A 55,441-nucleotide genomic window follows, 5' to 3' on the forward strand; every position below is an offset into this window, starting at 1 on the left:
GCGGCAACCGCGTCGAGGTCGCCAACGCCGGCGCGCGTCTCATCCTCGCGCCGGACTGGAAGCCGATCGTGTGGACCGAGGAGGAGCGCAAGAAGGGCCAGGCCTGGGGCCTGAAGACGATCGAGTCGTTCCACACGCATGGCACGCCGCCGGTGGAGATCAAAAAGCACGCCTAATTTGCGGATGCGCGTGCGCGCGCGATCGTCTCGCGCACGCCGGTCCAGGCCGGCTTCTCCGGTGCGAACTGCTTGCGCAGAAAGGTGACGAGCTCCTCGACCTGCGCGTCGCTCAGGCTGCCCTTGAAGGCGGGCATGTAGCCGAGATCGCTCGACACCGGATCGGCAATGCCGTGCAGGATCACCTGCACGAGATTGTCCGAGCTCGCGCTATGCAGATTGCTGTTGAGCGCGAGCGAGGGCCTGGTGCCGAACAGCGGCGGGCCGCCGACCTCGTGGCAGACCGCGCAGGCGCCGACATAGAGCCGCGCGCCCGTGGACGCGCCGACAGTGACTTGCGTCGCGTTCTCGAGTTTTGTTGCGAGCGCGTCTTGCATTTGTCCGTCGCTCGCGGTGTCATTGAAGGAATTGAGATAGACCGCCATTGCGCGGATGTCCTGATCGGACAGGGCCTTGAGGTCCCGGACGATCGGCGCCATCGGGCCGGCCGCGACGCCGTGATAGCGCGAATGACCAGTGCGCAAGTAAGCGAAGAGTTCGTCCTCGTTCCACGGAATAGGTGCGCGGGAGAGCGAGGTCAGGGCCGGAGCTTCCCAGCCTTCGGCAAAGCCTCCGGCGAGATAGGCCTGGCGCTGCTCGGCACCGAGTGCATTGCGCGGCGAATGGCAGGCGCTGCAATGGCCGAGACTCTCGACTAGATAGGCGCCGCGATTCCAAAGCTCAGACTTCGCGGGATCGGGCTTGAATTCATCCGCCTCGTGAAACAGCGCGTTCCATCCCGCGAGCAGTGGCCGAAGATTGAAGGGGAAGGCGAGCGCGTTGGCAGGCTGTGTCGCGCGCACCGCAGGCTGTGCCATCAGGTAGGCATAGAGCGCCTGCAGGTCGGCCTCGCTGGTCTTCGAAAAATGTGTGTAGGGGAAGGCAGGATAGAGCTGCCGTCCGTCGCGATGCACCCCGTCGCGCATCGCGCGCTCGAAGGCGGGGTAGGACCAGGCGCCGATGCCGGTCTCGACATCGGGCGTGATGTTGGTCGAGTAGATCGTGCCGAACGGCGTTTCCAGCGCACGGCCACCGGCATTGAGCGCGCCTCGAACCGTCGTATGGCACTCCGCGCAATTGCCGAGCGCCGCGAGTTGTTCGCCGCGGGCGATCGTTGCCGCGGAATAGACCGACGCGTCGGGTTGGGCGATGGGTGCGATCGCGCGCCCCGGCAGCAGCGCCGCGCCGACTCCGATCGCGGCGGTGCAGACGGCCGCGATCGTCGCAAAGATACCGGCGCGTTGGGCGAACGGATTCTCCCAGATGCGGGATGGCGGCGGGGTGGCCGGCGCGGGCAGGGCCTGCGGCGCGGCCGCCGCATCGCCGTGCAATCCCCTGAGAATGCGTTCCGGCGTGAATGGCGGCTCGCGAAAGCGCACGCCGGTGGCATCGAAGATCGCATTGGCGATCGCCGCCGCGCTCGGCACTGAGGCAGATTCGCCGACGCCGAGCGGCGGCTGGTCCTGACGCGGCAGCATCAGCACGTCGATCTTGGGCACGTCTGGGAAGGGGATGATCGGATAGGCCCCCCATTCGCGCGCTGCCACCGCGCCGCGCTCGAACGAGACCTCCTCCATTAGCGCGCGGCTGGTGGACTGGATGACGTTGCCGTGAATCTGGTGACGCACGCCGTCCGGATTGATCATCAGGCCGGAGTCCTGTCCGGCGACCACGCGCGTGATGCTGACGTCGCCGGTGCTTTTGTTCACCGCGACGTCTGCAACCCAGGCCGACCACGCCGCGCCATAGCCGGGGAACTTGCTGTGGACGTAGAGCGCATAAGCAAAGCCACGCCCGTGCACGATCTCGCCGTCTTTCTCTTCGCGGACCGGTCGCGGCGTCCAGCCTGCGCGCTCGGCGACCGCATTGACGAGGTCAACGGCGCGCTGATCCTTCAGGTAGCGCAGGCGATACTCGATCGGGTCGACGCCGGCCTCTGTCGCGGCCTCATCGATATAGGATTCATGTGCAAAGGTGTTCGGCAGCGCCGAGACGCCGCGAAACCAGGACGCGCGCACGATCGGCGGCATGTCGTGGGCGACGACGCGCATGTGGTCGTAATCGTAAGGCGGAATAGCGGTGCGGTCGCCCATCTGGAGCACGGCGGGCTCGGGCGAGATCCGCCCGGTCAGCAGCAGCGCCAGGGTCGGCGCGGCGTTCGAGGGGTAGCGCGTGGCGAGATCGTAGGCAGCGATGCCGCCGCCGGCGTCGAGGCCGCCATTGACGTCGATGAGCTGCGCGGTGCCCTTGGGTTCCCAGGCGTGCTCCTGCTCGCGCGTCAACTGCACGCGCACGGCCCGGCCGACCGCGCGCGACAGCAGCAGGGCGTCCGCCGTGACGTCATCGGCGCAGTTGCGGCCATAGCAGCCGGCGGCCTCCAGCCGGATCACCTCGATCTCGCTCTCCGGACGCTCGATCAGCAGCGCCAGATCGCTGCGCAGCACGTGCGGGTTCTGCGTGCCGGACCAGACGCGGATGTTGCCATCCTGGAAGTCGGCGACCGCGCAGGACGGGCCGATCGAGGCGTGCATCTGATACGGCCAGACATAAGTGCGCTGCATCGGCTTGGCCGCGCCCGATATCGCCGCGTCGACGTCGCCCTTGTCGATCAGCGTGCGCGGCGTCGATGGATTGGCGCGCAGCGCGCTCTCGACATCAGCGAGATCGGTCAGCGCGGGTGTCGGCTTCCAGCTCACCTTGAGCTGCTCTGCCGCCCGGATCGCATTCTCCTCGCGCTCGGCGACCACGCCGACGAAATCACCGATGCGCACGACGGCAACCAATCCGGGAATGTCGCGCACCGACGCCTCGTCGAGGGCGATCAGGCTGGTGCCGACGAACGGACCGGCATCGACGCCGGCATAGGGCGGACGCACCACGCGGCCGTGCAGCATGCCGGGCACGCGGATGTCGTGCACGAAAGTTAGCTCGCCCGTGGCCTTGGCCGGCAGGTCGACCCGCGGCACCGACTGGCCGACGATGGCATAATCGCCAACCGCCTTGACGACGACGTCATCGGCAAGCTCCAGGCTGATCGTCTCGCCGCCGATCAGTTCGCCATAGCTGACGCAGCGATTGTCGGGCCCGCGCACGAGACCGTCGTCGATCTTAAGCTCGGCCGCCGGCAGTTCGAGCCGCTCGGCCGCGCGTGCGATCAAGAAGTGCCGCGCCTGGGCTGCGGCCTTGCGCAAGGGCACAGCCGTGATCTGGATCGTCTCGCTCGCGATCGTCGCGCCCTGGTTCGGCACCAGTGCGGTATCGCCGAGCACGATGACGACGCGCGCAAAGGACACGTCCAACTCTTCGGCGACGATCTGGCCGAGCGCCGTGCGGATGCCGGTGCCGAGATCGACATGGCCGTTATAGGCTGTGATCGAACCGTCCGCGGTGATGCGGACATAGGTCTCGGTTGTGACCTCGTCCACGGTGCGCAAGACGACGAGCGAACCGGATGGCCGCTCAGCTCCGTTCGAATGGGAGGAGACCATCAATCAGCGGCCTCGGTGAGCTGGCCGGAGGCGCGCATCACCGCGCGCAGGATTTCGACATGCGTGCCGCAGCGGCAGAGATTGTAGCGCAGTGCCGCCAGCGCTTGCTGTTCGGTCGGCCGCGGATTGACCGCGAGCAGCGCCTTGGTGGTCATGATCATGCCGTTGAGGCAGTAGCCGCATTGCGCGGCCTGCTCGTCGATGAAGGCCTGCTGCACGATGTCCGGCTTGTCGCGCGTGCCCAAGCCTTCGAGCGTCACGATGTCGCGGCCATCGCAGCCACTCACGGGAATCACGCAGGAGCGTGCCGCGGCCCCGTCGATCAGGACAGTACAGGTGCCGCATTCACCGAGGCCGCAGCCATATTTCGGCCCGTTGAGCGCGAGGTCGTTGCGCAGCACGTAGAGCAGCGGCGTGTCTCGCGCCGCAGTGACCTCGTGGATCCTGCCGTTCACGGTGAGGCGGATCGGTGTCTGCATCATCCTCGTTCCCAAGCCCTGTAAACACGCGATTTGTAAGTCGCGACGATACCGTTTGTACACAAACGTGCAAGCCGTCATGCCGCACTGCAGCGCGACTGCCTCCTTTGTGGACAGGGCGGATAGGCATATGAGCTTTTATGCGGCAGGTGCACCTTTTGCGCCGCACCGCCGCTTGACAGCCATCGGGACCGCGCGCAACATCGTTCGTATACGAATGATAACCGCGGTGTCTGCTGGCTCTGACATGGTGATGGAAACGACGAGCGCTGCCATCGACAAGATACGCTGCGATGCCTGTCCGGTGATGTGTTATATCAAGCCGGGTGCGGCGGGAGCTTGCGACCGCTACGCTAACCACGACGGCAAGCTCGTTCGCGTCGATCCGCACGTGATCCTGGAGCGCACCGTCTCGCATGGCGGCAAGCTGGTGCCGTTCAGCCGGACCGAAGACTGGGACGGCAAGATCGTCCACGAGCCTTCAACCTTTGTGACGGCGATCGGCGCGGGCACGACCTATCCCGACTACAAGCCGGCGCCATTCATCGTCTCCGCGGAGGTCGACGGCGTCGACATGGTGACTGTGGTCACCGAGGGCATCTTCTCCTATTGCGGCGTCAAGGTGAAGATCGACACCGATCGCTATCTCGGGCCGGAGACCGCGACCGTTCGCGCGCAAGGCGAGGCGGTGGGCCACGTCACCACCAGCGAATACGGCTCGCAGATGCTCTCGCTCGGCGGCGTGCATCATCTCACTGGCGGCTCCAAGAAAGAGGGGCGCGTCACCTGCGACACGCTGATGGATCTCGCCAATTGCAAGGCGGTCGAGCTCACCATCGACGGCGGCGCGACCGTGGTGGTGCAGGCCGGCCAGCCGCCGATCGTCAACGGCGTGAAGGAAGAGCGCATGCGGGTCGGCTGCGGCTCGGCGACGATCGGCATGTTCGCCAAGCAGTGGCATGGCAAGGTCGACGAGGTCGTCGTGGTCGATGACCACATCACTGGCGTGCTGTCGGAACATCAGGCCGGCAAGCTGCTCGACATCGCCGATACCGGCATCAAGATGAAGGGCCGGCGTTCGACGCCCGGCCGCTATTTCCAGGTCGCCGAGCCCGGCACGGGCTGGGGGGGCACCAACATCTCGGATCCGCTCTCGATTCTCGGGCCGTTTGATGCCAAGCAAGCCAAGCCCGGTCTGACCATGCTGATGGTCTCCACCACCGGCGAGCATTCGTCCTATTATGTCCTCGACGAGGCTTTGAAGCCGGTCGAGACCGAGATGCCTGATGACCTGAAGTTTTCGGTCGAGCGCATCCAGGAGAATTGCGAGCCGGCACTCTGCACGGTGCTGTTCATGGCGGGTGCCGGCGGCTCGTTGCGCGCCGGCGTCACCGACAATCCGGTGCGGCTGACGCGCTCGGTTAAGGACGCACTGACGCGCGTCACCAGCGGCGGCGCGCCGGTCTATGTCTGGCCCGGCGGAGGCATCACCTACATGGTCGACGTGACGCAGATGCCGGCGGGTGCGTTTGGCTACGTGCCGACGCCGGCGCTGGTCGCGCCAATCGAGTTCACCATGATGCTGTCGGACTATGCCGCGCTCGGCGGTCACATGGATCATGTGAAGCCGCTTTCCGAAGTGCAGAGCGGTGACGACGTCCGTCAATTGCCCTGGCAGAACCCGATCCCGGGACGTCGGGCATGACACGGCGCCCGCAAATCGCATTCCTGTCTGACGGCCGGCGGCTGCATTTGCAGGATGGACCGATTGATTTGATCGTGGAGGCGAGGGGGCCTGCGGACGAGGTGCGCGCGGCCTATGAGGCTGCAGCGTGGCGGTTCACCGGATTGTTGGATGAGCTCTGCGCGGAACTGCCGGAGCTGCGGACGGCCGCTGAGGAGCGGACTTCGCTGAAGGGCGTGGTCGCGCGGCGGATGCATGCCGCTGTGTCGCCCTACGCGGCTGATTGCTTCGTCACGCCGATGGCCGCCGTTGCTGGCAGTGTGGCGGAGGAGATCCTTGGCGCAATGCTCGGAGCCGCGACACTCAATCAAGCCTACGTCAACAATGGCGGCGACCTCGCGCTTCATCTTGGCGAAGGCGAGCATTTCTCTGTCGGTCTGATGGATCGCCCTGATGGCTCCGGCGTGATGCGGACCATGAGGGTCGATTCGGCCGACCCTGTACGCGGAATCGCGACCAGCGGACGCCACGGTCGTAGTTTTTCGCTCGGCATCGCCGACGCGGTGACGGTGTTGGCTGCAACGGCATCGCAGGCCGATGCGGCGGCCACGATCATCGCCAACGCGGTGGATCTGCCGAGACATCCGGCCATCATCCGCAAGCCCGCCAACGAGCTTCAGCCTGACAGCGATCTCGGGGCCCGTCTTGTCACCCGCGAGGTCGGCAAGTTGTCGCACAATGAGATCGCGGCCGCGCTCGAATCTGGCGCGGAATGTGCACGGCATTTATTCGATCGCGAATTGATCGAGGGTGCCGTATTGCAGCTTTGTGGTGATATGCTTGTCATCGGACCAAAAGATATCGAACGGCAACGATCGCGCCCGCCTATGCTGGAGACTGCGGTTCATGCCTGAACAGGGAAGTTACTTGAGGAAACAATCATGAACGCGATCATCCGCAAGATCGTCACCGTCCTCGAAGAGACCCAGATGGAGATGGGACGTCAGGTGTCGCCGCCGACGCGGCGCGCCGCGGCGATCGCCGTGATCGAGAATCCCTTTGCGGGGAAATATGTCGAAGACCTTTCGCCGCTCGTCGCGATTGGCGAGGAGCTGGGCGAGCTGCTATCGAAGCGCGCGGTGGCGGCGCTCGGGATCGATGGCGCAAAGGTGCAGAGCTATGGCAAGGCCGCCGCCGTCGGCGAGAACGGCGAGCTGGAGCACGCCGCCGCCATTCTTCATCCGAAGATGGGTGCGCCGGTGCGAAAAGTGCTGGGCAAGGGCGCGGCGCTGATCCCGTCGTCGAAAAAACGCAGCGGCCCGGGCACGACGCTCGATATCCCTCTGGGGCACAAGGACGCGGCTTTCGTACGCAGCCATTTCGACGGCATGGAGGTACAGATCAACGATGCACCGCGGGCCAATGAAATCATGGTCGCGGTTGCCGTCACCGACAGCGGCCGTCCACTGCCGCGCGTCGGCGGGCTGACGGTTGCGGAGATCAAGGGCGAAGACGGTTTGAGATAGCGCGTCCGGAGAACCGGGCACGGGTTCTCCGATCAGATCGTTTGCGAAAGGCAGAGAAGTTCAAAACTGGAGGTTGGGATGCGAGCAAGAAACGTTTTTGTCGGCGCGGCCTTCGCGCTTCTGGCCGGCGGCATGGCCCATTCGGCCCTGGCGCAGGACATCAAGATCGGCGAGATCAACAGCTATTCGCTGTTGCCGGCCTTCACCGAGCCTTATCGCAAGGGATGGCAGCTCGCCACCGAGGAGATCAACGCGGCCGGTGGCATCAACGGCAAGAAGCTCGTCGTCATCTCCAAGGACGATGGCGGCAAGCCGGCGGATGCGCAGACCGCTGCGAATGAGCTCGTCTCGAGCGAGGGCGTTGCGATGCTCGCGGGCACGTTCCTGTCGAACATCGGCCTCGCCGTCAGCGACTTCGCCAACCAGAAGAAGGTGTTCTTCCTCGCGGCCGAGCCGCTGACCGACGCGATCACCTGGTCGAAGGGCAACAAATACACCTTCCGCCTGCGTCCCTCCAACTACATGCAGGCGGCGATGCTGGTGGAGGCAGCCAGCAAGCTGCCGGCGAAACGCTGGGCGACGATCGCGCCGAACTACGAATACGGCCAATCGGCCGTCGCGGTGTTCAAGAAGCTGATGTCGGAAAAGCGCCCGGACATCCAGTGGGTCGACGAACAGTGGCCGCCGCAGGGCAAGATCGACGCAGGTCCGGTGGTGCAGGCGGTTGCCGCCGCCAATCCGGAAGCCATCCTCAACGTCACCTTCGGCGCCGACCTCGTCAAGCTCGTGCGCGAAGGCAACACCCGCGGCCTGTTCAAGGGGCGGGAGGTCGTCTCCTTCCTGACCGGCGAACCGGAATATCTCGATCCGCTCAAGGAGGAGACGCCGGAGGGTTGGATCGTCACCGGCTATCCCTGGTACTCGATCAAGACGCCAGAGCACGACGCGTTCCTGAAGGCCTACCAGGCCAAGTACAACGACTATCCGCGCCTCGGCTCGATCGTCGGTTATCAGACCATCAAGTCGGCAGCGGCAATCCTGGCGAAGGCCGGCTCGACCGATCCGGAGAAGCTGATCGCCGCGGCCGAAGGCCTGTCGATGCCATCGCCTTTCGGCGAGATCACCTTCCGCAAGATCGACCATCAATCGACGCTCGGTGCCTATGTCGGCAAGACCGCGCTGAAGGATGGCAAGGGTGTGATGGTGGATTCGTCCTACAAGAAGGGCGCGGACTATCTGCCCACCGATGCCGAGGTCGAGAAGCTGCGGCCGAAGGATTGATTATCTTTCCCCTCCCTCTCCCCGCTCTTCGTGGGGAGAGGTGACCTCAACCTCTACCCGGACCGCCGATGGCCTTTTACGTCGCACAGTTTCTGACCGGTCTCGCCAGCGCAGCGTCGCTATTCTTGGTGGCCTCGGGCCTGTCGATTATCTTCGGCGTGACGCGGATCGTGAATTTCGCGCATGGCGCCTTCTACATGATCGGCGCCTACATCGCCTTCACGCTCACCGAGCGACTGTCGGGTGCGTTCGGCTTCTGGGGCGGGATCGTGCTGGCGGCGCTGGCGGTGGCGATGATCGGCATCATCGTCGAGATGGTGCTGCTCCGGCGCATTTATCATGCGCCCGAATTGTTCCAGCTGCTCGCGACGTTTGGCCTGACCCTGATGGTCGAAGATCTCGTGGTGCTGATCTGGGGACCCGACGACCTCGTCGGCCGCCGCGCGCCCGGCTTCAAGGGCGCGATCGATTTTTTCGGCCAGAACATTCCGAGCTATGACCTATTCCTGATCGTGCTCGGACCCGTCGTGCTCGGCATTCTCTGGCTGCTGTTTCAGCGCACGCGCTGGGGCGTGCTGGTGCGCGCCGCAACGCAGGACCGCGACATGGTCGCCGCGCTCGGCGTCAATCAGAAATGGCTGTTCACCTCCGTGTTCGCAGTCGGCGTCTTCCTCGCCGCTCTCGGCGGCGCGCTTCAGATCCCGCGCGATGCCGTGCATCACGCCATGGATCTCCGGATCATCGTCGAGGTCTTCGTCGTGGTCGTGATCGGCGGCCTTGGCAGTATCGTCGGCGCGTTCGTTGCGGCGGTGCTGGTGTCCGAACTCAACGCCTTCGGCATCCTGATCTTTCCAAAGATCTCCATCATTCTGGTCTTCCTGGTGATGGCAGTGGTGCTGATCGTGCGGCCCTGGGGCCTGTTCGGCAGGCCCGAGGCGGCTGCGCGCAAGACGCCGGGCCTCACCGTCAATCCCTGGCGGCCATTGACGCCGAATGAACGGCTGGCTGCACTTGCCGCGCTCGTCATCGCAGCGACGCTGCCGCTGTTCGCCGGCAATTACGCGCTGACGGTCGGCTCGGAGATCGCGATCTTCGTCATCTTTGCCGTCAGCCTGCATTTCTTGATGTCGGTCGGCGGGCTCGCATCGTTCGGCCATGCCGCCTATTTCGGGCTTGGCGCCTATGGCATTGCCTTCCTCGCCAAGATGGCGGGGCTGCCGATGATCGTGTGTCTGTTGCTCGGCCCGCTGCTCGGCTGCCTGGGCGCGGCCGTGTTCGGCTTCTTCGCGGTGCAGCTCTCCGGCGTCTACTTCGCGATGCTGACGCTCGCCTTCGCGCAGATCGTGTGGTCGATCGCATTTCAGTGGGTGGACGTGACAGGCGGTGACAACGGCATTCTGGGCCTGTGGCCGTCGAGCTGGGCCGCGAGCCCACCGCATTTCTACTGGCTCGCGCTCGGCGTCGCGGCGCTCGTCACGATCGCGCTTCGAGCCATGGTGTTCTCGCCGTTCGGCTATGCGCTCCGAGCAACGCGTGACTCGACGCTGCGCAGCGAAGCGATCGGCATCGACGCGAAGCGCATCCGGTGGACGGCCTTTGTCATCGCAGGAACCACCGCTGGGATCGGCGGCGCCCTGTTCGCCTACCTCAAGGGCAGCGTCTTCCCCGACAATCTCGGCATTTCGCTGTCGGTCGATGCGCTGGTCATGGTGCTGCTCGGCGGCGTCGAAACGGTGTCGGGCGCGGTGATCGGCGCCATCGTCTACAAGGCTTTGAACATCTGGCTGATCAGCCAGACCGACTTGTCGAAGCTTGTGCTCGGCGGCTTCATCATGCTGATCGTCGTCGTCTTCCCCAAGGGAATCGTTGGCATGCTCGAGATGCTGGCGCAGCGCCGTAAGAAAGCATCGCCGCCGGCATCTCCCTTGCTTGCTAAGCCGATCGAGTCCGCCGAATGAGCGTCGCACCCCCACTTCTCGCGGTCGAAGGCCTGACCAAATCCTATGGCGGCATTCATGCCGTGCGCGGCGTGTCGTTCTCGTTGCGTGCAGGCGAGATTCTGGCGCTGATCGGCCCGAACGGGGCCGGCAAGAGCACCTGCTTCGACATGCTCAACGGCCAGAACAAGCCGGACTCCGGGCATGTCCGCCTATTAGGTGAAGAGATCACCGGCAGGAAACCGCGCGAAGTTTGGCGGCTCGGCGTCGGGCGCACGTTCCAGATCACCGCGACCTTCGCCACCATGAGCGTGCGCGAGAACGTGCAGGTCGCGTTGATATCGCACGGAAAGCAGCTGTTCAATCTGTTCGGCTCGGCGCCGAAGTTCGACCGCGGCGAAGCCGGTCGGCTGCTCGAGCTGGTCGGCATGGGCGGCTACGCTGATCGCCCCTGCGGCGAGCTCGCCTATGGCGACCTCAAGCGTCTCGAGCTTGCGGTGGCGCTCGCCAACCAGCCAAAGCTGCTCTTGATGGACGAGCCGACCGCGGGCATGGCGCCGCGCGAGCGCGTCGACCTGATGCGGCTGACCGCGCAGATCGCGCGGGAGAAATCGATCGGCGTGCTCTTCACCGAGCACGACATGGACGTCGTGTTCGAACATGCCGACCGCATCATCGTGCTCAACCGCGGCGCGCTGATCGCCGAGGGCTCGCCGGCCGAAGTGCGCGGCAATCCGCAGGTGCAGGCGGTCTATCTCGGCGAAGGCCTCGTCTATGATGCCCGCCATCGCGAGGGAGCCTCGGCATGAAGCTGAAGGTCGAAGGGCTTAACAGCCATTATGGCCCGGCGCATATCCTGTTCGACATCGGCTTCGAGGTCGGTGAGGGCGAGGTCGTCGCACTGCTCGGGCGCAACGGCGCGGGTAAGTCGACGACGTTCCGCTCCATCGTCGGCCTCGTCGCGCAGCGAACCGGCCGCATCATGTTCGAGGGCAAGGATGTCTCGGTGCGTCCGACGCACGAGATCGTCCGCGAGGGCCTGGGCTATGTGCCGGAGGAGCGGCGCATCTTCACAGACCTGACCGTTGAGGAAAATCTCGAGGTCGGCCGCCAGCCCAAGCGTCCGAACGCGCCGCACTGGACGCGCGAAAAACTGTTCGCGCTGTTTCCAAACTTGGGTGAGATGAAGAATCGCTCCGGCGGACGCATGAGCGGCGGCGAGCAGCAGATGCTCACCATTGCGCGCACGCTGATGGGCAATCCGTCGCTGGTGCTGCTGGACGAGCCTTCGGAGGGCCTGTCGCCGAAGATCGTGGAGCAGATGGTCGATGCCATCCTGACCATGAAGAAAGAGGGCGTCAGCATCGTCGTCTCCGAGCAGAATCTGCATTTCGCGCGGCTGATTTCCGATCGCGCCTACATCATCGAGCGCGGCCGCATTTGCTTCGGCGGCACCATGGCCGAACTCGACGCGCGTCCGGATATCCGCGACGCGCATCTGTCGTTGTGAGGGTGGGGAACGGATGGCGAGAAGCGTTACGGCGAAGAAAAGCGTCAAACCGGCAAAACCGCCTTACGTGCTCGACGAGCAGGTCGGCTTCATCCTGCGCCAGGTCTGGCAACGCCACAGCTCAATCTTCTCGCGCGATATCGGCACCAATTTGACGCCGACGCAATGGGCAGCGCTGTCGAAGCTCGCTGAGACCGGGCCGTGCTCGCAGAACCAGCTCGGACGTCTCACGGCGATGGACGTCGCGACCATCAAGGGCGTGATCGACCGCCTGACGGCGCGCGGCTTGACCGAGACGAGCCAGGATCCGGAAGACGGACGCCGCTTGCTGGTCAGCCTGACGCGCGCGGGTCAGCAGCTTGCGGAGAGGCTAGCGCCGAACGCGCTCGCGATCACCCGCGAGACGCTCGCGCCGCTGGATGCAAAAGAGCGCGAAACGCTGATGGCGCTGCTGAACAAGCTGCGGTGATCGTTTCCGTCATTCCGGGGCACGCGCATTGCGCGTGAACTCGGAAACCCGACGCTGTTGTGCGAGAGTCCGGGTTTGCGCTCACGCGCGCCCCGGAATGACGGCCACTGCCGTCACTTCGTCACCAGCTCCGGCACCTTGCCCGCCGGCGGGGTATTGCGGCTGCGCTGGGTGCGCACGATGCCGTCGATGATGGTCATGCCGATGCCGGGGAGGTCGCCGAGCTGCACGCTCTCCAGAATGGTCTTGCCCGGCGAGTGCTGCGCCTTGTCCATGATGACGAAGTCGGCGGAGCGGCCGACCTCGATCAGGCCGCAATCGAGCTCGCGCATGCGCGCGGTGTTGCCGGTGGCAAGACAGAAGGCGATCTCGGCCGGCAGCTCGCCGAGCGAGGACAGCATCGACACCATGCGCAAAATGCCGAGCGGCTGCACGCCGGAGCCGGCCGGCGCGTCGGTGCCGAGGATGACGCGGTGCAGATCGCCCATCTCGCGCGCGGTGCGCAGCGTGAACAAAGCCGAGCGCTCGTTGCCGTTGTGCACGAGCTCGAGGCCGCGCTTGCAGCCCTCACAGATGCAGCGGATCTGGTCGTCGGGGAGCGCCGTGTGGCCGCCATTGATGTGGCCGACCACGTCGGTGTCGGCTTCCAGCACCACGTCCTTGTCGATCAGGCCGGAGCCGGGGATCGAGGGGCCGCCGGTGTGGATGGTGCTCTGGATGCCGTATTTGCGCGCCCAGCCGACCATCTTGCGTGCCGTCGGGCCGTCCTTGACGCCACCGAGACCGACTTCGCCGAGCAGCTTGACGCCATTGGCGGCCATCTCCTTGAAATCCTCTTCGACCATCTCGCATTCGATCACCGGCGCGCCGGCGTGAACCTTCACGCCGCCGGGGCGCAAGGTCCAGAACGCGCGCTGGGCGAACACCGCCATCGCCTTGAGGCCGACGACGTCGCGGGGGCGGCCGGGCGTGTGCACTTCGCCGGCCGAGATCATGGTGGTGACGCCGCCATGGAGGTAGCTGTCGATCCAGTTGATCTGGTTCTGCCGCGGCGTCCAGTCGCCCGCAACAGGGTGGACGTGGCTGTCGATCAGGCCCGGCGCGACCGTGGTGCCGTGGGCGTCGACGATCGTGGTCGCGCCTTCCGTGTCGACGTCCTTGAATCGGCCGATGGCGGTGATCTTGCCGTTCTCGGCAACGATGGTGTCGCCGTCCAGGATCGGCTTTTCCAGGGCGCCGGACAGGATCAAGCCGATATTCCGGATCACGAGCTTCGAGGGTCCGGTGGCCTGGGGTGTGTCATGCGCCATGGAAGGGGCTCCTTATTCCTAGCTGCAATGCTTTCGATCTTGGGCAGCCTTGACCGCGGGATCAAGCCAGATTATTCATTAGTATACGAATGATTGTGTACAAACGACGCATAGCTGCCCGCCTCGGAACTGCGTTGGAAGCGACAGGGAAGGTGTGATGAGCAATTACAATCAGGAAAGTGTTTTGAGCGTCCACCACTGGACGGACACGCTGTTCTCCTTCAAGACCACCCGCAGCCCGACCTTCCGTTTCCGCAACGGCGAATTCACCATGATCGGCCTCAAGGTCGGCGAGAAGCCCTTGCTACGGGCCTACAGCGTCGCCAGCGCCAATTACGAGGACACGCTGGAGTTCTTCTCGATCAAGGTGTCGGATGGTCCGCTGACCTCGCGGCTTCAGCATTTGAAGGCAGGCGACGAGATCATCATCAGCCGCAAGGCCACCGGCACGCTGGTGATCGACAACCTGGAAGAGGGCCGCAACCTCTACCTCATCGGCACCGGCACGGGTCTCGCGCCGTTCCTGAGCGTGATCAAGGATCCTGAAACCTACGAGCGCTTCGAGAAAGTGGTGCTGCTGCACGGCTGCCGGCATGTCAACGAGCTCGCCTATGGCGAGATGATCACCGAGACGCTGCCGAAGGACGAACTGATCGGCGAATACATCCGCAATCAACTGATCTACTATCCGACCGTCACGCGCGATCCGTTCCGCAATCGCGGCCGCATCACCGACCTCATCACCTCGGGCAAGCTGTTCAGCGACATCGGTCTCCCGGCGCTGGAAGCTGCCCACGACCGCGTCATGATCTGCGGCAGTCCGGCCCTGGTCGCGGACACGCGCGTGCTGCTGGGTGAACGCGGCCTCATGGAGGGCAATCACGGCGAGCCGGCCCAGTTCGTGGTCGAAAAGGCCTTTGCCGAGCGTTAAAGCCCATTTCCGTTCCGATGCGCATCGGAACGGGGCTCCAGATTCTTATTTTGACGCGTTTTCTTTACGAGGACCGGTATCGACCTCCCTCGAAAACGTTCTAGGCCCGTAATTCCTGCCCAATAAGGTCGCATTTTCGCCGCCGGGCGCCCGTTGCGGCGTCGATTCGGCGCACGATACTATGTGGGAGCGAATCAGCGGAGTTCCCACATGGTTGCGGACAGCGACAGCAACATCGCCTGGCACCGGGTCCAGTTGAAGAAGAACCGCGCCGAGTTGAAGGCGCTGGAGACCGCGCGCTTCACGATGGGCGAGATCGCCTCGTCGAAGCGGAACGGTCAATCCGAGAAGACCATCGCGGAACTCAAGCGCAAGATCGCGCAGTCCGAGCGCGTGATCGCCGATCGCGATAAGCGCACGCGCCGACCGCTCGCGACCGACCTGCAAAGCCTCAGCAATGGCAGCTGGAGCCATTGGGACGCCTACACGCAGCAGCGCAAGACCGGGCAGCGATCTCCGGGACGGGGGTAGGCGTGTCTCTCGACACCTGCGACTGAAGCGGAGGGCGCGCTCCACCCTTGCACGGCCCGCGCCGTGCACCATCTCGGTGAGACGCCAGCAATCACTCCGGTGAACCCATGACAGCGCGCCTCGATTTCACCAGCGAGGCCTTCTTTCGCGATCCGCCCAAGGCGATTGCGACGCTGCGCATGTCTGGCCCCGTGGTCGCGACGCGATTTCCTCTCATCGGCGACGTCTGGATTACCACAACCCATGACGCCACCGCGCAGGTCCTGAAGGACGGCGCGACGTTCACGTTCCGAAGGGAGGATGGCGACGTCGCTGGTCTGCGCTGGTGGATGCCGAGATACGTCAAGACCATCGCCAACAACATGCTGACGATGGACGAGCCGGATCACACGAGGCTCCGCGGCATCGTGGACGAGGCCTTTCGTCGGCGCGCCATCGTCGCGATGGAGCCGCGCATCCGTACTATTGCCGACGGTCTCGCCGACGAGCTCTTTGCGAACGGAAGCCCGGCCGATCTGGTTCAGCGCTACGCGCGTATCCTGCCGCTTGCGGTGATCTCCGAACTCCTGGGCCTGCCTCCGGCCGACCGTCCGAGATTCATCGCCTGGGCCAACACGATGTCCTCGCTGACCAATGTGGTCAGCTTTTTCCGGCTGCTGTTCGCGTTCCGCAAGATGCGTGCCTACCTCGAGCGGCAGTTGCAGATTGCACGTGTGCAAGGCGGCGAAGGCCTGATCGCAGAGCTGGTTCAGGTCGAGCGCGAGGGCGGCCAGATCACGCCGGACGAAATGGTTTCGATGGTCTTTCTGCTGCTTGCGGCCGGATCGGAGACCACCACGCATCTCATCAGCGGCTCGGCGTACGAACTGCTCCGGAATCCCGGGTTGCGCCATTGGCTCGAAGAGGACTGGAGTCGCGTCGGGCTTGCCGTCGAAGAGTTCCTGCGCTTCGTCTCGCCAGTGCAATTCTCAAAGCCGCGCTATGTGCGGCGGGATCTCGACGTCGAAGGCGTGCGCCTGAAGAAGGGCGATCGCGTCATGGCGATGCTCGCCGCGGCGAACATGGATCCTACGGTGCACGATCGTCCGGAACGCCTCGATCTCGCGCGCAGGCCGAACCGGCACATCTCGTTCGGGACGGGGATCCATTTCTGCCTCGGCCACCAGCTCGCGCGCATTGAGGCGGCGTGCGCGCTCGAAGCGCTGTTCGTACGATGGCCAAAGCTTGGCTTGGCCGTCGATCCGGCAGAGGTCCGCTGGCGCAGGCGGCCGGGTTTGCGTGCGATTGCGAAACTTCCCGTCTCAACTGAGGGCCGCGGAACAGAGGCGCGCGCGGAGCTATGATTGATCGTTCCCTCACCGCGGCGGGCTCAGTCGGCGATCTTTCGGAAAATCTTTGCCGAACGTGATCAGTCAGGAACGGTGTGCCGCTGGTCCTGTTGTCATCAGGACCTCGAACGCGGCGACGAGTTCCTTGGCCGCATCGCAGGTCACCGTCTTAACGGAGACAAGATCATGGCCAGCAAGATGCCACCTGTTCCACCGGATAATCAGAGCCCGAAGGGAACTGGCGACGCCAAGCAAGTGTCGGCGGATCGGACCCCGCACGGCCAACGGCGCGTGGAAAATCCGGACCAGCAGGGACAGCAGGGCAACATCAAGCAGAACACGACCAATCAAGGCTATCAGCAAGATCGGTGAGGAGGACGACGTTCATGTCGACATCCATCAAGACACCAAACAGCATTCGTCAGGGCGGACCTGGCGCTTCGCACGAGAATGCGAAGGCCCCGCTGGAAGTGAAGAAACCGCCGGCGGACGATTTGCAGCGCAGTCACAGCCGGATCTCCGGCGGAGGCGGCGAGCGCGATTCCCATCACAGACACGATGAAGCCGGAAAGGGCGGAGGCAGGTAGCTCATGAGCAGCAAGCAACCCAAGTTGTACATGCCTAGCGAGAAGGACATGCGCGAAAATCCCCTGATCGGAGGATCAAAGGGAGCGACAATGGCGGGTGCGTCACCCGACGATCTCGAAGATGCTCTCGGTGAGAACACAATCGAGGGCGATCGCGAGAATGATGTGGGCGTCGGCGGCGGCATCGACAAGGACGTCGCACATGGCGGCGCGCACCGAAGGCGCCGGTAGTCCGGAGAACAGCAATGCAAGGCAAAAAGACCCACGAGCAGCAGGTTCGCATTCTCGAGCGCAAGCCCGATGTTCCCGACGCGCGGGAGCTCGATCAGGCTATCGGCCATAATGCCGAGGACGCTGCTGTTCATCGCGCGCGCTCGGAAGCCAGGCACAGCGAATACGCAGTAAGTCGCGGCGGCCTCAATCAGGAGAGCGATCACAACAAGCACAATGATTCCGGCCAGAGCGGCCACAAGCCGCCGAAGCCAATGCCGGCGCAACAAAAGCACTAAGTCTTCGGAAGATCACTGCAAGAGGAGAAACCGATGCCAGCAGGGCACGGCAGCAAGACGCACTTCAGATCGGGAATGCATGGCAAGGGCGATGGCACTGGCGCCATGGCCGAAATCCCGAAGGACAAGATCGGCGACAACATGGTGCTGTCAAACCGCGACAAGGCACAGCATTCGGACATCCGCGGCATGGATGGCAAGTTCATCCAGACCGAGCAGTATCAGGACCATGCAGCCAACCGGCTCGACGATGAGCCGGAGACCGAGACCTGAGAAGTGGCGTTCCTCCCGACCAACTCGCGGACCGGTTTCAGCCGGTCCGCTTTTTGGTCGGTGTCAGATCGCGCTCCCAGCCGAACACGGATCGGCCGTCGAGGTCGGGCGAGGCAGCACGCTCGCCGGCGATGTAGGCCTCGACCGAGGGGCCCTGTGCGGTCCGCTCCAACCGCCGCGCCTGGTCGTCGAGGCGCTTGATCGCCTGCATTTCTTCCTCGCGTCCCAGCTTGGCGTTCTGAATCGCGCCCTTCAGCACTTGGATAGTTTCGTCATAGACCTTGATTGGAACGGGATAGGGATGCCGGTCCTTGCCGCCATGGGCGAGCGAAAAGCGCGCGGGATCGTTGAAACGATAGGGTGCGCCGTGCACGACCTCGGCGACCATCGCAAGTGAGTGCACGGTGCGCGCACCGACGCCGGGCGTCAGCAACAGCTCCGGGAAATCGACCGGGCCGCGCTCGGCCGCCGCGGCCAGCGTGCCGTGCAGGCGTCGTGCGAACACGTCCTTGGGGCGAACGTCGTGATGCGCGGGCATGATCAGATGCGGCAGTATGGCCTGCGCCGGCTCGAGGCCGGTGAGTCGTTCGAACTCGGAGACAATGCGATCCGGGCCAAGACCTCTCAACAGCTCGAGCTGCGCGGTGCGCGAGATATCGGCGCGATGGTCGGTGAGGTTGACGATCTCGCCTTGCTTGGGACCGTCGATCGCAGTGTGGGGCGTATCGACAAAACTCTTCAGCGCCTCGGAATGCCAGTGGTAGCGGCGGGCCTGCCGCTTGTCGCCGTTCATGCCCTGCTGCACCACCGTCCATTTGCCCTCTGCGGTGACGAAGAACCCATGGAGATAGAGGTCGAAGCCGTCTTGCACAGCCGCGCTGTCGACCTTCGCCACCAGGCGGCTGGCACGCGTCAGCATTGCGCCGTCCAAGCCGACACGCTCGCCAAGCTGCAACAGCTCGTCCGGCGTCTTGCGTGAATGCTGGCCGCGGCCGCCACAGACATAGATGCCGAGCTCGTCCTGGAGCGGTCCGAGTCCACGCTTCAGGGCGCCGATCACGGAGGTCGTGATGCCGGAGGAGTGCCAGTCCATCCCCATCACGGCGCCAAACGACTGGAACCAGAACGGATGCGACAGCCGCTGCATGAACGCGTCGCGTCCGTAATGATGCACGATCGCCTGAGTGACGATTGCGCCCAACGAAGCCATGCGGCTTGCCAGCCACGGCGGAACACGTCCGGTGTGCAAGGGAAGATCGGCGCTGCCGCTACGTCGGGTCATGGGCGCCCTAAATTAGCTCAGTTCGGCAGCGGTTGCACCAGCGGAATGCTGCGTTGCACGAGATAGGGGAGCGAAGCTGGGCGGCAGGCGTTGAGCGCTGACGCGTACGTAAGGACAGGGACAGCAATGAATTGGCAGACCCTTATGGCCGACATCGACAGGATGTTCGGCTGGATACCGTCATGGTTCATCGGCCTCGGCTTGGTCGCCGGCGCGATGATGCTCGCTCTGTCGTTCTATCGGTTCGCTGTTTGGCTGCTCAATCGCGCTTTCGGAACCCGGCTTCCGCTCCTGAGTGTGTTCATCGAGCGCACGTCCGGCCCGGCCCAGCTGGCGCTGTGTCTGGCTGCCGTGGCACTGGTCCTGCCACTTGCGCCGCTCGACGATACGATCCGCACGCCGCTGATGCGCCTGTTCGTCGTCGCCGTCATCGCCTTGATCGGCTGGATATCGATCCGGATCGTCGACATGAGTGCGGCGCGATACTTGCAGAACTTTCGCGACGTCACCGAGAATTTCATCGCGCGCAAGCAAGTCACGCAAGTCCGCGTGTTCAAGCGTGTCACCGACACCATCATCGTTATCATCACAGTCTCCACCGCGCTGATGACGTTCGACTCGGTGAGGCAATATGGCGTCAGCCTTTTCGCCTCCGCCGGTGCCGCCGGTATCATCGTCGGTCTTGCCGCGCGGCCGCTGCTGAGCAATCTGATCGCGGGCTTGCAGATCGCCATCACCCAGCCGATCCGCATCGAGGATGCCGTGATCATCGAGAACGAGTGGGGATGGGTCGAGGACATCGCCTCGACCTATGTCGTGATCCGGCTGTGGGATTGGCGCCGTATGGTGGTGCCGCTGTCCTATTTCATCGAAAAGCCGTTCCAGAACTGGACGCGCGACACCGCCTCGCTGATCGGAGTGGTCGGGCTCCATGTCGATTACCGTACCGATGTGGCGCGCATCAGGCGCTGGCTGGAGGAGGCGGTGAAGCAGTCCAAGCTCTGGGACGGCGCCGTGGTCAATCTCCAGGTGATCGACGCAGATTCGCGCACCATCGAGCTTCGCGCGCTGGTCAGCGCGCGCAATGCGCCGCAATCCTGGGACCTGCGCTGCGAGGTCAGAGAGAAGCTCGTGGCCTTCATCCGCGACGAGATGCCGGAGGCACTGCCGCGCGAGCGTGCGATCCTGATCCCCTCGGGTGACGATGATGCCGATTTGCCGCGGCGCCCCGCGCCGCCGGAGAAAATGCGGGCGAGGGCCCATAACTGAACGGCGCGTCCCTTCTTGCTGGGCGGAGGCTGGCCACTCGCGCGTCTTCGCCGTCGGGGCGCGCGGGCGTGCTGAGCAGGGCGCTGCCCGAGGCGCCTAGTGCGATTCTCGTGCGAACAGCCTCACTGGGCGCGGATGTTGGCGGCCTTCAGCAACGGCTCCCACTTCGTCGCCTCGGCATGCATATAGGCGTCAAAGTCCTTGGCGGAGGAGCCGACCGGGGTGGCGCCGATCTTGCCGAGCGTCGACAGGACGCTCGGATCCTGCAGCGCCGCCTTCAGGTCGGTTTCGAGCTTGGCGACGATCTCCGGCGGCATCTTCGCCGGACCGAGCAGGCCCCACCAGACCGAGACGTCGTAGCCGGGCACGCCGGCTTCCGTGACGGTCGGAACATCCGGCAGCGCCTTGGAGCGCTCGGCCGAGGTCACCGCGAGTGCGCGCACCGGCCCGCCTTCGAGCTGGCCGATCGCTTCCGCGAGCGGATTGATGCTGAGCGGAATCTCGCCGGCGATCACCGCCGTCAGCGCCGGTGCGCCGCCCTTGTAAGGGATCGCCACGATCTTGCTGCCCGACATGTATTTGAGCAGTTCGCCGGCCAGATGCGCCGAGGTGCCGTTGCCGGACATGCCATAGGAGAGCTTGTCCGGCTCCTTCTTCGCCGCAGTGAAGAGATCGCCAAGCGTCTTGTAGGGGCTGTCCTTGGCGACGACGATCGCGAGCGGCGAGGAAGCGATCTCGGTGATCGCGGTAAAATCCTTGAACGTGTCGTAGGGCACGCTCGGATAGATGAACTGATTGAGAGGATGACCGCTCGCGACCAGGATCAACGTGTATCCGTCCGGCGCGGCCTGCGTCAGCGCCTGCGAGGCAACGATGCCGCCTGCGCCCGGGCGGTTGTCGATCACGGGCTGCTGGCCCCAGGTCTTGGCCAGCGCCTGGCCCAGCGTGCGCGCGAGCACGTCCACCGCACCGCCCGCGGCGTAGGGGACCAGAATGTGGACCGGCTTGCTCGGATAAATGTCGGCGGACTGCGCGGCGCCGCCCGCCAGCAGCAGACCGGCACACAGCATCAAACCGCCGATCTTTTTGTTCAAACCCAGCATTTCCCAGCACTCCTTGAGGGCATTCGGCCGCCTGCCGGCGGTCTCCAGGCCATTGCGGACACCGCCCGTTGTTTTTGTTGACGAGACTTGATCTTTTGTACGATAGTACAAATCGTATGGTACGCAAGTCCACCAGCAAGGAAACGGCCCGCAAGCCGAACATGCGCGAGGCGATCCTCGCCGCGGCCGAGGAGCTGTTTGCCACGAACGGCTTCAATGCTGTGTCGGTGCGCGACATCGCGCAGGCTGCCGGGGCCAATCCCGGCAGCGTGACCTATCATTTCAAGACCAAGGACGGCCTACTGCTGGAGATCTACCGGCGCCATTGCGGGCCGATGAATTTGCGCCGATCCGAACTGCTCGCGGCCGCCAAGCGCGTGCGCGATCTCCAGGATCGGCTGGAGGCGATCGTGCGCGCTTATGTGGTGCCGGCCTTCACCTCGGGCAGCGATCTCGCCGGCGGCGGCGCGCGCTTCACGCGGCTGCGTGCCGTGATGTCGGCGGAAGGCAACGAGGTCGCTCGAAAAATCATCGCGCAGACCTTTGACGACACCAGCCACGCCTTCATCGACGCGATTCACGAGAGTCTGCCACACATTCCGCGCACCGACATCGTCTGGCGCAGCCATTTCCTGCTGGGTGCACTCTATTATTCACTGGTGACGCCGGAGCGCGTGTCGCGCCTGTCGCGCGGTGAGGCCGACGGCGGCGATGCAGCCAATGCCATCGAGCAACTGGTGCAGGCCACCGTTGCCTCGTTCCAGGCGCCCGCGCTGGATCAAGCCGCGCCGGTGCGGCGGCGGCCGGTCGTCAGCAGCAAGACTTGAAAGAAGCCGCACGAGGGGAGGCGCGGCCTTACGCTTCCACTCGCAAGTGGACCATGTGACGGGGTGTTGAGGACATGAATAGGCGGGAGTGCTTGCATCTCTTGACTGGCCTGGCCGGCGCGGCGCTTGCGAATGAAGCACGCGCGCAAGGCGCCGAGCCGAAGGCGATCCCCACGATCGCGCCGCCGCATGCAAATCCCAAGACGCCGTCGTTCAAGCTGCCAGCGAAATCCTGCGATAGCCACACCCACGTTTTTGGGCCGGCGTCGCGTTACCCCTTCGCGGAAAAGCGCCCCTACAACACGGCCGATGCGCCGCTGGAGGCATTCCGCAGCGTGCACGAGAAGATCGGGGTCGAACGCAGCGTCATCGTCAATGCCACCGTTCACGGCACCGACAATCGCGTCGTGACCGACGCCATCGCCCAGAGCGAGGGCGCGTACAAGGGCATCGCCAATGTCAACGACGAGATGACCGAGAAGGAGCTGGCGGCGCTCGACAAGGCAGGCATCTGCGGCTGCCGCTTCGCTTTTCTCAAGCGCCTCGGCGGCGTCGGCGACATGGGAAAATTCCAGCGCATCGTGCACCGGGTCGCCGAGCTCGGCTGGCACGTCGACCTCTATTTCGAGCCGGGCACGATTGCCGAATTCGCGCTCATCCTTTCCGCGCTGCCGACGCCTTACGTGATCGATCACATGGGAACGGTCCAGGCCGCGAAAGGTCTCGGCGACCCCAGCTTCACCGCGCTGCTCGATCTCCAGAAGAAGGACGATAAATGCTGGGTGAAGATCACCGGTCTTGAACGTGCGTCAGCGGCCGGCAAACCGTTCCATGATGCAGTGCCGTTCGCCAAGGCGCTGATCGACAACGCACCCGATCGCGTGCTGTGGGGCACTGATTGGCCGCATCCCAACGTCAAGATCATGCCGAACGACGGTGAGATCGTCGACCTCATCCCGCTCTACGCGCCCGACGCAAAGGTCCAGCAGAAGCTGGTGGTCGACAATCCCGCGCGCCTGTTCAAGTTCAGCTGAAGATCATGATGTACACGCCGACCATTCCGCCGCCAGACCCAAACACGCGCAGGCCGATATTCAAGCTGCCAAGGCTGGCTTGCGATGCCCATTGCCATATCTTCGGACCCGGCGCGAAATATCCGTACGCGCCGGACCGCTCCTACACGCCGCCCGATGCGCCGCTGGAAAAATTCCGCACGCTCCATGCCAAGCTCGGCATCCAGCGCGCCGTCATTGTCAATGCCAGCGTGCACGGCACCGACAACACGGTAGCGCTGGACGCTCTCGCGCAGAGCAACGGTGCCTATCGCGCGGTCGCAAACATCGACGACACCATCACCGAGCGCGGGCTTCGGGTGCTGCACGAGGGCGGCTTCCGCGGCTGCCGCTTCAACTTCGTCCGCCATCTCGGCGGCGTCCCCGATAAGAGCGTGTTCGACCGCGTCATCGCCATGGTCGCGCCGCTCGGCTGGCATATCGATCTGCATTTTGACGCGATCGACTTGCCCGAATATGCCGACATGCTGGCAAGACTGCCGCTCAGCTACACCATCGACCACATGGGACGGGTGAAGACCTCCGATGGGCTCGACCAGCTTCCGTTCAGAATTTTGGTCGAACTGATGCAGCGCGACGAAAAATGCTGGGTCAAGATCTGCGGCTCGGAGCGGGTGTCCTCGGCCGGTCCGCCGTTCACGGACGCGGTGCCATTCGCGCGCAAGATCGTCGAGACCGCGCCCGATCGCGTCATTTGGGGCACCGACTGGCCTCATCCGAACGTCAAGGTGATGCCAAACGACGGTGACCTTGTCGACCTGATCCCGCTGTTCGCGCCGGAGCTGGAGTTCCAGCAGAAGATCCTGGTCGATAATCCCGCGCGCCTGTTTGGGTTCGACCAATGACGGCGCTCGCGATCGAAAAGCCGCGCGGCCGCGCCTGGTGGAAGGAGCTCTGGATCCAGGTGCTCATCGCCATGGCGGCCGGCATCGCGCTTGGGATCGCCAGTCCCGAGGCGGGCGCCAAGATGCAGCCGCTCGGGGATGCCTTCATCAAGGCGATCCGGATGCTGATCGCGCCGATCATCTTTTGCACCGTCGTGCACGGTATCGCGCACATGGCCGACATGGCGCGCGTCGGGCGCATTGCGGTGAAGGCGATCGTCTATTTTGAAGTCATGACCACGATCGCGCTGATCATCGGTCTCGTCGCGATGAACCTGCTCAAGCCCGGCGTCGGCATGAACATCGATCCCGCCAGCATCAATGCCGGCGGGATCGAGCCCTATGTCAGGCAGACCGGTGCGATCGGCTTCGTGCCGTTCCTGATGAACATCGTGCCCGTGACGTTCGTCGGCGCCTTTGCCGAGGGCAACATTCTCCAGGTGCTGTTCATCTCCGTACTGTGCGGCTTTGCTCTGGTGCAGCTCGGCGAGCGTGCCGCGCCGCTGGTGCATCTGATCGACATCGCCGCCAAGATGGTGTTCGCCGTCGTTGGCTTGGTAATGTGGGCGGCGCCGATCGGCGCGTTCGGCGCTATCGCCTTTACGGTCGGCAAGTTCGGCGTTGGCTCGCTGGCCTCGCTCGGCAAGCTACTGGGGGGCTTCTATCTCACCTGCGTGGTCTTCATCATCGTGGCGCTCGGCCCCGTGGCGCGGCTCTGCGGCTTCTCGCTGGTCAAACTGATCCGCTATATCTGGGAAGAGCTGCTGATCTGCATCGCCACGACATCTTCGGAAACGGTGTTGCCGCGGATGCTGACCAAGCTGGAAAAGGCCGGTTGCGAGAAGAGCGTCGTCGGACTTGTGATCCCGACCGGCTATTCCTTCAATCTCGACGGCACCTGCCTCTATCTTGCCGCTGCTTCGGTGTTCCTGGCGCAGGCGACCAACACGCCGTTCGGCCTTGCCGAGCAGATCGAGCTGCTGCTGATCCTTCTCGTCACCTCCAAGGGCGCGGCGGGGATTGCGGGCGCCGCCTTCGTCGTGCTGGCGGCGACGCTGTCGGCCACCGGCACCATTCCGGTGACAAGCGCTGCGCTGGTGCTCGGCATTCATCGCCTGATGTCGCAGGGGCTAACGCCGACCAATCTGATCGGGAACGCGGTTGCGACGATCGCAATTGCCAAGTGGGAAGGCGCGCTCGACAGCGAGCGCCTCCGGCATGTGCTCGACGGTGAGGAGCAAGCGGCCGCCGCGGCTTGATGAACCGGCTTCCTGCCTGAGGCAGACGGCCTTTGATGCTTACGAACGAAAGAGGGAGCTTGTCCCATGAAAACCGGTCTCGTGATCACCGCCCATCCCGGCGATTTCGTCTGGCGCGCCGGCGGCGCCATCGCGCTGCATGCGAAGAAGGGCTATCGCATGAAGATCGTTTGCATGTCCTTCGGCGAGCGCGGCGAGAGCCAGTTCGCCTGGAAGGAGAAGGGGGCGACGCTGGAATCGGTCAAGGCCGGCCGCAAGGACGAGGCGGAGCGGGCGGCAAAGCTGTTAGGTGCCGAGATCGAGTTCTTCGACTGCGGCGATTATCCGCTGAAGCTCACTGAGGCGCATTTTGATCGCATGGTCGACATCTACCGCGAGCTCGATCCGAGCTTCGTGCTGACGCACGCGCTGGAGGACCCCTATAATTTCGACCACCCCAACGCTGCGCATTTCGCGCAGGAGACCCGCGTGGTCGCGCAGGCGATGGGCCACAAGCCCGGCGCGCAGTACAAATACTCGGCGCCGCCGGTGTTCCTGTTCGAGCCACACCAGCCGGAGCAGTGCAACTACAAGCCGGACCTGCTCCTCAAGATCGACGAGGTCTGGAAGGCGAAGTACGAGGCGTTCCAGATCCTGGCCGCGCAAAAGCATCTGTGGGGCTATTACGAACGCGTCGCGCTCAATCGAGGCATCCAGGGCAGCCGCAACACCGGCGTGCCCATGACCTATGGCGAGGCCTATCAGCGTCTGTTTCCGACCGTCGCGGAGGAACTCGCATGAAGCCGGTCGTCGTTCGCAACATCAAGCGTGCCGATCCCGCCGGCATGGCGGAATACGGCGTTTCGACCGTACATGAAGCCTATGGTCGCATCGGCCTGATGAAGCCATATTTGCGGCCGGTGTGGGCGGGCGCGGCGATTGCGGGTCCCGCGGTCACCGTGCTGGCGCAACCCGGCGACAATTGGATGATCCATGTTGCGGTTGAGCAATGCAGGAAGGGCGACATCCTGGTCGTCGGCTGCACCACCGACAATACCGACGGCATGTTCGGCGAATTGCTGGCGACCTCGCTTACGGCGCGCGGCGTGCAAGGATTGATCATCGATGCCGGCTGTCGCGATGTCAAAGCGCTGCACGAGATGAAGTTTCCGGTGTGGTCGCGCGCAGTCTCGGCCAAGGGAACGGTGAAGGCGACGCTCGGCTCGGTCAATGTCCCCGTGGTCTGCGCCGGCGTCAATGTCGATCCCGGTGACATCATCGTGGCTGACGACGATGGCGTCGTCGTGGTGCCGAAGCGGTACGCCCCCGAAGTCGCCGAGAAGGCGAAAAAGCGCAATGCCGATGAAGGCGGCAAGCGCAAGCGTCTCGCCTCGGGCGAGCTCGGCCTCGACATGTACAGCATGCGCGACGCTCTTGCCAAAGCCGGGCTCGTCTATGTCGACAATCCCGAGGACGTTTGAGGCAAGGCAGGAGCGGGCGGATGGATCGTCTCAAGCTGAAGGCCGTGCTCGGCAGTCATCCCCATGTCCAGGCGGTGAAGAGCGGCGCGCTCCGCTCCGACCTGTTCGATCTCGACTTCATCGAGTACAGCCCGACCAACACCGCGTTCAAGCCGATGGTGCGCGAGCAGGCCTTCGATGTCTGCGAGATGGCCATCGTGACCTATCTGATGGCGAAGGCGCACGGCAAGCCGCTGGTGCTGCTGCCGGCCACCATGCTCGGCCGCTTCCAGCATGCCTACGCGCTGTACAATCCCGCGCGAGGAGCGCTCGGCCCGTCCGACCTCGAGGGCAAGCGCGTGGGCATTCGGTCCTTCACGACGACGACCGGCGCCTGGATCAGGGGCATTCTCGCCAACGACTACGGCGTCAATCTCGATAAGATCCGCTGGGTGACGTTCGAGGATCCGCATGTCGCCGAATATATCGACATCACCGAGCGCGCCCCGAAAGACAAGAAGATTCTCCAGATGCTGGTCGACGGCGAGCTAGACGCGGTGCTTGGCGAGAGCTCGGTCGATCCCAAGCTGAAGCCGCTATTCCCCGATCCGGCCGCGGAAGCCGCCAAATGGTATGCCCGGCGCGGCGTCGTCCCGGTCAATCATCTCGTGGTCGTGACCGAGCAGCTCGCCAAATCGCGTCCCGACGTAGTCACAGGCATCTATGATCTGCTCAAGCGGAACAAGGAGCAGGTGGGACCTGCGGCCTCGCCGGACCTCATTCCGTTTGGCATCGAAGCGAACAGCAAACCGCTGGAACTGATCGTCGACTACGCGTTCCAGCAAGCGCTGATTCCGCGCCGCTATGCGGTCGAGGAGCTCTTTGACGAAACGACACGAGGGCTGAACTGATGGCGGATCCGAGGCGATGGCAGATCGGGCTGGTTGGCTATGGCGAGGTCGGCAGGATCTTGGCCGAGGATTTGCGCCAGCAGGACATCAAGGTATCTGCCTACGACATCAAGCTCGGAGGCGAGCAGGGCGCTTCGCTGGAGGAGCATGCCGCGAAATTCGGTGTGGTGTTCGCAGGCTCTCATGCCGACCTGACGGCGAAGTCCGATTTCATCATCTCCGCGGTCACGGCCAGCCAGGCTGTTCCGGTGGCAAAAGCCTGCGCGGGCGCGATCAACCAGGGCACCTGGTTCCTGGACTTCAATTCGGCTTCACCGGGCGCCAAGCAGCGCGCTGCTGCGCTGATCGATGGCGCTGCCGGTCGCTATGTGGAAGGCGCAGTGATGACTTCGGTGCCGCCGTATCGCATCAAGGTGCCGTTGCTGCTCGGCGGCGCTGGCGCGAGAGAGCTCGAGCCGCTGCTGAATGCGATCGGATTCGCGGCAAAGGTTGCCAGCGACAAGCTCGGCGTGTCCTCCGCGGTGAAGATGTGCCGCAGCATCATGATCAAGGGCCTGGAAGCCATGGTCATCGAAAGCTTCACCACGGCGCGCGCCTATGGCGTGGAAGATGCCGTGCTGGCATCGCTTACGGAAACTTTCCCCGCGATCGACTGGGAGAAGCAGGGCGCCTATTTCTTCCAGCGCGTGATCGAGCACGGCCGCCGCCGGGCCGAGGAGGTGCGGGAGGTCGCCGAAACCGTTCGCGAGGCGGGGCTGACGCCCTGGTCCGCGCAGGGCACGGCCGAGCGGCAGGCCTGGGTGGCTGATCTCGCCGATGAAGGATTGTTCGGCACCAAGGGCACCAGCGAGTTCGCCCGCAGCGCTGACTGGCGCACCGAGGCGGACCGGATCCTCGCGAAGATCAAGCGCGCAAATAATCAGCTCAAGATCGTTCCACGGAGCTGAAAGCTCACGACCTGGTCGCGGGCGCGTTCGATCAGGTCGATCAGATTCCTGGACTTGCGGGCGAGCTGCTCCGTGGCCGGTTGCGTGCGGAATTCGGCCAGCACCGCGCGAACGCATTTGTTGGCGGCGTCGAGCGTCCAGAGCGTCCGGTTGACATCATCCTGCGTCCGGATCCCCGAAATATCGAGATCCGACAGAACGTGGCCGATGCCGTCGAGCCGCTTCACCGCCGTGTCGGTGGGCGTTCCGGCCTGGTTGGAATGCTGGTCGATGCTGCTGAATGCGCTGAACATATCGATACTTTCCCGATCGCACGCAAATGATCGGTCCGAGGTCTAGTTATGATCAGCGCGACGGGCCTCGCAATGCGTGGAGTTACGGTCCGGGATTCTACCGAATTGAATCAGCGGTAACATTGAACGGAAGCAGTCAGTAGTCAGGCCCGTTTCCCGACAATCCTACCGCTGCAAGCGGCGGGCCGGCCTTGGCGTGGTCGGAGCGACCCTGCGGTGTCGCGACATCAGCTCTGGGGGCGGAACAGATTCGGCCGCTGCCGCTCAAATGTCTGTCGGCCAGCCTTGAAGCCCATCACCAAGTCAGGCAGCTCCGCGACGGCGAAGCGGCTGTCTTGCGTATCGAGCACGACGAGATCGGCGGGGTTGCCGACCTTGATGCCGTAATCGCCAAGGTTCATCAGCCGCGCCGGCAGCTCGGTCACGAGATCGAGGCAGGTGTCGAAATCGCTCACGGCGGCGTGGGCGACGTTGGCATAGAAGTTTGCCATCCGCAGCAGCGAAGCGTCGCCGAACGGCGTGAACGGATTGAGGACATTGTTGGTGGCAACCGAGCACACGAGCCCATTGTCGGCCAGCTTGTGGGCGAGCGTCAGACCGCGCGGCGCATTGTGGGTGGCCTCCCGTCCCATCAAATAGAGATCGGTGGCGGGCAGCACGGTCACCGCAACGCCTGATGCCGCCAGCTGCGCGGTGGCCGCCTTCATCCGCTCGGGCGGCAGTGCCGAGAGCTTTGTGGCGTGGCCGATCGCGACGCGTCCCCCATACTTGCGCCGTTCGGTCTGGCGGCAGACCTCGTCGAGATGCCACCAAGAGGGATCGAGATCGAAATCGAGATGGAGATCGACATCGGCGTCGAACGTCTCGGCGAGATCGAAGATGCGTTCGAGATGGGCGTTCGGGTCGGTATCCATATAGGGACAGCCGCCGATCACCTCGCCGCCGTCGCGCAGCGCCTGGATCAGCAACTCCTCAGCTCCGGGGTCGTTGGTCAGGCCTTCCTGCGGGAAGACGCAGAGCGACAGGTCGATCGCCCAGGCATAATCGCGCTTCAGCGCCTTGACCGCCTCGAAGCCGCGCAAGGCGATGCGCGGATCGATCTCGACATGAGTGCGCATGCGGGTCGTGCCGTGCACGATCGCGCGCTCGAGAACCCGGGCGCCGCGGGCATAGACGTCCTCGACGGTGAAATCGCGCTTCATCCCGGCCACGGCGCGGATAGCGTCCGAAACACTGCCGTGATCGTGCCCACAGCGGCCGAGCAGGCAGGCTTTGTCGAGATGGATGTGGGTATCGACGAACCCGGGCAAGGCAAGGCGGCCGCCGAGATCGACCTCGGGCGCGTCGCAGGCGAGCTTTGGCTCGATCGCGGCAATACGCCCGCCTTTCACGCCGATATCGACGGGTGCGGCGGATGATCGCAACTGCGCGTCACGAAAGATCAGGTCGAAGGCGGACTGGGTGATCATGGCTTCGTCGGATTTTGCTGTCAGAGCCTAGCGGAAGCTGCTGGGGCGGGCAGTACCGAATTGTGTGCAGTTCTGCCGCTAAATTGTTCAAAAAATATGCATGCAGTTCACGGCGCGAGCTGTAAGATGTCGAGAGCCGGAGAACCCGCTATGTCCGCCTTTGCAAAAGCCGAACTGCCGATGACCGATGCCAAGATCGTCGAGGCCTATCTGACGGCCTCGATGAAACCCGATCCAGATGCCGCCGCGACCTATATGAAGCCGGGCACGGTGATCACATTCACCGGCGGACGTGAGTTCGATCATCCGCGCGGTCCGACAGCTTTCAACGCCAAGCGCTATCGCTGGGTGAAAAAGAAGATGGACCGGTTCGATGTCTGTGTCTGTCCCGGTGCGGACGAGACGATCGTCTACAGCGTTGGCACGCTCTATGGCGAGTGGATGGACGGCACGCCGTTCGAGGGCAATCGCTATATCGATCGCTTCGTCGTCAAGAGCGGGCAGATCGTCAAGATGGACGTCTGGAACGACAGCGCCGAGCGCATTCTGGTCCAGCGCGGCATCGAGGCCTAACTCCTGCGCGCGATTTTCGGCAGCTTAACGACGCGGTCGCTCGCCACCTCATCGGCATAGGGCGCGAGAATGTCGAGGAGGTCACGGCCGCGTAGCGGGGCAGGGGCGACTAATGCCCGATTGGCTACGGAATCGAGGTGATGGTGCATCAATTCCATCACCTTGGCTTCGTCGCCTTTGGCGAGCGCAGCAATGATGGCGCGGTGCTCGTTGATCGCGCATTCCGTCGAATGCGGCCGGCTGTACAGCGACAGCGTCAGGCAGCAGCGATAGGCGACCTCGCTGACATAGCGCACCAGGATCGGACTGTTCGTCATCTGCGCGAGCAGGATGTGAAATTCGGTGGCGAGCCGGATCGAGACCGCATCCGTGCCGCCGCGCGCCCGGTCCTCGGCATCGACGTGCGCGTTCAGCTCGGCGATCTGGCTTTTGGTCAGCTTGCCCGCGAGCTGGCGGACCACGAGCCGCTCGAGCTGGATGCGGATGTCAAAGGCATCTCGCGCCTCCTGCCAGCTCGGCGTCGCCACCACCGCGATTCGGTTGCGGCGCAGCTCGACAAGGCCTTCGGCGGCGAGCTGCCCCAGCGCGTGGCGGGCAATGGTGCGGCTGACGCCAAAGCGCTCGCCGAGCGAGTCCTCAGGCAGCTTTGCGCCGGGTTCCAGCGCCTGCTCGATGATCGCGCGCCGTAGTGCGCGGCAAATCACGCCGACCTTGTCAGATGATTCATAAGTCTTGCTGGTGGGGCGCGCCGCCATTCGGCGAATCCTTCGGAGTAGGGTCGCAGCCCTCTCCTTAGCACACCCTGCGCTGATCCAGCGCTTCAATTGCATGCAGTTTGGTGTCGCGATTGCCTAAATCGGGACCACAATTTTGGTACGCTGTTCGGTAAGTTGCTTAATTCTGCGGACGTCGGCGACTGGCATCTAGCTTGCATACACTTTGGCTGTGATGCGCATGCAGCCCAACGCCCAATTTGACCGCCAGCCTGTTCCTGACGGCTTCGGTCCGATCGCCATCCAGCTGTCCGAGGCCGCCGTGACCTTCGGGCGCGGCGACCGGGCCGTGTCCGCGCTGTCGAAGACGACGCTCCGGATCGCCGACGGCGAGTTTGTCGCGCTGGTCGGCCCGTCGGGATGCGGCAAATCGACCATCTTACGTCTCGTCAGCGGCCTGGTGCAGCCGACCAGCGGCGTCGTCATCGTCGGCGGCCGCGAGGTGGCAGCGCGGGCGATGCGGGTCGGCATGGCTTTCCAGAATCCGACCATGCTTCCGTGGATGACGATCGAGCGAAACATCATGCTGCCGCTGAAGATCGTCGAGCCGTTCCGCTCCAACTTCCGCAAGCTGCGCAAGACCGAATTCCGCGACAAGGCCAACGCGCTGCTGGAGCAGGTCGGCCTCAAAGGCTTCGGCAATCATTATCCCTGGCAGCTCTCCGGCGGCATGCTCCAGCGCGCCAATCTCTGCCGCGCGCTGATCCACGAGCCGCGCATGCTGCTGCTGGATGAGCCCTTCGGCGCACTCGACCAGTTCACCCGCGAGGAGCTGTGGACGATCCTCCAGAATCTCTGGATGACGCGCAAGCCGACAGTACTGCTGGTCACGCACGATTTGCGCGAAGCCGGCTTTCTTGCGAGCCGCATCTGCGTGATGAGCGCGCGTCCCGGCCGCATCCTCGACGACAGCCGGGTCGAATTCGCGCGGCCGCGCACGGTCGCCATGACCTTCGAGCCGGATTTCGTCGCGTTGAACCAGAAGCTGCGCGCCTTCATCGAGGATGCGCGCAGCGCGGCTGAGCAGGGGGCAGGCTGATGTTCGGGATCGATGTCAGGCAGAAGGCGTGGTCGGCGGGACTGATCGTGCTGTTCTTCGTCGCCTGGGAGCTGTTCTGCCTGATGACCGGCATGTCCGACCTGGTGCTGCCGCGGCCCTCGCAGGTGTTCGTGACCCTGTTTCAGCGTTTCCCGGTGCTGTGGCCGCACATCGTGCAGACGCTGGCCACCACCATGTTCGGCTTCGTCCTCGGCGTTGCGCTCGGTGTCGCCCTCGGCGCCGTCATCGGCGTCTCCAAGACGGCCTATGACACCTGCTATCCGCTCCTGATCGGCTTCTCCTCGATCCCCAAGGTCGCGGTGGTGCCGATCTTCGTGCTGTGGTTCGGCTCCGGCACGGTGCCCGCGGTGCTGACCGCGCTGTCGATTTGCTTTTTCCCGATCGTTGTCAACATTGCCACGGGTCTGGCAACCACCGAGCCCGAGCTCGAGGACGTCCTGAAGGCGCTCGGCGCCAGCAAGTTCGACATTCTCTGGAACGTCGGTCTGCCCCGGACCATGCCGTTCTTCTTCGCATCGCTGAAAGTCGCGATCTCCTACGCCTTCGTCGGCGCGGTTCTGTCGGAGACGGTCGCCTCCAACCGCGGCATAGGCAACGTCATGATGACCGCGTCCTCCAATTTCAACGTGCCGCTGGTGTTCGCCGGGCTGTTCGTGCTCGCCGGGCTCGGCGTCGCGCTCTACGCCGTGTTCTCGCTGATTGAAGGGCGGGTCACCGGCTGGGCCACGCGCAAGAACGACGTGATCGCCACCTGATTTTCAAATCGTCACGCAACGGAGCTTGAGGAGATCTCGATGTTGAGAAACGTAATTGTCGCGCTGCTGGGATTGGCCCTATCCGCTGGCGTCGCCATGGCCGAAGACACCACGATCAAGTTCACGCTGGGCTGGAAGACGCAAGGCAGCGACGCCGCGTTCTTCTACGCCAAGGACAACGGTTACTTCAAAGAGGAAGGCCTCAACGTCGTCATCGACCAGGGCGAGGGCTCCGGTGCCACCGTCACGCGTGTCATGTCGGGCGCCTATGACGCGGGCTTCGGCGACGTCAACGCCATCATCCAGAACGCCTCGACCAAGCCGCAGGAGGCGCCGATCATGGTCTACATGATGTGGAACCAGCCGCCGTTCGCGATCGTCGCCAAGAAGTCAAGCGGCATCAACACCATCAAGGATTTCGAGGGCCGCACGCTCGGAGGCGCGCAGGGCACGCCGACGACGCGGCTGCTGCCGGTATTCACCCGCAAGAACGGGCTCGATGGCGAGAAGATCAAGATTTCCAATATGGCGCCGAACCTCCAGGAGCCGATGCTGATCAAGGGCGATATCGACGCAGCGCTCGTCTTCAATATCACCAGCTACTTCAACCTCGTGCTCAACCGCCAGGACCCGGACAAGGATTTCAAGTGGTTCTCCTTCGGTGAGTACGGCCTCGATCTCTATTCCAACGGCGTGATGGTGTCGCGCAAGCTGATCGCCTCGAATCCGAAGGCTGTCGCGAGCCTCGTGCGAGCCATCAACAAAGGCGCGATCGCGGTGGCCAAGGACCAGAACGGCGGCATGAAGGCGGCGCTCAACTACGACAATCTCATCAATGCGGATGTCGAGAAGCGCCGGCTGCAATATTCGTTCGAGAAGCTGATCGTGTCGCCGGAGATGAAGGAGATCGGCATCGGCGACATCAAGGATGACCGCATGACGCGCGCCATCGCCATCGTGGTCGAGGGTTACCAACTCGCCCGCGCGCCGACGCCGGCAGAGGTGTTCTCACGCGAATTCCTGCCGCCGCGCGCGGAGCGGGAGTTGGTGTACACGGCCAACTGATCCTTGGAGAGACGGTGATGGCCGCGGAAATCTCGGCGTCCAGCCTGTTCCGTGGTCCTGACCGCGGCGTTGGCGACAATGTCGTGCTCCGGCACGACGGTGGGACGATCACGGATGTCTCGGAAGGAGCGGGGACCGCCAGGGGCCGGCGCTCCTTCGTCATTCCCGCCTTCGTCAACGCCCACGACCACGCCCGCGCCACTGCGTCATCCTTCGGCGCCGTCGGCATGCCTCTGGAAAGCTGGATCCTGCGGACTGCACTCGGCACGCCGGTCGACCCATATTTGGCCGCGGCGTCCGCATTGGCTCGGTCGGCCAAGGCGGGCTGCGCGGCCGTGATGGTGCATTACACCCGTCCGAGCGGCATGATGCCCCTGCTGGACGAAGCCAAGGCCATTGCAAGAGCGGCGTCCGACGTCGGCATCCGCATTGCTTTTGCGATGGCGGTGCGCGACCAGAACCCGATCGTCTATGGCGATGCCGAACCGGTGCTCTCGGGTCTCTCCAAGGACGGTCGCAAGACCATCGAAGATATCTTCGTCCGCGCACCGATGTCACCGCGGGCCTATATCGAGCTGACCGACGCGATTGCCGCTGCCATCGCCGGCCCCATGGTCGACGTCCAGCTCGGGCCCGCCGGCGTGCAATGGTGCTCGAAGCCGCTGCTGGAAGCGGTGGCGGAAAGCTCGGCGCGGACCGGCCGTCGCATCCATATGCATCTCCTGGAAACCGTGTACCAGCGCGCCTGGGTTGATCAGCACTTCCCGGATATGGTGAGCTGGCTGCGCGACATTGGCTTTCTCTCGGAACGGCTGACGCTGGCGCATTGCATCTACGCCCGGCCGGATGAGCTGGAGATGATCGCGGCGGCCGGCGCGCGCATTGTCACCAATTTCAGCTCGAACATGCATCTGCGCTCGGGGCTCGCGCCGATTGCCGCCGCCCATAAATGCGGCTGCGCCATTGCGGTCGGCGTCGACGGGCTGGCGCTGGACGAGGATGACGATATTCTACGTGAGATGCGGCTGGTGCAGATGGTTCATGGCGGCCTCGGGTTCAAGCAGACTTGGACAGCGGCCGAGATGTTTGCTCTCGCCATTCGCAACGGCCGCCGCGCGACCGGTGCGCCCGGAAGTGGCGAGTTGGCCGCCGGCAATCCCGCCGACTACGTCATGGTTGATCTCGACCGGCTCGACCGTGACCAGATCATGCCCGTCGATCCCATGGTACTGCTGTTTGCACGAGGCAACGCGTCGCTCGTCAATGAGGTCGTCGTCGCCGGCAGGACGATCGTGAGGGATGGCGCCTGCGCCGGCGTCGATCTGCCGGTGATCGAAGACGAACTGCGGGGCATGTATCGCGCCAATCTCGGAAAGTTCGCGAACTTCCAGCGGACGTGGCTGCCGTTGTCGGAGCGACTGTCCGGCTGGTTCGAGCAGCAGCTCACCTGCGGGTAAAGGGGGCATGACGCTTTCCTGGCGCTGCGGTACATCGAAAAGCGCGATAGCTGGTAGACGGCACCTGATCTGGTGATCGTTCCAGCTCTGGGCTATCACCTTGTATGATTGCGCGCCGGCGCGATGATCTCTTGAGGAGCCCCCGATGCGTCTACCGACTATTCTCCTGGCCGTCACATGTGTTGCAGCCGCAGCTTCAGCCGAAGACCTGTCGGGCACGCTCCAGAAGATCAAGGAGACGAAGAAGATCACGCTGGGCTATCAGGAGGCCTCGGTCCCGTTCAGCTATCTCGACGGCAACCAGAAGCCGGTCGGCTTTGCCATGGATATCTGTCTCAGGATCGTCGACGCCGCGAAACGGGAGCTCGGCATGCCCGACATCGCCATCGACACTCTCGCGGTGACGTCGTCGAATCGGATTCCGCTGATGGTGAACGGCACGCTCGATCTGCATTGTTCGGCGACCACCAACAATGCCGATCGCCAGAAACAGGTCGCCTTCACCAACACGCATTTCCTCAGCGCGACGCGGTTCGCGGCGAAGAAAGCCGCGAAGATCAACACCATCGACGATCTCAAGGGCAAGGCCGTCACCGCAGTGGCCGGATCGGTCAACCTGACGCAGCTCGCCAAGGTCAATACCGAGCGCAATCTCGGCATCAACGTGATGCCGGCCAAGGACCAGGCCGAGGCCTTCCTGCTGCTGGAGACCGACCGCGCCCAGGCCTACGCACTCGATGACGTGCAGCTCGCGGTTGCGATTGCGCGTTCGAAGGAGCCGCAGCTCTACATGATCAGCGAGGAGGCGTTCTCGAAGCCGGAGCCTTACGGGATCATGCTGCGGCGGGAGGATGCGCCGTTTAAGGCACTCGCCGATCGCGCCACCGCGGAGCTTTATGCAAGCCCCGAGATCGAGGTGCTCTACAAGAAATGGCTGCAATCGCCAACGCCACCGAACGGACTCAACTACAACGTTCCGATGTCACCGGCCTTGCGCAACGCGTTCAAAAGGCCGAGCTCGAGCGCCGATCCTGATGTTTATGTGGTGAACTGAGGCGAGGGCAGCTTTCACCTCTCCCGTAAGAAGAGGTGAAGACAGTGCGCCTGGCTGAGGATCAGCTCGCCAGCGAGCGCTGATATATCGCGACGTTCCGCGACGGTGGAGGTATTGGACTAACGCAGCGAGCAGATGGATCACGCTTGGCTTGGGGAAAACCAGCAACAAGCGTTTCAATGCCAAATCGTAGGGCTAATCCTGATTGGCGTATGTGAGTCGGAGAAGCTGTATGGGCGTTTGGTTTTTAGTCCTAGCAGCCTGCGTCGTCGGCACGTTGCTCCTTTTGGCATTCTGCCGATAGGGCCGACAGCGGATGCACTTGTTGCTGCGAGGCATCAGCGAGCCGCTGAATAGCGGTTCCAGGCCCGATCGCTTTTGACTGTGCATGGATGAGCGCGTTCACTTCCGGGATTGGAGGCGGACGTGAGTTGGTTGTTTGCGTTTCTCATTGCGGCGAGCGCAGTCGTTCTGATCGCTCATGCGATTGATGCGATGCGTTCCTGATATTCGCGGCGGTTCGGGTCGCTTGCTATGCAAGCGACGAGTGTCAATTCGAGGAACTTGACCTGTAGGTCAAGGTTGTCACAGCGGGAGGAATACGATCATGCTTGCATTCTATCTGCCGATTATAATCTTCGGAGCGATACTCGAAGGAATTTCGAAGCAGCGCGCATCTGCATCCATCCAGGAACCGCCAAGCGTCGATTAGACTGCGATCCCAATGCGTAGACCTTCGGTGCGCGCCAGCGGCTTCAGCTCCTCGACGGCTAGACCTTCCACGGTCCAAGTTCTTCGGCCTCGCGATAGAAGCGCTCCTCGTTCGGATAGATGTGCCGGTCCATGAAGCTCTCGAGCTTGCGATTGAGCTCGACGGCTTTTGGCGACATCGGGTAGAGCATCTTTCGTCTCCTTGATCGGTGGACGTCGGCTGGATCAGCCGATTTCGAGATAATCGGGCCCCGGAAGCTTGGGGAAAGGCGCGGTCGGCAACGTCTGGTACCAGAACGCGACCGAGGCGATGTCATCCTGCAATGGCAGGTATTTCGCCTCCGTGACGCCCGGCAGCCAGCCGAGCGCCTGGATGGTCACGCGCAGGTCGGAGCGGAAGCGCACGGGATCGGGGATGTGCCAGCGATATAGGCCGAAGCGCTGTTGCGACTTGTAGACACCGTCGGGGCGGATCACCTGCGGCAGGCCGGCATAGGGCGTCGTGAACTCCTGGTAGCGCGATCGCTGCGCCGGTCCTTGGCCGGAATGGGCGACATAGGGATCGAAATTGTAGGCGCCGCAGAAATAGTCCTCAGTGCCGGTGCCGCAAATCGTCGGGAATGCGCTGTCGCCGTCGATGTAGAATTTGATCTCGCCTTCGCCCCACCAGCCATTGTTGTTGACGCCCCAGGCCATGTAGGTGCCGACGTAATGGCCGGCGCCGCTGATGCCGTCGAGGATGGTATAGACTTCCTTGTACGGCAGCGGATTGGTGCGCCTGAACTGGGCATGGAAATAGGCGCAATCCTCGGGGACGTCGGTCAGGGTGTAGTTGATCTGGTAGTAGGCGGTGAGCTGCTCCTCGCTGCGGTTCTCCAGCGTGACGCGCGCGCGCCTGCGGAACGGCATCTCCCAGTAGCAGTTGAAGGCGCGCCCGGGATTGACGCAGACAGCGAGCGAGGACACCTGCGCAAACTCTTCCCATCCGCAGGCGAAGAAATCGCCGGCTGGGCATTCGACGCTCGGCAGCGTTTGATCATCCCAATATACGCGCAGGATCGAGTGACGCAGGCGTCCGCGCGCCAGCGTCATCCAGATCTGCTGGACTGCGCCCTGGCCTTCGATGTCGGCCAGCGTGAAGGTCGCGCCGGGCTCGATGACGACGTAGGGCGAGACCTTCCAGCCCTGGCCGAGATCGCGGGCCTGACGCGCAGCGGGGCCGTCGACGGACATGCCGCCCTTACCCTTCTCGCCGGTAAAGTTCTCGGGGCTGATTGAGCGCGTCTGCGCATGCGACAGCCGCGAGAGATTGCCGAGATGCAGGCCCAATCCGGAAAACGCCATGGGATCCTCGATGAGGGGTTAGCGACACCCGGATATATCGCCTGCGGATTAACCAAAAGGTGAAGACCGCGCACGGAATGAACCCAGGCCTGATCGGCCATCGGTTCAAGCGACGCGGTATTCCCTGAACTTTTCGCGCAGCGCGGATTTGAGCACCTTGCCGGTGCCGGTCATCGGGAATTCGTCCAAAAATTCGACCGCGTCCGGCAGGCACCAGCTCGCAATCTTGGGGCGCATGTGGTCGAGCAGGGCCTTGCCGTCGACGGTCGCGCCCTTCTTGCGGACGACGAGGAGCAGGGGACGCTCCTGCCACTTCTCGTGCGATATCGCCACCACGGCGGCCTGAAGCACATCGGGATGAGACAAGGCGACGTCCTCGAGCTGGATTGAGGAGATCCATTCGCCGCCGGACTTGATCACGTCTTTGGAGCGATCGGTCAACGTGACGTGGCCTTGACTGTCGATCACCGCCATGTCGCCAGTGATCAGCCAGCCGTCGCGGTCGAGGCCTTCGTCGAGCTTCATGTAGCCGGAGGCGACCCAGGGGCCGCGAGCGCGCAGATGGCCGACGGTCTTGCCGTCGCGCGGCAATTCATTTCCGGCATCATCGACGATGCGCAAGGTGGTGCCGAAGCAGGCGCGGCCGGACACCTGGCGCCGGTCGAACTTCTGCTTGTCGCTGAGGTGCTCCGAGCCCGGCCGCAGGCCCGGCATCGAGCAGCCCAAGGCCTCGGTCATGCCCCAGGCCTGGACGTAGTCGATATTGTAGTCGCGCTTGAGCTTCTCGACCATCGCGCGCGGCGGCGCCGAACCCGACGATAACGTTGCGCGCAGCGTCGAGAATTTGTTGCCGGTGCGCCCGAGCCAGTCGAGCAGGATCAGCCAGAAGCTCGGCACGCCCGCCGACAGCGTCACCTTCTCGCCTTCGAGCAACTCATAGAGCTTGTCGGGCTCGTAATTGCGGCCGGGCAGCACCAGCTTGGAGCCGGTATAGGGCGCGGTGAACGGCATGTTCCAGCCGTTGCCGTGAAACAGCGGCGCCATCGGCATCATCACCTCGCGCACGCCTTCGACATGGCCCGGCAGGAAGTCGAAACTGCAGCAGGTCATGGTCTGCAAGATCGCGGCGCGGTGCGAATAGATCACGCCCTTGGGATTACCGGTCGTGCCCGACGTGTAGCAGATGGTGGAGGCGGACTTTTCGTCGAACTCGGGCCAGGCGAAGCTGGCTTCGTTCTCCTTGTCCAGAAGCTCTTCATAGCAACGGAGGTTCGGCAGCTTCGTCTCCGGCATCCGTTCGCGCGAGGACATCACGACGTAGGCCTCGATCGTCGATAGTTGCGGCGCGATCGCCTCGACGATCGGCAGCGTGGCACGGTCGATGAACAGCAGGCGGTCTTCGGCGTGATTGATGATGTAAACGAGCTGTTCCGGAAACAGCCGCGGGTTGACGGTGTGCAGCACATAGCCCATGCCCGGAGCGGCATAGAACATCTCGAAATGGCGGTGCGTGTTCCAGGCCAGCGTGCCGACGCGGTCGCCCTTCTTCATGCCGAGCCGCTTCAAGCCCAGCGCCATGCGCTTGATGCGCGGATGGGCATCAGCATAGGTGTAACGATGGATGTCGCCTTCGATCTCGCGCGCGACGATCTCGGCCTCGCCGTGGTAGTCGGCGGCATACTGGATCAGGCCGCTGATCAGGAGCGGCATGTCCATCATCAACCCCTGCATGGTCTCCTCCACAGCCACGTCGTTGCATGGCCTACGCTTGTGATTGCGCGCGAGGTTAACGGAACGCCGCGCGACGTTCACGCAAAAAAGAAGGCGCGTGATTGCATGCCGCACTTTTTCAGGGCTAACTTCAAGCGAACGGCCGGCGAAGTGGTGTTTGCCGTGGAGGAGACGAATGTCAGCGGAAAAACACAAGACCGGTGCGGCGAAGGAATCTAGCGTCGATATCTCCGCCCTCCGTGCGCGCTATCGCGACGAGCGCGACCGCCGTTTGCGCAGCGAAGGCAAGGCACAATATGTCGAGGTGACCGGCGATTTCGCTCGCTATCTCGACGATCCCTGGGCCGATCCCTGCCTCACACGCGCACCTGTCAGCGAAGCGACCGAAGTTCTCGTCGTCGGTGGCGGCTTCGGCGGCCTCTTGTGCGGTGCGCGCCTTCGCGAGGCCGGCGTTGACGATTTCCGGATCGTGGAAAAGGCCGCCGATTTCGGCGGCACCTGGTACTGGAATCGCTACCCCGGAGCTGCTTGCGATACCGAAAGCTACATCTACCTGCCGCTCCTGGAGGAGACCGGCTACATGCCGGTGCGCAAATACGCGCGCGCTCCGGAGATCTACGAGCACTCCCGCCGCATCGGTCGTCATTTTGATCTCTACGCGCGTGCGCTGTTTCAGACGATCATCTCACGGATGGAATGGCAGGGGCAGGAGGCGCGCTGGCTGGTCGAGACTGATCGTGGCGATCGCATCTGCGCGCGCTTCGTCATTCTCGCCGGCGGTCCGCTGAGCCGGCCGAAGCTGCCCGGCATTCCCGGCATCGAGACGTTCAAAGGCCACAGCTTTCACACCAGCCGCTGGGACTACGCGTATACTGGCGGCACTGCAGAGGGCGATCTCACCGGCCTCGCTGACAAGCGCGTCGGGATCATCGGCACCGGCGCAACCGCCGTGCAATGCGTGCCGCATCTCGGGCGCTCGGCAAAGGCGCTTTACGTTTTCCAGCGCACACCGTCCGCTATCGGCGTTCGCGACGACCGTCCGACGGATCAAGCCTGGGCGCAAAGCCTCAAGCCCGGCTGGCAGCGCGAGCGCATGGACAATTTCACCGCGGTCATCTCCGGCGAACCGGTCGAACGGGATCTGGTCCAGGACGGTTGGACCGGGCTGCTCGGCGAGATCCTGCTGGCGCCGCGCCGCCAGCCCCAGCCGGTGACCTCGCTGGAAGAGGCACTCAGGGTGATCGAGCAGGCCGACTACCGCAAGATGGAGGAGATCCGCGCCCGCGTCGATACGATCGTGCAGGATGAGGCGGCCGCGGCGGCGCTCAAACCCTGGTACAAGGCATTCTGCAAGCGGCCGTGCTTCCACGACGAATATCTCGACACCTTCAACCGTCCCAACGTGCATCTCGTCGACACCAAAGGGCAGGGCGTCGAGTGCATCACCGAGAATGCGGTCGTGGTCGACGGTAAGGCCTACGAGCTCGATTGCCTGATCTATGCCAGCGGCTTCGAAGTCGGCACTGATTACGCCCGCCGCATGGGTTTTGAGGTCTATGGCCGCGATGGCGTCAGCCTGTCCGAGCGCTGGCGCGACGGCGTCAAGACGCTGCACGGCTTCTATAGCCGCGGCTTCCCGAATTGTTTCCTGATCGTCACGGTGCAGGCCGGTCAGAGCGCCAATTTTCCGCACATCATCGACGAGCAGTCGCAGCACATTGCCTATGTGATCGCAGAAGTGCGCAGGCGCAAGGCGCGAACCCTGGAGCCGACGCTCGCCGCCGAGAAGGCCTGGGTCGACGAAGTCGTCAAGGCCGCGCTCGGCCGGCAGACCTATCTCGCCGAATGCACGCCCGGCTACTACAATAATGAAGGCGTGTTCGATCCGATCGCGGCAAGAAACAGCCAATATTGGCGCGGGCCGGTGGCATTCCTGCGGCTGCTCGACACATGGCGGAAGGAGGGTAATCTGGCCGGGCTGGACTTGTCCTATGATCGCGCCATGGAGTCGGCGCCTCCGAGCGGGTAAGATTGCGCCGCAGATCGGTACAGGACGGGAGATAGTGGATATGATCAGGGGCAGGGCTGTTGCGGGGGCGGCTTTTGGCGCGATGGTGCTGCTTGGTTGCCTGGCACCTACGGTCGAGGCTGCGCAATGCGGCAGCTCGCCGGCGGGCTTCGAGGCCTGGAAGCGCGAGTTCAGTCAGGAGGCGCAGGGCAAAGGCATTGGCCCCACCGCGCTTTCGGCCTTAATGCAGACCAATTATGCCAGCGCCACCATCGCCGCCGATCGCGGCCAGCGCAGCTTTTCCCTGACGCTCGACCAGTTCCTTGCCAAGCGCGGCGCCGCCACCATCGTTGCCAAAGGCAGGCAGCTCAAGCAGTCGCAGGCCGCCTTGTTCGCCTCGATCCAGCAGCGCTACGGGGTGCCGCCCGGGCCGCTGATCGCGATCTGGGGCATGGAGACCGGTTTCGGCAGCCAGCGCGGCAACCAGAACATGCTGTCGTCGATCGCGACCCTCGCCTACGACTGCCGCCGTCCCGAATTCTTCACCGACCAGCTGTATGCCGCCTTGAAGCTGATCGACCGCGGCACGCTTTCGGGATCGACCCGGGGCTCCATGCATGGCGAGGTCGGCCAGACCCAGTTCATGCCCAAGAACATCCTGGCCTATGGCACCGGCAATCTCGAGGTGGCTGCCAACGCACTGAATTCGACGGCGAATTTCCTCAAAGCCCATGGTTGGCGCGCAGGAGCCGGTTACCAGCCGGGCGAGCCGAACTTCGCCGCCATCGAGGCTTGGAATGCTGCCGGCGTCTATCAGAAAGCGATCGCGCTGATGGGCCGGCAGATCGATGAGGGAGGAGGGGCGGCAGCATTGCGCTAAGCCGTTCAGCAAGGCGTGATGCGTCGATGCGAGAAAGTTGTTGCCATCAGGAACTGAGGGCACGAGGTTTGCTTTGATCAGGTTCAGGGGTGGGCATGAGGAGACTCAATATGGCAACCCAGATCGTGATGGACCAGACCGGCGATACACGCCACGAGTTTGATCCTGGCAATGCCGAAGCGCTGGCGCGAGCCGAACGGCGCTTTCGGGAGCTGACCGGAGCCGGCTTCACTGCGGCGCTGCGAACCGGGCCCGGCGAGGTCACCCGTATCAGATCGTTCGACCCGACCGCGGAAGAAACGCTATTCTATCCGCGCCTGGTTGGCGGTTGATCTGAGCTGCTCATGATTGCGGCAGTTTGGCTCCGCGCGCCGGCGCGTGCGCGTCTGCATGCGCTGCGTGAACTCTATCGGCGCTTCTTCGGCGAGAACACGCCGGATGCCCGTGGCCGCCGGCTGCTCTCCGAATGGCTGTCGCCCGCACAATGCGCGCAATTCGAGGAGCACCGGTATTTCGACGTCGTCGGCTGCGACACCGGCAAGACCTATCGCATTCATTACGGCACTGCCGCCAACGTCCACGAAATCGACGGTGAAGGCCGAGCGACCATGGGGTGGTGCTTCGTCCCGTCAGGCTTCCTCGTCCCCGGCGACGTGATGCTGGCGCAGAAGATCGCCCTTGAGACCGACGAAAGGGGAGCGCTTGCGCTCGCCAATCGGTTTCCGCCGGCAACGCATTCGGAGCACTTCTACCGGCGCCCATTCTAGCGCCGGAAGGACATGGATGCGCCTGATGCTCACCTCTCCCCAACGCGGCGAGGTGAAGTAAGCTTGACGATGTCGGTCAGGAGTGCGTGGTGCGGTAGGCATCCAGCGCATGCGCAGCGAAGACGCCAACACTGCAAAGGGCAAGCAGGGCAGAGATCAGCTCGATCATAGCACGTCCTCCCCCAGCGGCTGGGCGACGAGATTCTGGCAGCATGAATATTCGTAGATCAGGTCGAAGAGGAATTGCATGGTGGCCGTCCCTGTATTTATTTTGACAACCACTTAACCGGCCATCTGTTTCAGGCATGTTTCGTCGCATCGGGAAAGGGGTTTCGCCGGGAACCCCCGGGGCCGGTTTGTGCGCTGCGGTCCCGCTATTGCTCAAGCCTTTGAACCGTGACTTCGCAGGCGGTGCATCAGATTGCGAGGCAAAATCATGGCGCAGGTCGAATGGTTCGACGATCTCTCGGTCGGAATGCGGTTCAGATCACCGGAGGTCGAGGTCACCGAGGCCGACATCAAGCGGTTCGCTGCCGAATTTGATCCGCAGCCGATGCATCTCGACCACGAGGCCGCCAAGGAGACCCTGTTCAGGGGGCTCGCTGCCTCGGGATGGCACACCGCCGCAATTGCCATGAATCTTGCGATCCACCCGACCTTTTGGTCCGCATCCGCTCATCGGCGCGGGCGTCGATGGCCTGCGCTGGACGATTCCGGTGCGGCCCAATGACCGCCTCCATCTGGTCGGGGAGGTCATGAACCTGACGCCTTCGAAGTCGAAGCCGCAGGGCATCGCGTTGGTGAAGTGGACGATGTTCAATCAGAACGATGAGGAGGTTTACACCTTCACCCCGATCGCGATCGTGCCGCGGCGGAGCTGAGGCCGCCGGCGTCACCATTGACCTCACGCCGCGCCGGAGATGCTTCCGGGCGGCCGGCAGAGGTGGTCACCTCGGCCCCGGGGAAGAGCTGGAGGCAGAGATGAAACGGTTCCTTTTCGCAACTAGCTTGCTCGCGGGTGCCTTGAGCACCGGCGCGGCGCCCGCGCAACAATCCAGGGCGGGCGACTGGACCATCGAGAAGCGTACGCAGGATACCCATTGCAACGCGAGCCGGGGCTACAAGGATAAGGACGACGAGGACCGCGACTACGTCATCGTGATCACCTATTCCGACAAGGCCATCGTGATCGTCATGATCTACGACGGCTGGGAATGGGACAAAATCGGCGAGATCCTCCGGGCCGACGTCGGCACCGATGACGCCGACATCATGAAGAAGGCGAAGTGGGAGGTCATGGACAAGACCACCGTGCGCGGCATCTTCGAATACGATCAGTCGATCATGGACCGGCTGTCGAAGGCCAAGCGTCCCGCGCTCGATTTCGAGGACGATGAGGATGACAGCATCGAGATGCAGATCCCGCGGGCCGGCGAAGCGCTAGCGGCGTTGAAGTTCTGCGAGGAGAACAGGAAGTAGAGACCTGATACCGGCAAAGAGCCGGCGAGCCTGCTGATGATGGCGTGCAGCATCGGCGTGCAGGCCACCCATTTGTGGGCGCTCCGGCGCAATATCGGTCGGCGAAGGTCTTCGTCGACTTGGCGATCAGCCTGCCGGCCTGGTTCGCGGGATCTGGGCTCGGTGTGATCGCGTCCACCGCGTCAACGAGACGGTCTTTCGCAAGACCGTGCTCGTTCTGTTGCTGGTATCGGGGATTTCCTTGATCTAGTGCCCCAAACCCTGAACCGGTGCCGCGCTGGTGTCGCTGCCGTGATGCGTCAGCGGCTTCATGCCGGTGACGGTGCGTAGCAGCACATAGAACACCGGCGTCAGGAACAGGCCGAACACGGTGACGCCGATCATGCCGGAGAACACGGCAACGCCCATGGCGCGCCGCATCTCCGAGCCCGCGCCGGTGGAGAGCACCAGTGGCAGCACACCCATGATGAACGCCATCGACGTCATCAGGATCGGGCGCAGCCGTAGCCGGCTCGCCTCGATCGCGGCGCGGAGCGGCGTGCGGCCTGCGAACTCGAGCTCGCGCGCGAATTCGACGATCAGGATCGCGTTCTTGGCCGAGAGGCCCACGAGGACGATCAGGCCGATCTGGGTGAAGACGTTGTTGTCGCCCTTCGAAATCCAGACCCCGAACATCGCGGCCAGCAGGCCCATCGGCACGATCATGATGATCGAGAGCGGCAAGGTCAGGCTCTCATAGAGTGCGGCCAGCACCAGGAACACGAGCAGAATGGCCAGCGGAAACACCCAGACGCCGGAATTGCCGGCGATGAACTCCTGATAAGTCAGATCGGTCCATTCGAAGGCAAAGCCCGGCGGCAGCACTTCCGCGGCGATCCGCGTCGCCGCCTCCTGCGCCTGGCCGGAGGAGAAGCCGGGAGCGGCGGCCGCATTGATGTCGGAGGACAGGAAGCCGTTGTAGCGGATCGCGCGCTCCGGCCCCGCGCTCTGGCGGATCGTGAGCAGCGCCGACAACGGCACCATGTCGCCCGAGGACGAGCGCACCTTCAACTGCCTGATGTCGTCGGCGCGAGCGCGGAACGGCGCGTCAGCCTGCACGCGGACGGAATAAGTGCGGCCGAACTTGTTGAAGTCATTGACGTAGTAGGAACCGAGGTAAATCTGAAGCGTGTTGAACACCTCCGTCACGGGCACGCCCAATTGGAGCGCCTTGGTGCGGTCGATGTCGGCGAACAGCTGGGGCACGTTGACCTGGAAGCTCGAGAACACGCCGGCGATCTCCGGGGCCTTCTGCATCGCCGCCATGAACGCCTTGGTCGCCTCGTTCAGCGCCTCATAGCCGAGACCGGCACGGTCCTCGATCTGGAGCTTGAAGCCGCCGATGGTGCCGAGACCATTGACCGGCGGCGGCGGGAACATGGCGATAAAGGCTTCCTGAATCCCCGCATATTTCTTGTTCAGATCGGCCGCGATGGCGGGGCCGCTGAGCGAAGGGGCCTTGCGCTCGTCGAACGGCTTGAGGGTCGAGAACACGATGCCGGCATTGGAAGAGTTGGTGAAGCCGGAGATCGACAGGCCCGGGAAGGCGACCGAGCTCTCGACACCGGGCTGGGTCAGCGCGATGTCACTCATCTTGCGGATCACCTCTTCGGTGCGGTCGAGGGTGGCACCATCGGGCAGGCGGGCGAAGCCAACCAGATATTGCTTGTCCTGGCCCGGCACGAAGCCGCTCGGCACCTGCTGAAACAAGAGGGCGGTGAGGCCGACCAGGACCACGTAGAGGCCCATCACCGCGGCCTTGCCCGAGATCACTCTGGTGACGCTGCCGCTGTAATTCTCCGAGGAGCGCGTAAAACCCTTGTTGAAGCCGCGGAAGAACCAGCCGAGCGTCTTTTCGAGGATCAGCGTCAGCTTGTCTTTCGGTTCGTTATGGCCTTTCAGCAGCAGCGCCGACAAGGCCGGGGACAGTGTCAGCGAGTTGACCGCGGAGATCACGGTCGAGATCGCGATCGTCAACGCGAACTGCTTGTAGAACTGCCCGGTCAGGCCGGAGATGAAGGCGAGCGGCACGAACACCGCGACCAGCACCAGCGCGATCGCGATGATCGGGCCGGAGACCTCACGCATCGCCTGATAGGTGGCATCGCGCGGCGATAGCCCCGCCTCGATATTGCGCTCGACGTTCTCGACCACGACGATGGCGTCGTCGACGACGATGCCGATCGCGAGCACCAGGCCAAACAGGCTGAGCGCGTTGATGGAGAAGCCGAACACATGCATCACTGCGAATGTGCCGACGATCGACACCGGCACGGCCAGAAGCGGGATGATCGAGGCGCGCCAAGTCTGGAGGAACAGGATCACGACCAGCACCACCAGCGCAATGGCCTCCAGCAGCGTGTGGATGACCGCTTCGATCGACGAGCGCACGAACTGGGTCGGGTCGTAGACGATCTGATAGGACACGCCCTCGGGCATGTTCTTCTTGATCTCGGCCATGGTGGCGCGGACGTGGTCGGAGATCTCAAGCGCGTTGGAGCCCGGCGCCTGGAAGATCGGGATCGCGACCGCCTGCTTGTTGTCGAGCAGCGAGCGCAGCCCGTATTCGGACGCGCCAAGCTCGATGCGAGCGACGTCGCGTAAGCGCACCACTTCACCACGCGCGCCAGTCTTGACCACGATGTCGCCGAACTGTTCTTCGTTCGCGAGCCGCCCTTCGGCATTGACGGAGAGCTGGAGATCGATGCCCTTGACGTTCGGGGAGGAGCCGACGACGCCGGCGGCGGCTTCGACGTTCTGCGCCTGGATCGCCCTCACGATGTCGCTCGCAGTCAGGCCATGCTCGGCGGCCTTCTGCGGATCGACCCAGACCCGCATCGAATAATCGCCGGCACCATAGAGCTGCACGTCGCCAACGCCGTCAATCCGCGCGAGCCGGTCCTTGACGTTGAGCACCGCGTAGTTGCGCAAATACGTCATGTCGTAGCGGCCGTTCGGCGACAGCAGGTGCACGACCATGGTGAGGTCGGGCGACGATTTCTTGGTGATGATGCCGAGCTGGCGCACGACGGCGGGCAGGCGCGGTTCGGCCTGCTGCACGCGGTTCTGCACCAGCTGCGTTGCCTTGTCGGGGTCGGTGCCGAGGCGGAACGTCACCGTCAGCGTCATCGCGCCGTCAGTGGTCGCCTGGCTCGACATGTAGAGCATGTTCTCGACGCCGTTGATCTGCTCCTCGATCGGCGTCGCCACCGTCTCCGCGATCACCTTGGGGTTGGCGCCGGGATAGGTCGCGCGTACCACGACGGAAGGGGGCACGACATCGGGATATTCCGAGATCGGCATCGCGAACAGCGAGATCAGGCCGGCAAGGAAGATCAGGACCGACAGCACGCCGGCAAAAATAGGACGATCGATGAAGAATTTTGAAAGATTCATGGCTTTGCCCCTGGGCAATGTCTTCCCGCGTCTCCGACCCCCTCCGCCGTCATTCCGGGGCGCGAGCGAAGCCCGCGATCCCGGAATCTGAAGGTGAGATGGTCGGAGTTTCAAAATGTCGAGATTCTCAGGTGCGCGCGTGCGCACCGTAGTTCGTGCTACGCGCACCCCGGAATGACAGACACTAGCGTTGCACCACGTCCTGGTTGCTGTGGTTGGATGCCTGCTGCGGCCCTCGCGCGCCCATCGCTGCCACCTCCGTCTTGAGCAGGGCGCCGGGACGCACGCGCTGCAAGCCATTGACGACGACGCGGTCGCCGGGCTTCAGGCCCGAGGTGACGACGCGGAGCCCATCGACGGCGCCGCCGAGCGTGACCGGCCGGTAGACCGCGCGGCTGTCGTCACCGACCGCCATCACGAACTTCTTGTCCTGGTCGGTGCCGATCGCGCGCTCGTCGATCATGACCAGCGTCTGCTGCTTCGGTTGCCCCATGCGCACTCGGGCGAACTGGCCGGGGATGAGACGGCCGTCCTCGTTGGGGAAAACCGCGCGGACGCGGATGGTGCCGCTCTGACCGTTGACCTGGTTGTCGATCAGCTGGATGTGGCCCTTCGCCGAGAGGCCGCCGGAGGTCGTCATCTCCACCGGGATCTGGTCGAGCTTGCCGCGTTGGCCGGAGCCGTCTGCAATGGAATTCAGCGCGCGCAGCACCACCTCTTCGTCCGCGTCGAACGAGGCGTAGATCGGATTGACCGAGACCAGCGAGGTCAGCACGGGAGAGGCGGTGCCGGCGGCGACGAGATTGCCGACCGTGACCTCGATCTTGCCGACGCGGCCGTCCACAGGCGCGCGCACCTCGGTGTAGCCGAGATTGAGCTTTGCGGTCTGCAGCGTTGCCTCGGCCGCCTTCACGTTGGCAATCGCTTCACGACTGGCATTCTCGCGCTGGTCGTAGTCGCGCCGCGTCACCACGGCGTTGCCGACCAGCTGCGCGCCGCGCTCGAGCTCGCTCTGGGTAAAGACAACGCGCGCCTTGGCGGCTTCGAGCTGGGCGTTGGCCTTGTCGACCTCCGCCGCGTAAGGCGCCGGATCAATCTTGAACAGCACGTCGCCGGCCTTCACCAACGTACCTTCCGTGAAATTGGTCGACAGGATCGCCCCCGCGACGCGGGGGCGCAGCTCGACTCGGTGGATGGCCTCCAGCCGGCCGGAGAAATCGTCCCACAGCACAGTTTGCCGCGGCTCGATCATCGCGACGGTGACGGAAACGGCTTGTTCGGCTGCGGCCGCCGGTGCGGTCGCTTGCGCCGCGTGAAAGTAGCGGCCGGTCGCGATCGAGCCGGCGGCGGCGAGGGCGCCTACGATGGCGACGCCACCGAGGAGGCGGCGGAAACGGCCGGTGCGGGCGGTATTTTGGGAGGGGTGCATTTGCGCGCTCCAGATATGTAGTGTTCACTACAGATGTGGAGCTGGATGCCGCAGTGCAAGATACTTATGTATCATTCACGAAGAAAATTGTACGTCGATACCGCGACGATTGGAAGACACAAGAAAAAGAAAGCCAGAACAACTAGATAAGATCAGGCGTTAGGTCACTACAGGGCGCCAATTCCGAGGAGACAGGCACATGGGCATGGGACGCCCCCGCGAATTCGACGCCGAGACGGCGTTGGATCAGGCGATGGAAGTGTTTTGGCGCCATGGTTATGAGGGCGCGACCATTGCCCAGCTCACCGAGGCCATGGGCATCAATCCGCCGAGTCTCTACGCCTGCTTCGGCAACAAGGAAGGCCTGCTGAAGGCCGCGCTCGACCGCTACACCAAATTGCGCGCCGTCTGGATGGACGAGGTGGTCGCGGCACCCACCGCCCGCGCCGTCGCCGAGCGGATGCTGATGGGCATCGCCGACAAGCAGACCGATCCGGCGAATCCGCCCGGCTGCCTGCTGGTGCAAGGCGGCATCGCCTGCGGTACGGGCTCCGAGAACGTCCCGTTCGAGCTCGCCGCCCGCCGCGCCCAGAACGAAGACCAGCTCCACGACCGCTTTGTTCGCGCCAAAGCCGAAGGTGATCTGAAGGAAAGCGCCGATCCCGCCGCGCTCGCGCGCTACGTCTCCGCCGTCGCGGTCGGCATGGGCGTGATGGCGTCCTCGGGCGCGGAACGCGAGGCGCTGCGGCAGGTGGCAAGTGTCGCCGTACAGGCGGTCGAGGCGCAGTCGGCGCGAGAGTAGAGGCGAGCGGGACGGCTCTGTGGTGAACGTCGATCTGTCCGCGCGACAGCGAGCGAGATTGCAGAACGGCCACTTAGCTCAGGTCGTGTAGGTCCTTTCCAAGCGGCGGTGTCAGATGAAACGTCGAGAATACGACTTCTAGCCCTGCCCGTTCCGGTGTGCAGGCCATGGGCCCCACAAGATAGGAGCTCGCTGCCGGAAACGGTGCTAGCCGCATCAGAGGCCAGTACTTGCCGTCGGCCGAAACTTGCAAACGAAGGACGCCGTTGGCGACGGTCGCGCGCACCCAAAAATCGCCAGCATCATGCTCATAGGATGCCGTGGCCCAGTCCGATCGCTCGTTGGTTAACACGCTCGCGAGCATGGCGCGGTCGTCCGAGAGTTCGATCCCGGCCTTGACCCAATGCTCCGCGTCGACGCGCACCATGATGCCCGCCTGATCGTAGAGCGCCTGGAAGTCGCCCTGAACGCGTAAACTGGCGGTGAATGCTTCGCCGGTTGGAAAGCCCAGGAAATGCCCGCTGTCGCGATTAAAGCCATAGTGGGTCTCGCGCCAGAAGTCGGTGCCTTTGTCAGTGATGATCTTTAGGCTCTCGCCCTCAGCCGTCCATCGTTCCGGTTCATTCAGCCACACACCGTCGGTTCTGCGGAGAGTCATCTCTAACCTCGATTGCCGACGCCTGCCGGACTCAATCCATCTGCCGGACAAGCGTGGCGTTGTGCAAACCGAGATCGAGCGCGGATTAAATGCGCTGCCTCGCGTCTTCGACAATTGACCTGATGTCGAAGCGCGCGCGTTCGAAGCGGCGATGCCTTCCGAAACGTTAACGGCGTCGGCGCGATGTCGGATTTCACGATCGGCGATCATGCAAGTCTGCGCCTGTTTTGCCCGACGAGTCAAATGGCCTGGCTGAACGCTTCGGCCTGAAATTCATCAATGATTTGTACTGTGCATGGGGTTGTTTTCGCGTTTTTTGTTCTGAGCCCTCCGGCCACGGCATCAGCGGTCAAGTCTCCGCATGGATACGGTAACTCCTAAGGGTTTTTACACACAGTTCTGGCACGCTCCGTGCGTCAAGATCCGCAACCTGTATCGTCGCCTCTCGTTGCGGGCACGAAAGACGCGGCCGGCGGAGACCGAGGGGCGTGAGCCATGACTGCACCTGCTTCCGACGCCGGGCGCGCGAACGGAAGGGTCGTGCCGATCCTGCTGGGCGTCGTGCCGTTCAGCCAAATTCCAAGGACGAGCGCAGCCACGGCCTGTTCGGCGGTCTCATCAGCGCGCCCTGCCATCTCGCGGTGAGCGGCGCCATGGCGATCGCGGCGGTGCTGCCTGAAGCGACGCAGGCGCCGAGCAATTGGGTTTATCTCGGCCTCTGCACTGTTGGGGGCACGCTGCCTGCGATCGCGCTGCCCTCAGCGGGCCACGCCACACAGACTTAGAGGAAGGAACCAAATCATGACCTCCGTCGGTATTCGCGGCACGTTCTTCGACTTCGTCGACGATCCCTGGAGGCACATCGGCAACGAGCAGGCCGCCGCGCGCTTTCACCAGGACGGCCTCATGGTCGTCACCGACGGCGTCATCAAGGCGTTCGGCCCGTATGACAAGATTGCCGCCGCGCATCCGGGCGTGCAGATCACCCATATCGAGGACCGCATCATCGTCCCGGGCTTCATCGACGGCCACATCCATCTGCCGCAGACCCGGGTGCTCGGCGCCTATGGCGAACAACTGCTGCCGTGGCTGCAGATGTGGATCTATCCGGAAGAGCTCAAATACAAGGACCGCAACTATGCCCGCGAGGGCGTGAAGCGCTTCCTCGATGCGCTGCTGGCCTCCGGCACCACGACGTGCCAGGCGTTCACGAGCTCGTCGCCAGTGTCGACCGAGGAGCTGTTCGAGGAGGCAGCCCGCCGCAACATGCGTGTGATCGCGGGCCTCACCGGCATCGATCGCAACGCCCCGGCTGACTATGTCGACACGCCCGAGAACTTCTATCGCGACAGCAAGCGGCTGATCGCGCAGTACCACAACAAGGGCCGCAACCTCTATGCCATCACGCCGCGCTTTGCCTTCGGTGCCTCGCCGGAGCTGCTGAAAGCGTGTCAGCGCCTCAAGCATGAGCATCCGGACTGCTGGGTCAACACCCACATCTCCGAGAACCCGGCCGAATGCAGCGGCGTGCTCGTCGAGCACCCGGACTGTCAGGATTATCTCGGCGTCTACGAGAAGTTCGATCTCGTCGGTCCGAAATTCTCCGGGGGCCATGGCGTGTACCTCTCGAACAACGAGTTCCGTCGCATGTCGAAGAAGGGCGCCGCGGTGGTGTTCTGCCCGTGCTCGAACCTGTTCCTCGGCAGCGGCCTGTTCCGCATTGGCCGCGCCACCGATCCGGAGCATCGCGTGAAAATGTCGTTCGGCACCGACGTCGGCGGCGGCAACCGCTTCTCCATGATCTCCGTGCTCGACGATGCCTACAAGGTCGGCATGTGCAATAACACGCTGCTCGACGGCAGCATTGATCCGGCGCGCAAGGATCTCGCTGAAGCCGAGCGCAACAAGCTCTCGCCGTATCGCGGTTTCTGGTCGATCACGCTTGGCGGTGCCGAAGGCCTCTACATCGACGACAAGCTCGGCAATTTCGAACCCGGCAAGGAGGCTGATTTCGTCGCGCTCGATCCGAACGGCGGGCAAGCCGCGCAGCCCTGGCACCAGTCGCTGATCGCCGAGGGCGGCGGGCCGCGCACGATGGACGAGGCTGCGAGCATGCTCTTCGCCGTGATGATGGTCGGCGACGATCGCTGCGTCGACGAGACCTGGGTGATGGGCAAGCGTCTCTACAAGAAGAGCTGAGGCGGCTGCTCATGAGCGCATCTCCTGATACGGCCGGACAGCCGGTCGCCCTCGTCATCCAGCGCCGCATCGCCGACGACGGCTTCGCCGCGTTCGCGCGGTGGAACGGCGAGGTCGGCGACGTGCTCAAGGCCTGGCCCGGCTTCCTCAGCCAGGAGGTGGTGCCGCCGCAACCGCCGGCGCATGTCGACTGGGTGACGATCCTGCGCTTCGCGAGCCCGGCGGCAGCCCGCGCCTGGCTTCAGAGCGATGTGCGGGCGCGGCTCATCGCGGAGGTGCAGCGCTTCTTCGTCGGTTCGGAGGATGTCCACATCCTGCCCGACACCGGCGTGCCGCGCGAGAGCGCAGTCTCTGCCGTGATCTCTTTCAAGGTGCCGGACGGACTCGAGGACGCCTTCCTCAAATGGCAGCAGCGCATTCAGGCCGCGGAGGCCGAGTTCAAGGGAT

Annotated in this window: 54 protein-coding genes and 1 pseudogene (2 of these 55 cut by a window edge); 41 read left to right on the top strand and 14 right to left on the bottom strand. The window is 63.7% G+C overall.

Features of this window, described 5'->3' with window-relative positions; all coding sequences use genetic code 11:
- Positions 1-176, top strand: the 3' portion of a protein-coding gene (locus IVA92_RS25320; RefSeq protein WP_247276843.1) for a catechol 2,3-dioxygenase. The gene continues 793 nt to the left of window position 1, outside the view; the window shows 176 of its 969 coding nt (coding positions 794-969); its start codon lies beyond the left edge, outside the window; the stop codon is at positions 174-176.
- Here the strand turns inward: IVA92_RS25320 and IVA92_RS25325 are convergent.
- Both IVA92_RS25325 and IVA92_RS25330 read right to left on the bottom strand, forming a co-directional pair.
- A complete protein-coding gene (locus tag IVA92_RS25325; protein ID WP_247276971.1) occupies positions 173-3,703 on the bottom strand; it encodes a molybdopterin cofactor-binding domain-containing protein in 3,531 nt (1,176 codons plus the stop codon). The genes IVA92_RS25320 and IVA92_RS25325 overlap by 4 nt on opposite strands.
- Positions 3,703-4,185 (bottom strand): (2Fe-2S)-binding protein, encoded by a 483-nt coding sequence (locus tag IVA92_RS25330; protein WP_247276844.1) that lies wholly within the window; start codon positions 4,183-4,185, stop codon positions 3,703-3,705. Before IVA92_RS25330 ends, IVA92_RS25325 begins: the two co-directional genes overlap by 1 nt.
- A gap of 244 nt (positions 4,186-4,429) precedes the next feature.
- On the opposite strand from IVA92_RS25330, the gene IVA92_RS25335 reads away from it, so the two are divergent.
- The 8 genes from IVA92_RS25335 to IVA92_RS25370 all read left to right on the top strand — a co-directional run bounded on the left by IVA92_RS25335 (position 4,430) and on the right by IVA92_RS25370 (position 12,589).
- Positions 4,430-5,887 carry a 6-hydroxynicotinate reductase gene (locus IVA92_RS25335; RefSeq protein ID WP_247276972.1) on the top strand — a complete coding sequence of 486 codons (1,458 nt, stop codon included), beginning with the start codon at positions 4,430-4,432 and terminating at the stop codon, positions 5,885-5,887.
- Positions 5,884-6,780, top strand: coding sequence for a UPF0280 family protein (locus tag IVA92_RS25340; protein ID WP_247276845.1), 897 nt, complete (start codon positions 5,884-5,886; stop codon positions 6,778-6,780). Before IVA92_RS25335 ends, IVA92_RS25340 begins: the two co-directional genes overlap by 4 nt.
- A gap of 27 nt (positions 6,781-6,807) precedes the next feature.
- Positions 6,808-7,392 (top strand): amino acid synthesis family protein, encoded by a 585-nt coding sequence (locus IVA92_RS25345; RefSeq protein ID WP_247276846.1) that lies wholly within the window; start codon positions 6,808-6,810, stop codon positions 7,390-7,392.
- Positions 7,393-7,470: 78 nt separating this feature from the next.
- Positions 7,471-8,673: an ABC transporter substrate-binding protein gene (locus tag IVA92_RS25350; protein ID WP_247276847.1), complete on the top strand. Its 1,203-nt coding sequence runs from the start codon at positions 7,471-7,473 to the stop codon at positions 8,671-8,673.
- Between the two features lie 68 nt (positions 8,674-8,741).
- Entirely contained in the window at positions 8,742-10,631 is a 1,890-nt protein-coding gene (locus IVA92_RS25355; RefSeq protein WP_247276848.1) for an ABC transporter permease, read from the top strand.
- Positions 10,628-11,419, top strand: a complete 792-nt coding sequence (locus IVA92_RS25360) for an ABC transporter ATP-binding protein (RefSeq protein WP_247276849.1) — start codon at positions 10,628-10,630, stop codon at positions 11,417-11,419. The genes IVA92_RS25355 and IVA92_RS25360 overlap by 4 nt, the downstream gene beginning before the upstream one ends.
- Positions 11,416-12,120: an ABC transporter ATP-binding protein gene (locus tag IVA92_RS25365; RefSeq protein WP_247276850.1), complete on the top strand. Its 705-nt coding sequence runs from the start codon at positions 11,416-11,418 to the stop codon at positions 12,118-12,120. The genes IVA92_RS25360 and IVA92_RS25365 overlap by 4 nt, the downstream gene beginning before the upstream one ends.
- 13 nt (positions 12,121-12,133) lie before the next feature.
- The gene (locus IVA92_RS25370) at positions 12,134-12,589 is read left to right on the top strand and encodes a MarR family transcriptional regulator (protein ID WP_247276851.1); all 456 of its coding nucleotides are present in this window, start codon (positions 12,134-12,136) and stop codon (positions 12,587-12,589) included.
- Positions 12,590-12,702: 113 nt separating this feature from the next.
- Here the strand turns inward: IVA92_RS25370 and IVA92_RS25375 are convergent, their stop codons facing one another.
- Complete coding sequence (locus tag IVA92_RS25375; protein WP_247276852.1) at positions 12,703-13,899, bottom strand: amidohydrolase family protein; 1,197 nt, start codon at positions 13,897-13,899, stop codon at positions 12,703-12,705.
- A 157-nt stretch (positions 13,900-14,056) separates the two neighbouring features.
- On the opposite strand from IVA92_RS25375, the gene IVA92_RS25380 reads away from it, so the two are divergent.
- The 7 genes from IVA92_RS25380 to IVA92_RS25410 all read left to right on the top strand — a co-directional run bounded on the left by IVA92_RS25380 (position 14,057) and on the right by IVA92_RS25410 (position 18,058).
- Positions 14,057-14,830 (top strand): ferredoxin--NADP reductase, encoded by a 774-nt coding sequence (locus tag IVA92_RS25380; RefSeq protein ID WP_247276853.1) that lies wholly within the window; start codon positions 14,057-14,059, stop codon positions 14,828-14,830.
- 210 nt (positions 14,831-15,040) lie between these two features.
- Positions 15,041-15,361, top strand: a complete 321-nt coding sequence (locus IVA92_RS25385; RefSeq protein ID WP_247276854.1) for a hypothetical protein — start codon at positions 15,041-15,043, stop codon at positions 15,359-15,361.
- A 107-nt stretch (positions 15,362-15,468) separates the two neighbouring features.
- Entirely contained in the window at positions 15,469-16,704 is a 1,236-nt protein-coding gene (locus tag IVA92_RS25390; RefSeq protein WP_247276855.1) for a cytochrome P450, read from the top strand.
- 171 nt (positions 16,705-16,875) lie between these two features.
- Complete coding sequence (locus tag IVA92_RS25395; RefSeq protein ID WP_247276973.1) at positions 16,876-17,061, top strand: hypothetical protein; 186 nt, start codon at positions 16,876-16,878, stop codon at positions 17,059-17,061.
- A gap of 14 nt (positions 17,062-17,075) precedes the next feature.
- A complete protein-coding gene (locus IVA92_RS25400; RefSeq protein WP_247276856.1) occupies positions 17,076-17,276 on the top strand; it encodes a hypothetical protein in 201 nt (66 codons plus the stop codon).
- A gap of 245 nt (positions 17,277-17,521) precedes the next feature.
- Positions 17,522-17,785 (top strand): hypothetical protein, encoded by a 264-nt coding sequence (locus IVA92_RS25405; RefSeq protein WP_247276857.1) that lies wholly within the window; start codon positions 17,522-17,524, stop codon positions 17,783-17,785.
- Positions 17,786-17,818: 33 nt separating this feature from the next.
- Positions 17,819-18,058, top strand: a complete 240-nt coding sequence (locus IVA92_RS25410) for a hypothetical protein (protein ID WP_247276858.1) — start codon at positions 17,819-17,821, stop codon at positions 18,056-18,058.
- Positions 18,059-18,095: 37 nt separating this feature from the next.
- On the opposite strand, the gene IVA92_RS25415 is transcribed toward IVA92_RS25410, so the two are convergent.
- Positions 18,096-19,340: a DUF763 domain-containing protein gene (locus IVA92_RS25415; protein WP_247276859.1), complete on the bottom strand. Its 1,245-nt coding sequence runs from the start codon at positions 19,338-19,340 to the stop codon at positions 18,096-18,098.
- Between the two features lie 126 nt (positions 19,341-19,466).
- Between IVA92_RS25415 and IVA92_RS25420 the strand changes: the two genes are divergently transcribed.
- Complete coding sequence (locus IVA92_RS25420; RefSeq protein WP_247276860.1) at positions 19,467-20,609, top strand: mechanosensitive ion channel family protein; 1,143 nt, start codon at positions 19,467-19,469, stop codon at positions 20,607-20,609.
- A 122-nt stretch (positions 20,610-20,731) separates the two neighbouring features.
- On the opposite strand, the gene IVA92_RS25425 is transcribed toward IVA92_RS25420, so the two are convergent.
- Positions 20,732-21,712 carry a tripartite tricarboxylate transporter substrate binding protein gene (locus IVA92_RS25425; protein WP_247276861.1) on the bottom strand — a complete coding sequence of 327 codons (981 nt, stop codon included), beginning with the start codon at positions 21,710-21,712 and terminating at the stop codon, positions 20,732-20,734.
- A gap of 116 nt (positions 21,713-21,828) precedes the next feature.
- Here IVA92_RS25425 and IVA92_RS25430 point away from each other — a divergent pair, with 116 nt between their 5' ends.
- The 8 genes from IVA92_RS25430 (at position 21,829) to IVA92_RS25465 (ending at position 29,052) form a co-directional block, all read left to right on the top strand.
- Entirely contained in the window at positions 21,829-22,539 is a 711-nt protein-coding gene (locus IVA92_RS25430; protein ID WP_247276862.1) for a TetR family transcriptional regulator, read from the top strand.
- Between the two features lie 74 nt (positions 22,540-22,613).
- Positions 22,614-23,573: an amidohydrolase family protein gene (locus IVA92_RS25435; protein WP_247276863.1), complete on the top strand. Its 960-nt coding sequence runs from the start codon at positions 22,614-22,616 to the stop codon at positions 23,571-23,573.
- A 5-nt stretch (positions 23,574-23,578) separates the two neighbouring features.
- Complete coding sequence (locus tag IVA92_RS25440) at positions 23,579-24,457, top strand: amidohydrolase family protein (RefSeq protein WP_247276864.1); 879 nt, start codon at positions 23,579-23,581, stop codon at positions 24,455-24,457.
- The gene (dctA, locus tag IVA92_RS25445) at positions 24,454-25,755 is read left to right on the top strand and encodes a C4-dicarboxylate transporter DctA (RefSeq protein WP_247276865.1); all 1,302 of its coding nucleotides are present in this window, start codon (positions 24,454-24,456) and stop codon (positions 25,753-25,755) included. Before IVA92_RS25440 ends, dctA begins: the two co-directional genes overlap by 4 nt.
- A gap of 66 nt (positions 25,756-25,821) precedes the next feature.
- Positions 25,822-26,535 (top strand): PIG-L deacetylase family protein, encoded by a 714-nt coding sequence (locus IVA92_RS25450; protein WP_247276866.1) that lies wholly within the window; start codon positions 25,822-25,824, stop codon positions 26,533-26,535.
- The gene (locus IVA92_RS25455; RefSeq protein WP_247276867.1) at positions 26,532-27,215 is read left to right on the top strand and encodes a 4-carboxy-4-hydroxy-2-oxoadipate aldolase/oxaloacetate decarboxylase; all 684 of its coding nucleotides are present in this window, start codon (positions 26,532-26,534) and stop codon (positions 27,213-27,215) included. Before IVA92_RS25450 ends, IVA92_RS25455 begins: the two co-directional genes overlap by 4 nt.
- 20 nt (positions 27,216-27,235) lie before the next feature.
- Positions 27,236-28,105 carry a hypothetical protein gene (locus IVA92_RS25460; RefSeq protein WP_247276868.1) on the top strand — a complete coding sequence of 290 codons (870 nt, stop codon included), beginning with the start codon at positions 27,236-27,238 and terminating at the stop codon, positions 28,103-28,105.
- A complete protein-coding gene (locus tag IVA92_RS25465; RefSeq protein ID WP_247276974.1) occupies positions 28,102-29,052 on the top strand; it encodes a DUF1932 domain-containing protein in 951 nt (316 codons plus the stop codon). Before IVA92_RS25460 ends, IVA92_RS25465 begins: the two co-directional genes overlap by 4 nt.
- On the opposite strand, the gene IVA92_RS25470 is transcribed toward IVA92_RS25465, so the two are convergent.
- Both IVA92_RS25470 and IVA92_RS25475 read right to left on the bottom strand, forming a co-directional pair.
- Positions 29,025-29,345, bottom strand: a complete 321-nt coding sequence (locus tag IVA92_RS25470) for a hypothetical protein (RefSeq protein ID WP_247276869.1) — start codon at positions 29,343-29,345, stop codon at positions 29,025-29,027. The genes IVA92_RS25465 and IVA92_RS25470 overlap by 28 nt on opposite strands.
- A 227-nt stretch (positions 29,346-29,572) precedes the next feature.
- Positions 29,573-30,814 carry an amidohydrolase family protein gene (locus IVA92_RS25475; protein ID WP_247276870.1) on the bottom strand — a complete coding sequence of 414 codons (1,242 nt, stop codon included), beginning with the start codon at positions 30,812-30,814 and terminating at the stop codon, positions 29,573-29,575.
- A 150-nt stretch (positions 30,815-30,964) separates the two neighbouring features.
- Between IVA92_RS25475 and IVA92_RS25480 the strand changes: the two genes are divergently transcribed.
- The gene (locus IVA92_RS25480) at positions 30,965-31,387 is read left to right on the top strand and encodes a nuclear transport factor 2 family protein (protein ID WP_247276871.1); all 423 of its coding nucleotides are present in this window, start codon (positions 30,965-30,967) and stop codon (positions 31,385-31,387) included.
- Here the strand turns inward: IVA92_RS25480 and IVA92_RS25485 are convergent.
- Positions 31,384-32,142: a GntR family transcriptional regulator gene (locus tag IVA92_RS25485; protein ID WP_247276872.1), complete on the bottom strand. Its 759-nt coding sequence runs from the start codon at positions 32,140-32,142 to the stop codon at positions 31,384-31,386. The genes IVA92_RS25480 and IVA92_RS25485 overlap by 4 nt on opposite strands.
- A 199-nt stretch (positions 32,143-32,341) precedes the next feature.
- Here IVA92_RS25485 and IVA92_RS25490 point away from each other — a divergent pair, with 199 nt between their 5' ends.
- From IVA92_RS25490 to IVA92_RS25510, 5 genes are all read left to right on the top strand, one after another.
- Positions 32,342-33,199, top strand: a complete 858-nt coding sequence (locus IVA92_RS25490) for an ABC transporter ATP-binding protein (RefSeq protein ID WP_247276873.1) — start codon at positions 32,342-32,344, stop codon at positions 33,197-33,199.
- Positions 33,199-33,975 (top strand): ABC transporter permease, encoded by a 777-nt coding sequence (locus tag IVA92_RS25495; protein WP_247276874.1) that lies wholly within the window; start codon positions 33,199-33,201, stop codon positions 33,973-33,975. The genes IVA92_RS25490 and IVA92_RS25495 overlap by 1 nt, the downstream gene beginning before the upstream one ends.
- A gap of 39 nt (positions 33,976-34,014) precedes the next feature.
- Positions 34,015-35,040, top strand: a complete 1,026-nt coding sequence (locus IVA92_RS25500; RefSeq protein WP_247276875.1) for an ABC transporter substrate-binding protein — start codon at positions 34,015-34,017, stop codon at positions 35,038-35,040.
- Positions 35,041-35,057: 17 nt separating this feature from the next.
- Positions 35,058-36,497, top strand: a complete 1,440-nt coding sequence (locus IVA92_RS25505; RefSeq protein ID WP_247276876.1) for an amidohydrolase family protein — start codon at positions 35,058-35,060, stop codon at positions 36,495-36,497.
- Positions 36,498-36,642: 145 nt separating this feature from the next.
- Positions 36,643-37,551 carry an amino acid ABC transporter substrate-binding protein gene (locus IVA92_RS25510; protein ID WP_247276877.1) on the top strand — a complete coding sequence of 303 codons (909 nt, stop codon included), beginning with the start codon at positions 36,643-36,645 and terminating at the stop codon, positions 37,549-37,551.
- A gap of 770 nt (positions 37,552-38,321) precedes the next feature.
- Here the strand turns inward: IVA92_RS25510 and IVA92_RS35820 are convergent.
- From IVA92_RS35820 to IVA92_RS25520, 3 genes are all read right to left on the bottom strand, one after another.
- Positions 38,322-38,453, bottom strand: a complete 132-nt coding sequence (locus tag IVA92_RS35820; protein ID WP_256464572.1) for a hypothetical protein — start codon at positions 38,451-38,453, stop codon at positions 38,322-38,324.
- 34 nt (positions 38,454-38,487) lie between these two features.
- Positions 38,488-39,606 (bottom strand): glycoside hydrolase family 172 protein, encoded by a 1,119-nt coding sequence (locus tag IVA92_RS25515; RefSeq protein ID WP_247276878.1) that lies wholly within the window; start codon positions 39,604-39,606, stop codon positions 38,488-38,490.
- Between the two features lie 105 nt (positions 39,607-39,711).
- Positions 39,712-41,337: a long-chain fatty acid--CoA ligase gene (locus IVA92_RS25520; RefSeq protein ID WP_247276879.1), complete on the bottom strand. Its 1,626-nt coding sequence runs from the start codon at positions 41,335-41,337 to the stop codon at positions 39,712-39,714.
- 175 nt (positions 41,338-41,512) lie between these two features.
- Between IVA92_RS25520 and IVA92_RS25525 the strand changes: the two genes are divergently transcribed.
- The 6 genes and pseudogenes from IVA92_RS25525 to IVA92_RS25550 all read left to right on the top strand — a co-directional run bounded on the left by IVA92_RS25525 (position 41,513) and on the right by IVA92_RS25550 (position 46,471).
- Positions 41,513-43,366 carry an NAD(P)/FAD-dependent oxidoreductase gene (locus IVA92_RS25525; protein ID WP_247276880.1) on the top strand — a complete coding sequence of 618 codons (1,854 nt, stop codon included), beginning with the start codon at positions 41,513-41,515 and terminating at the stop codon, positions 43,364-43,366.
- A gap of 40 nt (positions 43,367-43,406) precedes the next feature.
- Entirely contained in the window at positions 43,407-44,225 is an 819-nt protein-coding gene (locus IVA92_RS25530) for a lytic murein transglycosylase (protein WP_247276881.1), read from the top strand.
- A 110-nt stretch (positions 44,226-44,335) separates the two neighbouring features.
- Positions 44,336-44,557, top strand: coding sequence for a hypothetical protein (locus tag IVA92_RS25535; RefSeq protein ID WP_091888574.1), 222 nt, complete (start codon positions 44,336-44,338; stop codon positions 44,555-44,557).
- 12 nt (positions 44,558-44,569) lie between these two features.
- Positions 44,570-44,992: a hypothetical protein gene (locus IVA92_RS25540; RefSeq protein ID WP_247276882.1), complete on the top strand. Its 423-nt coding sequence runs from the start codon at positions 44,570-44,572 to the stop codon at positions 44,990-44,992.
- A gap of 436 nt (positions 44,993-45,428) precedes the next feature.
- Positions 45,429-45,873, top strand: a pseudogene (locus tag IVA92_RS25545) (MaoC family dehydratase).
- Positions 45,874-45,973: 100 nt separating this feature from the next.
- The gene (locus tag IVA92_RS25550) at positions 45,974-46,471 is read left to right on the top strand and encodes a hypothetical protein (RefSeq protein WP_247276883.1); all 498 of its coding nucleotides are present in this window, start codon (positions 45,974-45,976) and stop codon (positions 46,469-46,471) included.
- Between the two features lie 246 nt (positions 46,472-46,717).
- Here IVA92_RS25550 and IVA92_RS25555 read toward each other — a convergent pair whose 3' ends face one another.
- Positions 46,718-49,906 carry a multidrug efflux RND transporter permease subunit gene (locus tag IVA92_RS25555; protein WP_247276884.1) on the bottom strand — a complete coding sequence of 1,063 codons (3,189 nt, stop codon included), beginning with the start codon at positions 49,904-49,906 and terminating at the stop codon, positions 46,718-46,720.
- 184 nt (positions 49,907-50,090) lie between these two features.
- Positions 50,091-51,335, bottom strand: coding sequence for an efflux RND transporter periplasmic adaptor subunit (locus IVA92_RS25560; RefSeq protein ID WP_247276885.1), 1,245 nt, complete (start codon positions 51,333-51,335; stop codon positions 50,091-50,093).
- Positions 51,336-51,534: 199 nt separating this feature from the next.
- Between IVA92_RS25560 and IVA92_RS25565 the strand changes: the two genes are divergently transcribed.
- Entirely contained in the window at positions 51,535-52,137 is a 603-nt protein-coding gene (locus tag IVA92_RS25565; RefSeq protein WP_247276886.1) for a TetR/AcrR family transcriptional regulator, read from the top strand.
- A gap of 73 nt (positions 52,138-52,210) precedes the next feature.
- Here IVA92_RS25565 and IVA92_RS25570 read toward each other — a convergent pair whose 3' ends face one another.
- Complete coding sequence (locus IVA92_RS25570; protein ID WP_247276975.1) at positions 52,211-52,795, bottom strand: DUF1349 domain-containing protein; 585 nt, start codon at positions 52,793-52,795, stop codon at positions 52,211-52,213.
- Between the two features lie 488 nt (positions 52,796-53,283).
- Here IVA92_RS25570 and IVA92_RS25575 point away from each other — a divergent pair, with 488 nt between their 5' ends.
- The 3 genes in view from IVA92_RS25575 to IVA92_RS25585 are tightly spaced (at most 16 nt apart) and all read left to right on the top strand, a layout consistent with a single transcriptional unit that may run on beyond the window.
- Positions 53,284-53,580, top strand: a complete 297-nt coding sequence (locus tag IVA92_RS25575) for a hypothetical protein (RefSeq protein ID WP_247276887.1) — start codon at positions 53,284-53,286, stop codon at positions 53,578-53,580.
- 16 nt (positions 53,581-53,596) lie between these two features.
- Complete coding sequence (gene guaD, locus IVA92_RS25580; protein WP_247276888.1) at positions 53,597-54,994, top strand: guanine deaminase; 1,398 nt, start codon at positions 53,597-53,599, stop codon at positions 54,992-54,994.
- 11 nt (positions 54,995-55,005) lie between these two features.
- A protein-coding gene (locus tag IVA92_RS25585) for an antibiotic biosynthesis monooxygenase (protein WP_247276889.1) crosses the window boundary here: on the top strand, positions 55,006-55,441 show its beginning. 542 nt of this gene lie beyond the right edge of the window; only the first 436 of its 978 coding nucleotides appear in the window; the start codon lies at positions 55,006-55,008; the stop codon falls past the right edge of the window.

It is taken from the genome of Bradyrhizobium sp. 154 (genome assembly GCF_023073875.1).
GTDB lineage: Bacteria > Pseudomonadota > Alphaproteobacteria > Rhizobiales > Xanthobacteraceae > Bradyrhizobium.

What these genes read in the sequence shown, in the direction of transcription:
- IVA92_RS25325 (WP_247276971.1), bottom strand. Translation starts at nt 3,703, where the DNA reads ATGGTCTCCTCCCATTCGAACGGAGCTGAGCGGCCATCCGGTTCGCTC.
- IVA92_RS25330 (WP_247276844.1), bottom strand. Translation starts at nt 4,185, where the DNA reads ATGATGCAGACACCGATCCGCCTCACCGTGAACGGCAGGATCCACGAG.
- IVA92_RS25335 (WP_247276972.1), top strand. Translation starts at nt 4,430, where the DNA reads ATGGTGATGGAAACGACGAGCGCTGCCATCGACAAGATACGCTGCGAT.
- IVA92_RS25340 (WP_247276845.1), top strand. Translation starts at nt 5,884, where the DNA reads ATGACACGGCGCCCGCAAATCGCATTCCTGTCTGACGGCCGGCGGCTG.
- IVA92_RS25345 (WP_247276846.1), top strand. Translation starts at nt 6,808, where the DNA reads ATGAACGCGATCATCCGCAAGATCGTCACCGTCCTCGAAGAGACCCAG.
- IVA92_RS25350 (WP_247276847.1), top strand. Translation starts at nt 7,471, where the DNA reads ATGCGAGCAAGAAACGTTTTTGTCGGCGCGGCCTTCGCGCTTCTGGCC.
- IVA92_RS25355 (WP_247276848.1), top strand. Translation starts at nt 8,742, where the DNA reads ATGGCCTTTTACGTCGCACAGTTTCTGACCGGTCTCGCCAGCGCAGCG.
- IVA92_RS25360 (WP_247276849.1), top strand. Translation starts at nt 10,628, where the DNA reads ATGAGCGTCGCACCCCCACTTCTCGCGGTCGAAGGCCTGACCAAATCC.
- IVA92_RS25365 (WP_247276850.1), top strand. Translation starts at nt 11,416, where the DNA reads ATGAAGCTGAAGGTCGAAGGGCTTAACAGCCATTATGGCCCGGCGCAT.
- IVA92_RS25370 (WP_247276851.1), top strand. Translation starts at nt 12,134, where the DNA reads ATGGCGAGAAGCGTTACGGCGAAGAAAAGCGTCAAACCGGCAAAACCG.
- IVA92_RS25375 (WP_247276852.1), bottom strand. Translation starts at nt 13,899, where the DNA reads ATGGCGCATGACACACCCCAGGCCACCGGACCCTCGAAGCTCGTGATC.
- IVA92_RS25380 (WP_247276853.1), top strand. Translation starts at nt 14,057, where the DNA reads ATGAGCAATTACAATCAGGAAAGTGTTTTGAGCGTCCACCACTGGACG.
- IVA92_RS25385 (WP_247276854.1), top strand. Translation starts at nt 15,041, where the DNA reads ATGGTTGCGGACAGCGACAGCAACATCGCCTGGCACCGGGTCCAGTTG.
- IVA92_RS25390 (WP_247276855.1), top strand. Translation starts at nt 15,469, where the DNA reads ATGACAGCGCGCCTCGATTTCACCAGCGAGGCCTTCTTTCGCGATCCG.
- IVA92_RS25395 (WP_247276973.1), top strand. Translation starts at nt 16,876, where the DNA reads ATGGCCAGCAAGATGCCACCTGTTCCACCGGATAATCAGAGCCCGAAG.
- IVA92_RS25400 (WP_247276856.1), top strand. Translation starts at nt 17,076, where the DNA reads ATGTCGACATCCATCAAGACACCAAACAGCATTCGTCAGGGCGGACCT.
- IVA92_RS25405 (WP_247276857.1), top strand. Translation starts at nt 17,522, where the DNA reads ATGCAAGGCAAAAAGACCCACGAGCAGCAGGTTCGCATTCTCGAGCGC.
- IVA92_RS25410 (WP_247276858.1), top strand. Translation starts at nt 17,819, where the DNA reads ATGCCAGCAGGGCACGGCAGCAAGACGCACTTCAGATCGGGAATGCAT.
- IVA92_RS25415 (WP_247276859.1), bottom strand. Translation starts at nt 19,340, where the DNA reads ATGACCCGACGTAGCGGCAGCGCCGATCTTCCCTTGCACACCGGACGT.
- IVA92_RS25420 (WP_247276860.1), top strand. Translation starts at nt 19,467, where the DNA reads ATGAATTGGCAGACCCTTATGGCCGACATCGACAGGATGTTCGGCTGG.
- IVA92_RS25425 (WP_247276861.1), bottom strand. Translation starts at nt 21,712, where the DNA reads ATGCTGGGTTTGAACAAAAAGATCGGCGGTTTGATGCTGTGTGCCGGT.
- IVA92_RS25430 (WP_247276862.1), top strand. Translation starts at nt 21,829, where the DNA reads ATGGTACGCAAGTCCACCAGCAAGGAAACGGCCCGCAAGCCGAACATG.
- IVA92_RS25435 (WP_247276863.1), top strand. Translation starts at nt 22,614, where the DNA reads ATGAATAGGCGGGAGTGCTTGCATCTCTTGACTGGCCTGGCCGGCGCG.
- IVA92_RS25440 (WP_247276864.1), top strand. Translation starts at nt 23,579, where the DNA reads ATGATGTACACGCCGACCATTCCGCCGCCAGACCCAAACACGCGCAGG.
- dctA (WP_247276865.1), top strand. Translation starts at nt 24,454, where the DNA reads ATGACGGCGCTCGCGATCGAAAAGCCGCGCGGCCGCGCCTGGTGGAAG.
- IVA92_RS25450 (WP_247276866.1), top strand. Translation starts at nt 25,822, where the DNA reads ATGAAAACCGGTCTCGTGATCACCGCCCATCCCGGCGATTTCGTCTGG.
- IVA92_RS25455 (WP_247276867.1), top strand. Translation starts at nt 26,532, where the DNA reads ATGAAGCCGGTCGTCGTTCGCAACATCAAGCGTGCCGATCCCGCCGGC.
- IVA92_RS25460 (WP_247276868.1), top strand. Translation starts at nt 27,236, where the DNA reads ATGGATCGTCTCAAGCTGAAGGCCGTGCTCGGCAGTCATCCCCATGTC.
- IVA92_RS25470 (WP_247276869.1), bottom strand. Translation starts at nt 29,345, where the DNA reads ATGTTCAGCGCATTCAGCAGCATCGACCAGCATTCCAACCAGGCCGGA.
- IVA92_RS25475 (WP_247276870.1), bottom strand. Translation starts at nt 30,814, where the DNA reads ATGATCACCCAGTCCGCCTTCGACCTGATCTTTCGTGACGCGCAGTTG.
- IVA92_RS25480 (WP_247276871.1), top strand. Translation starts at nt 30,965, where the DNA reads ATGTCCGCCTTTGCAAAAGCCGAACTGCCGATGACCGATGCCAAGATC.
- IVA92_RS25485 (WP_247276872.1), bottom strand. Translation starts at nt 32,142, where the DNA reads ATGGCGGCGCGCCCCACCAGCAAGACTTATGAATCATCTGACAAGGTC.
- IVA92_RS25490 (WP_247276873.1), top strand. Translation starts at nt 32,342, where the DNA reads ATGCAGCCCAACGCCCAATTTGACCGCCAGCCTGTTCCTGACGGCTTC.
- IVA92_RS25495 (WP_247276874.1), top strand. Translation starts at nt 33,199, where the DNA reads ATGTTCGGGATCGATGTCAGGCAGAAGGCGTGGTCGGCGGGACTGATC.
- IVA92_RS25500 (WP_247276875.1), top strand. Translation starts at nt 34,015, where the DNA reads ATGTTGAGAAACGTAATTGTCGCGCTGCTGGGATTGGCCCTATCCGCT.
- IVA92_RS25505 (WP_247276876.1), top strand. Translation starts at nt 35,058, where the DNA reads ATGGCCGCGGAAATCTCGGCGTCCAGCCTGTTCCGTGGTCCTGACCGC.
- IVA92_RS25510 (WP_247276877.1), top strand. Translation starts at nt 36,643, where the DNA reads ATGCGTCTACCGACTATTCTCCTGGCCGTCACATGTGTTGCAGCCGCA.
- IVA92_RS35820 (WP_256464572.1), bottom strand. Translation starts at nt 38,453, where the DNA reads ATGCTCTACCCGATGTCGCCAAAAGCCGTCGAGCTCAATCGCAAGCTC.
- IVA92_RS25515 (WP_247276878.1), bottom strand. Translation starts at nt 39,606, where the DNA reads ATGGCGTTTTCCGGATTGGGCCTGCATCTCGGCAATCTCTCGCGGCTG.
- IVA92_RS25520 (WP_247276879.1), bottom strand. Translation starts at nt 41,337, where the DNA reads ATGCAGGGGTTGATGATGGACATGCCGCTCCTGATCAGCGGCCTGATC.
- IVA92_RS25525 (WP_247276880.1), top strand. Translation starts at nt 41,513, where the DNA reads ATGTCAGCGGAAAAACACAAGACCGGTGCGGCGAAGGAATCTAGCGTC.
- IVA92_RS25530 (WP_247276881.1), top strand. Translation starts at nt 43,407, where the DNA reads ATGATCAGGGGCAGGGCTGTTGCGGGGGCGGCTTTTGGCGCGATGGTG.
- IVA92_RS25535 (WP_091888574.1), top strand. Translation starts at nt 44,336, where the DNA reads ATGGCAACCCAGATCGTGATGGACCAGACCGGCGATACACGCCACGAG.
- IVA92_RS25540 (WP_247276882.1), top strand. Translation starts at nt 44,570, where the DNA reads ATGATTGCGGCAGTTTGGCTCCGCGCGCCGGCGCGTGCGCGTCTGCAT.
- IVA92_RS25550 (WP_247276883.1), top strand. Translation starts at nt 45,974, where the DNA reads ATGAAACGGTTCCTTTTCGCAACTAGCTTGCTCGCGGGTGCCTTGAGC.
- IVA92_RS25555 (WP_247276884.1), bottom strand. Translation starts at nt 49,906, where the DNA reads ATGAATCTTTCAAAATTCTTCATCGATCGTCCTATTTTTGCCGGCGTG.
- IVA92_RS25560 (WP_247276885.1), bottom strand. Translation starts at nt 51,335, where the DNA reads ATGCACCCCTCCCAAAATACCGCCCGCACCGGCCGTTTCCGCCGCCTC.
- IVA92_RS25565 (WP_247276886.1), top strand. Translation starts at nt 51,535, where the DNA reads ATGGGCATGGGACGCCCCCGCGAATTCGACGCCGAGACGGCGTTGGAT.
- IVA92_RS25570 (WP_247276975.1), bottom strand. Translation starts at nt 52,795, where the DNA reads ATGACTCTCCGCAGAACCGACGGTGTGTGGCTGAATGAACCGGAACGA.
- guaD (WP_247276888.1), top strand. Translation starts at nt 53,597, where the DNA reads ATGACCTCCGTCGGTATTCGCGGCACGTTCTTCGACTTCGTCGACGAT.